Consider the following 57,671-nt stretch of genomic DNA (forward strand, 5'->3'; position numbering starts at 1 on the left):
CCGGCTCGCCGCCCTGCTGCTGGAGCGCGGGCTGAGCACCGAGCAGCCGGTCGCGGTACTGATGGAGCGCTCCGCCGGGCTGCTCACCGCCGTCCTCGCGATCGCCAAGGCGGGCGGCACGTACGTCCCGCTGGACGACCGCTACCCGCTGGACCGGCTCCAGCACATCCTCGCCGACACCCGCACCGGCCTGCTGCTCGTCGACCCGGCCCACCGGGGCCACCCGGTGCTCGCCACCGGCGGCTTCGCCACCGTCGAGCTCACCGGGGAGCTGCTCGACGAGGCCCCCGCGGCGGACAACCCGGCCGTGCCGGTGCTGCCCGGCCAGCTGGTCTACGTGATGTACACCTCCGGCTCCACCGGGGTGCCCAAGGGCGTCGCCGTCACCCACCGCAACGTGGTCGACCTGCTCGGCAACCCGCACTTCCGGGCCGGCCACCACGAGCGGGTGCTGCTGCACTCGCCCACCGCCTTCGACGCCTCCACCACCGAGATCTGGGCGCCGCTGGTCACCGGCGGGGCGATCGTCCTCGCCGAGCCCGGCGAGCTGGACATCCGCCGCCTCGCCGAGACCGTCACCACCCACCGGGTGACCCTGGTCCAGGCCCCGTCCGGCCTGCTGCGGCTGATGGCCGACGAGAACCCGGCCGCCTTCCGCGACGTACGCCAGGTGTGGACCGGCGGCGACGTCGTCCCGCCGGAGTCCGTCCGCCGGATCCACCGGGCCTGCCCTGACACCGACGTGCTCGCGGTGTACGCGCCCACCGAGACCACCGCCATCAAGACCGTCTTCACCATGCGCCCGGGCGAGCCCGTCCCCGCCGTGGTGCCGCTCGGCAGCCCGCTGAACAACACCCGGCCGTACGTGCTGGACACCGCGCTGCGGCCGGTGCCGGCCGGTGTGGCCGGGGAGCTGTACATCGCCGGCGAGGGCCTGGCCCGCGGCTACGTCGGCCGCCCAGCGCTGACCTCCGAGCGCTTCGTGGCCTGCCCGTTCGGCGAGCCGGGCAGCCGGATGTACCGCACCGGCGACCTGGTCCGCTGGACCGCCGACGGCGTGCTGGAGTTCCTCGGCCGGGCCGACGACCAGGTGAAGATCCGCGGCTTCCGGATCGAACTCGGCGAGGTGGAGGGCGCGTTCACCGCCCTCCCGGCCGTCGGCCAGGCCTTCGCCGTGGTGCGCGAGGACCGGCCCGGCGACAAGCGCCTGGTGGTCTACGCCACCGGCGGGGCCACCCCCGCCGAGCTGCGCGCCGCCGTCGCCGACAGCCTGCCCGGCTACATGCTCCCGGCCGCCGTGGTCGTCCTCGACGCCCTCCCGGTGACCGCCAACGGCAAGGTCGACCGGCGCGCCCTGCCCGCCCCCGACTACACCGGGGCCGCCGAGGGCCGCTCCCCGCGCACCGACACCGAGCGCGCGCTGTGCGAACTCTTCACCGACGTCCTCGGGTTGGACCGGATCGGGATCGACGACAGCTTCTTCGACCTGGGCGGCCACTCGCTGCTCGCCACCAAGCTGGTCAGCCGCATCCGCACCGCGCTCGGCACCGAACTGCCCGTCCGGGCACTGTTCGACGCCCCCAGCGTGGCCGCGCTGGCCGCCGCCCTGCCCACCCCGGGCACCGAGGAGCCGGTCGCCCGTCCGGCCCTCGGGCCCGCCGCGCGGCCCGAGCGCGTCCCGCTCTCCCCCGCGCAGCAACGCCTGTGGTTCATCGACCAGTTCGAGGGCCCGAGCACGCTCTACAACACCCCGTGCGCCCTCCGGCTGACCGGCCCGGTCGACGCCGCCGCCCTCCACGCGGCCCTGGCGGACGTGCTCGACCGCCACGAGGTGCTGCGCACCGTCTACCCGACCACCGACGGACAGCCGCACCAGCTGATCCTGGAACGCCCCGAACTCCCGCTGCGCACCGCGGCGGTGGCCGACGAGGAGGAACTCCACCAGGCCCTCGCCGAGGCCGGCGCGGAGGTCTTCGACCTCGCCCGCGACCTTCCGGTGCGCACCACCCTGTTCTCGCTGCCCGGCGAGGAGCACGTCCTGCTGGTGCTGATGCACCACATCGCCACCGACGGCTGGTCCGTGGTCCCGCTGCTGCGCGACCTCGCCGAGGCCTACCGGGCCCGCCTCGCCGGCACCGCGCCGCAGTGGCAGCCGCTGCCCGTACAGTACGCCGACTACACCCTCTGGCAGCACGAGCTGCTCGGCACCGACGAGCGGCCCAGCGACCTGCTGAACGCCCAACTCGCCTACTGGCAGCAGGCCCTGGCCGACCTGCCGGAGGAGCTGACGCTCCCCTTCGACCGCCGCCGCCCCGCCGCCCCGAGCCGCCGCGGCGCCGCCGTGGAGCTCCGGATGGACGCCGGACTCCACGCCGCCCTGGTCGAGTTGGCGCAGCAGAGCCGGACCAGCGTGTTCATGGTGATGCAGGCCGCGCTGGCCACCACACTGGGCCGGATCGGCGCGGGCACCGACCTGCCGATCGGCACCGTGGTGGCCGGCCGCACCGACGAGGCGCTGGAGGACCTGGTCGGCTTCTTCGTCAACACCCTGGTGCTGCGCACCGACCTGAGCGGCGACCCGAGCTTCCGCGAGCTGGTGGAGCGCGTCCGGGTCGCCACCCTGGACGCCTTCGAGCACCAGGACGTGCCCTTCGAGCGGCTGGTCGAGCTGCTCAACCCGGTGCGCTCGACCGCCCGCCACCCGCTCTGCCAGGTGATGCTCACCTCCGGCGGCGAGGCCGGGGAGATCAGCCTCGGCGGCCTGCCCGGCCGGGTCGAGCAACTGGACTCGGACCTCGCCAAGTTCGACCTGACCTTCGCCTTCAGCGAGAGCTTCGACGCGGACGGCGGGCCGGCCGGGCTGGGCCTGACGCTGGAGTACGCCGTCGACCTGTTCGACCGGGCCACCGCCGAGGCGACGGCCGCCCGCCTCGAGCGCGCCCTGCGCGCCGTGCTGGCCGACCCGGACCAGCCCGTGGGCCGGGTCGAGGTGCTGGCGCCCGAGGAGCGCGAGCAGCTGCTCACCGGCTGGAACGACACCCGGGAGGACCTCCCGCTCGGCACCTTCCCGGCGCTGTTCGAGGCGCGGGCCGCCGCCCGGCCGGAGGCCGTCGCGCTGGCCTTCGGCACCGAGCGGGTCACCTACGGCGAGCTGAACGAGCGCGCCAACCGCCTCGCCCGGCTGCTGACCGAGCACGGCGCGGGCCCCGAGCGGTTCGTCGCGATCGCCCTGGAGCGCTCGGTCGAACTGATCGTCGCCCAGCTCGCGGTGCTCAAGGCCGGCGCCGTCTTCCAGCCGCTGGACCCGCGCTACCCGGCCGACCGGATCGCCTACATGCTGGACGACGCCTCGCCCGCGCTCGTCCTCACCAGCAAGGCGCTGGCCGACGGCGTGCTCGGCGACAGCACCGTCCCCCGGCTGCTGCTGGAGGACCTGGACGCCTCCGGCCACCCGTCGCACGACCTCACCGGCACCGCGATCACCCCGCACTCCGCCGCGTACGTCATCTACACCTCGGGCTCCACCGGCCGCCCCAAGGGCGTGGTGGTCACCCACAGCGGCCTCGCCGCCATGGTGGAGAGCCAGCGACGCAACCTGGCCGTCACCCCGGACAGCCGGGTGCTGCTGTTCGCCTCGCCGTCCTTCGACGCGGCCGTCTGGGAGCTGGGCATGGCCCTGCTCACCGGCGCCCGGGCCGTCCTCGGCGACGCCGACCAGCTGCTGCCCGGCCCCTCGCTGACGGCGCTGATCGCCGAACAGGGCGTCACCCACCTGACCCTGCCGCCGACCGCGCTGGCCGTGCTCGCCCCGGACGCGCTGCCCCCGGGCACCACCCTGGTGGTCGCCGGCGAGGCCTGCCCGCCCGACCTGGTCGAGCACTGGTCGGCCCGGCTGCGGATGGTCAACGCCTACGGCCCGACCGAGTCCACCGTCTGCGCCAGCATGAGCAGCCCGCTCAGCGGCCGGATCGCCCCGCCGATGGGCCGGCCCGTGCTGGACACCCGGCTCTACGTCCTGGACGCGGCGCTGCAGCCCGTCCCGGCCGGGGTCGAGGGGGAGCTGTACATCGCCGGCGCGGGCCTGGCCCGCGGCTACCTCAACCGGCCGGGCCAGAGCGCCGAGCGCTTCGTCGCCGACCCGTACGGCGCCCCCGGCAGCCGGATGTACCGCTCGGGCGACCTGGTCCGCCGCCAGGCCGACGGCACCCTGGAGTACCTGGGCCGCACCGACCACCAGGTCAAGATCCGCGGCTTCCGGATCGAGCCCGGTGAGATCGAGGCCGTGCTCGCCCGGCACCCCTCGGTGGCCCAGGCGTTCGTGCTGGTCCGGGAGGACCGCCCGGGCGACCGCCGGCTGGTCGGCTACGCCGTCGCCCACCCCGGGCAGAGCGTCGACCAGGCCGCGCTGCGGGCCCACGTCGGCGCGTCCCTGCCCGACTACATGGTGCCCTCGGCGGTCGTCGCCCTGGACGCCCTGCCACTGACCGCCAACGGCAAGGTCGACCGCAAGGCCCTCCCGGCCCCCGACACCACCTGGCTCGGCTCCGGGCGGGCACCCGCGACGCCGCGGGAGGAACTGCTCTGCGGCCTGTTCGCCGACCTGCTCGGGCTGGAGAAGGTCGGCGTCGACGACAACTTCTTCGAGCTGGGCGGGCACTCGCTGCTGGCCAGCCGGCTGGTCGCGGGCCTGCGCGAACTGGTCGGCGAGGACGAGGAGATCGGCGTCCGCGCGGTGTTCGAGGCGCCGACCGTCGCCCGGCTGGCCGAGCGGCTCACCCTGGGCCCGGCCGCCGAGAGCTTCCCCGTCCTGCTGCCGATCCGCATCCGCGGCTCGCGGCCGCCGCTGTTCTGCGTCCACCCGGCCGCCGGCATCAGCTGGGTCTACACCGGCCTGCTGCGCCACCTCGACGCCGAGCAGCCGATCTACGGCCTCCAGGCCCCCGGCCTGGCCGACCCGAGCGCCCGCCCGGCCACCGTCGAGGAACTGGCCCGCACCTACCTCGCGCAGATCCGCGCCGTCCGCCCCGAGGGCCCGTACGCCCTGCTCGGCTGGTCCTTCGGCGGGGCCGTCGCCCACGCGATCGCCGCGCTGCTGCGCGAACAGGGCGAGGAGGTCCGGCTGCTGGCCCTGCTGGACGCCTACCCGGGCACCGGCGAGCCGGGGCCCGAGCAGTGGCGGGACGACCCGGCGCAGCTCGAACTGATCCTCGACTCGCTCGGCCACCCGGTCGGGGAGGTCACCGCCTGGCCCGCGGACGAGGACGGCTACGCCGCGCTCGTCCGGGGCGGCGAGGGCCCGCTCGCCGGCCTCAGCGGCGCCGGGGTGGCCCGGGTGGTCTCGGTCTTCCAGGCCAACGCCGAGCTGTCCCACGCGCTCCCGCTGCCCGGTTACGACGGCGACGCGGTGTTCTTCACCGCCGCCAAGGACCGGCCCACCGACGCCCCCGACCCGGAGAGCTGGCGCCCGTACCTGGGCGGTCGGCTCGACGTCCACGAGGTGCCGAGCACCCACGGCGCGATGACGAGCTCCGAAGCGCTCGCCGTCATCGGCCCGGTGCTCGCCGCCCACCTGACTCCCTGACCAGTCCGCCCCACCGACTCAGCACCCCTACCGACCGCAGGCAACCGACCTGCGCACACCACGCGGGCCGCACCCGGCCCGCCCACGGAGAAACGGACACCACCATGACCACTGCGGCCATCCCCGACACCTGGCGTGGCATCACCCCGTCGCCGATCACCTCGACCGACGCCTACAACGGCTTCATCGCCGCCAACGTGATCTTCGCGCTGGACCGGATCGGCCTGCTGGAGTCGATCGGGCGCGGCGAGCCGCTCTCGGCCGCCGAGGCCACCGCCCAGGCCGGCGACACCGCCCGCACCGAGGCCGTGCTGCGCGCCGCCGCCGACTACGGCTACCTCAAGGCCGACGGCGACGCCTACCTGCCCACCGAGGCGGGCCTGGAGATCGCCGCCGCGCGCGGCTACTTCACCTGGGCCGTCGGCGGCTACCACGACGTGTTCGGCCGCGCCGGCCACCTGAGCGCCGGCACCCACCGCTACAACGAGGACGTCTTCCGCGACGAGGCGATGGTCGCCCTCGGCTCCGCCCAGTGCGACCAGTCGATGTTCGCCGCCCAGCTGACCGACGTGCTGAACGGCATCGACTTCCGCACCATCGCCGATCTGGGCTCCGGCACCTCCGCCCGGGTGCGCCGCGTGGTCTCGCAGCGCGAGGGCACCCGGGGCCTGGGCATCGACATCAGCCGCCCGGCCACCGACATCGCCCGCCGCGACATCGTCGAGGCCGGCATGCAGGACCGGGTCACCGCCGTCCGCGCGGACGTGCTGGGCCTGCTCGGCACCCAGATCGACAACGACGCCGAGGCCGCCGAGGTGGCCGAGGTCGACACCGTGATGAGCTTCTTCCTGCTGCACGACCTGCTGGCCGACCCGACCACCCGCTCCTCGATCTTCACCCGGATGCGGGAGGCCTTCCCGAAGGCCCGCACCTTCGTCCTCGGCGACACCATGCTGCGCGACCCGGGCACCTCCGAAGGCGCCCAGCCGGTCTTCTCGGTCGGCTTCGAGCTGGCGCACGCGATGATGGGCGTGCCGCTGCACACCAAGGCCACCTACGAGCAGCTGTTCACCGACGCCGGCCTGCGGATCGACCGCGTCGAGGCGCTGGCCACCCCGCACTCCTGGCTCTACGTCCTCCAGGCCGACTGATGGCCGCCCCGTCGGGCGCCAGATACCTGCTGGCGCAGAACGAGCACCCGTACCCGCCGCTGCCGTCGGTGCGGGCCGCGCTCGCCGAGGCCAGTGCCGACGTGCACCGCTACCCTGACTTCCGTCCGGAGCGGATCGCCGGGATCGTCGCCGACTGGCAGGGCGTCCCGGCCGGCCAGGTCGTGGTCGGCCACGGCTCGGCGGGCGTGGCACTGGACCTCTTCCACACGGTCGTCGAGCCCGGCGACAACGTGGTGCACTCGGACCCCTGCTTCGACGCGTACCCGCTGTTCTGCGAGATCGCCCGGGCCGAGGCCCGGCCGGTCCCGCTCGGCCCCGACGCCCGGCACGACCTGGCGGCGATGGCCGAGCGGATGGACGGGCGCACCCGGATCGTCGTGCTGTGCAACCCGCACAACCCGACCGGCACGGTCTACTCCTGGGCCGAGCTGACGGAGTTCTTCCGCCGGGTGCCGTCCACCGCGCTGATCCTGCTCGACGAGGCGTACGTCGACTTCGCCCAGGGCTGGCAGGCCCCGGACGTGCCGGCCCGGATCGCCGAGTGGCCGAACCTGGTGGTGCTGCGCACGCTGTCCAAGTCGCACGGCATCGCGGCGCTGCGGGTCGGCTACGCGCTGGCGGAGGAGTCCGTGGCCCAGCGGGTGCGGGACCACCAGGTGCCGTACGCGGTGAACCGGCTCCAGGAGGCGGGCCTGCTCGCCTCCGTCGCCGCCGGGGACGAGATGGCGCACCGGATCGCCGAGATCGCCGCGGAGCGGGAGCGCACCGGGGCCGAACTGCTGCGGCTGGGCTGGACGGTGGCGCCCAGCGTCACCAACTTCCTGTGGGTCGACGCCCCCGGGGACCAGCTGCCGCTGCGCGCGGAGCTGGAGCGCCTGGGCGTGGCCGTCCGCTACTACCCGGGCCTCGGCATCCGGGTCGCCATCGGCGAGAAGGACGCCAACGACGCGGTGATCGAGGGTTTCGCCGCCGTCGCCCCGCTCGCCCCGGCCCACCCCGTCGCACCCTGACGCCCGGCGCCCTGAGCACCCCGGGTGCGTCAGGGCGCACCCCGGGCACTCCCCGCACCTGCGGAACTGCCCGCACCTGAGGCACGTCCTGCACCTCCCGCACGCCGCACCACCGCACACCCACGCACACCCCGAAGCGCCGCCGTCGGCGCAGCGAAGGAACCGCCATGCACCCGCTGTTGGCCCGCCCGGAGTTCCGGCGCTACCTCGTCGGGCAGACCCTGTCCGTCCTCGGTGACAGCGCCCTCTCCATCGCCCTCGGCATCTGGGCCAAGGTGCTGACCGGCAGCAACTCCGCCGCCGGTCTGGTGCTGTTCTGCTTCTCCGCGCCGCTGCTGCTGCTGCCGCTCGGCGGCCTGCTCGCCGACCGGGTCCGCCGCAGGCCGCTGCTGGTCGGGGTCAACCTGGCGGTGGCGCTGTCACTGCTGCCGCTGCTGCTGGTCGACGGCCGGGACACGGTCTGGATCATCTACTGCACCGCCACGGTCTGCGGTCTGGCCGGGGCCGTCCTGGCTCCGGCGCAGAGCGCGCTGCTGCGCAGCATCCTGACGGAGCGTCAGGACTTCGGCGCGGCGGCCGGGCTGACCCAGAGCGCCCGGGCCGGCACCACCCTGGTGGCGCCGTTGGTCGGCTCGGGGCTCTACGGCTGGTTCGGCGGGCACGCGGTGGCCGTGGCCGACCTCCTCGTGCTGCTGCTGGCGGCGCTGAGCTTCCTCACCCTGCGGGTGGAGGAGGTCAAGCCGGAACCCTCGGGCCTGCGGTGGCGCCGCGAGGTGCTGGCCGGCTTCGTCCACCTGCGCGCCTCGGTCGGGCTGCGGTCGCTGGTGGCGGCCACCGCCGTCTCCGGCTTCGTGCTGAGCCTGCTCCAGCCGGTGCTGTTCGCGCTGACCCAGCACGGGCTGCACCGCTCGCCGCAGTTCCTCGGCGTGCTGGAGACCACCGAGGCGGTCGGCGCGCTGGGCGGCTCGGTGGTCGGCGGTCTGCTGATCGGCCGGCTCGGGCCGCGCCGGACGGTCATGGCGGGGTCGGCGGTGTTCGGCCTCGGGACCGTCCTGCTGCTCGCCCCGTCGCTGTACGTGGTGGAGGTCGGCCTGGTGATCGCGGGCGCGGGCATCCCGGCCGCCATGGTCGGGCTGGCCACCGCCGCCCAGGCGTCCACCCCGCCGCAGCTGATGGGGCGCGCCCAGGCGGCCGTCAACCTCTCGCTCACCGCACCGCAGGCGCTGGCCGTCGGCGTCGGCTCCGGCCTGGTGGCCGCCCTGGACTTCCGGGTGGTGCTGGGCGTGATGGTGGTCGGCGCGCTGCTCGCGGCCGCCCACCTGATCGGCAAGCCGGAGGCCCCGACGGAGCCGCCGGGCGCCGAGTCCGAGTCCGAGTCCGAGTCCGAGTCCGAGGACAAGGACAAGGACGAGGACAAGGACAAGGACGAGCCCCGGACCGAACCCCAAACCGAGCCCCGGCCGGAACCCCTGCCCGAACCCCGGCCCCGGCCCGAATCCGCATCCGAGCCCCGGCCCGAGGGCGCGCCCGCGCCCGAGGGCCCGGCCGAGCGGCAGGACGCCAAGGACCTCCAGGCCGGCTGACCGGCCCCGGCGTACCCGCCCCGCCCCACCCCACATACCTGCACGACCCCGCACGTCCGATCACCCGATCACCCCTCAGCACCTCCCGTCCTCCTCACGAGAGAGCTCCTCCGATGACCGACCGTTCTTCTCCCGCCGCCACCCCGATCCCCGTCGCGCTGGACCACGTCGAGTTCTACGTGGCCGACCTGGGCGCCGAGACCACCCGGCTGACCGCGGAGTACGGCTTCGAGCTGCTCGTCCCGCCGACCGAGCGCGGCGACGCCGCCGAGCGCTGCCTCTCCGCACTGTTCGGCCAGTCCGACATCCGGCTGCTGGTCACCCAGCCGCTGGCCGCCGGCCACCCGGCCACCGACTACCTGGAGCGCCACGGCGACGGCGTGGGCGCCCTCGGCCTGCGGGTGTCGGACGCCGCCGACGCCTTCCACGTCCTGACCGCGCGCGGCGCCGCCGCCCCGCGCGAGCCGCAGGCCGCCGACGGCTGCGTCACCGCGGTGGTCGACGCCTTCGGCGACGTGGTGCACACCCTGATCGAGCGCGGCCCCGAGGTCCCGGCCGGCCGCATCCCCGGCCTGCCCGACCCGGCCCCGCTGACCGGCGAGGGCCAGGTCGGCCTGCGCTCCGTCGACCACTTCGCCGTCCTGGTCCCGTTCGGCGAGCTGCGCAAGACCGAGCACCGCTACCGCGAGGTCTTCGGCTTCCGGACGATCTTCGAGGAGCGGGTCGAGGTCGGCGCGCTCGGCATGGACTCGGCCGTCGTGCAGAGCGCCGACCGCAGCGTCACCCTCACCCTGATCGAGCCGCTCACCGCCGACGCGGGCGGCCAGATCGCCTCCTTCCTGGCCGGCCACGACGGCGCCGGGGTGCAGCACGTCGCCTTCGCCGCCGAGGACGCGGTGCACTCCGTCTCCGTCATGGCCGAGCGCGGCGTGCCGTTCCTGCGCACCCCGCAGACCTACTACGACGCGCTGCCGGACCGCCTGACGCCGCTGCGGCACTCCTTCGAGCAGCTGCGCGAGCTGAACCTGCTGGTCGACCAGGACCACGACGGCCAGCTGTTCCAGATCTTCACCCGCTCCCAGCACCCGCGGAACACCTTCTTCTTCGAGGTGATCGAGCGCATCCGGGCCCGCAACTTCGGCAGCAACAACATCCGCGCCCTCTACGAGGCCGTGGAACTCCAGCGCAACGCCGGCGAAGTGGCCGGATGAGCGCGTCCGTCCGCAGCGAACCCCCGGCCGACGTGCGCCCGGCGCTGTCCGTCGCGGAGTACGCCGACCGGGCCCGGGCCGTGCTCGCGCCCGAGGTCTGGGAGTGGCTGGAGGGCGGCGCCGAGCGCGAGTTGACCCTCGCCGCCAACCGGGCCGCCTTCGACCGGGTGGGCCTGGTGCCCCGGGTGCTGACCGACGTCGGCACCCGGGACACCGCCGCCACCCTGGTGCGCAGCCGGGCGGCGCTGCCGGTGGCGGTGGCACCCGTCGCCTACCACCGGCTGTTCCACCCCGAGGGCGAGCTGGCCTCGGCCCGCGCCTCGGCCGCCGCCGGCGTGCCGTTCACCGTCGGCACGCTCAGCAGCGTCGGCTTCGAGGAGCTGGCGAAGACCGGTGCCACGCTCTGGTTCCAGCTGTACTGGCTGCGCGACCGCGGCCGGCTGCTCGACCTGGTCAGGGCGGCCGAGGAGGCCGGCAGCGAGGCCCTGGTGGTCACCGCCGACGTGCCGTACATGGGGCGCCGGCTGCGTGACGCCAGGAACGCCTTCGCGCTGCCCGACGGCGTCCGCGCGGCGCTGCTGGAGGGCGGCGCCGCCGGGCGGGCGCACCGGTCCACCACCGCCGTCTCGGCGGTGGCCGCGCACACCGCCGAGCTGCTCTCCCCCGGCGTCACCTGGGCCGATCTCGAGTGGCTGCGCGGGGAGACCGAGCTGCCACTGGTGGTCAAGGGCGTGCTCGACCCGGCCGACGCGCGGCGGGCCGCCGGCATCGGCGCCGCGGCCGTGGTGGTCTCCAACCACGGCGGCCGCCAGCTCGACCGGGCCGTGCCCGCGCTCACGGTCCTGCCCGCCGTCGCCGAGGCGCTGGCCGGCGAGGACTGCCAGGTACTGATGGACAGCGGGGTGCGCGGCGGCTCGGACGTGCTGACCGCGCTGGCCCTCGGCGCCACCGGGGTGCTGCTGGGACGCCCGCTGATCTGGGGCCTGGCGGCCGGCGGCGAGGCGGGCTGCACCGAGGTCCTCGACCTGCTCGCCGCCGAACTGCGGCACGCGCTCGGCCTCGCGGGCTGCGCCGACCTCCGGGCCGCCGCCGAACTGCGCACCACCACCCTGCCCTGCACCACCTGGAGCACCCCGTGACCACCACCTCCGCACCGCACGACCTGCTGCTGGCGGGCCTGCACACCTCGCTCGCCGACCCGGCGATGACCTCGATGAACCTGCTCAACGAGATCTCCATCCGCTACCCGGAGGCGGTCTCCTTCGCGGCCGGCCGCCCGGCCGAGCAGTTCTTCGAGACGGACGCCGTCCACCGCCACCTGGACCGCTACCTCGACCACCTGCGCACCGAGCGCGGGCTGACCGAGGAGCAGGCCCGCCGCCAGGTGCTCCAGTACGGGCGGACCAAGGGGATCATCCACGACCTGATCGCCACCCACCTCGCGACGGACGAGGGCATCGAGGTGCCCGCCGAGTCGATCGTGGTGACGGTGGGTTGCCAGGAGGCGATGTTCCTGGTGCTGCGGGCGCTGCGCCGCGGCCCCGAGGACGTGGTGCTGGCCGTCTCCCCCACCTACGTGGGGCTGACCGGCGCGGCGCTGCTGGCCGACCTGCCGGTGCGGGCCGTCGCCGACGGCCCGGACGGCGTGGACCTCGCCGACCTGCGCCGGCAGCTGGCCGCCGCCCGGGCCGAGGGACTGCGCCCGCGGGCGCTGTACCTGGTGCCGGACGTGGCCAACCCGAGCGGGGCCAGCCTGCCGCTGGAGCTGCGCCGGGAGCTGCTGGCGCTGGCCGGCGAGGAGGACTTCCTGCTGCTGGAGGACAACCCGTACTGCGTCTTCGCCGGTGAGGAGCGGCTGCCCTCGCTCAAGGCGCTGGACACCGGGCGGCGGGTGGTCCACCTCGGCTCCTTCGCCAAGACGGCCCTGCCGGGTGCCCGGGTCGGGTACGTGGTGGCGGACCAGCTGGTGGCGGACGGGCAGGGCGGCACCGCGCTGTTCGCCGACCTGCTCGGCATGGTCAAGAGCATGACCACGGTGAACACCTCGCCGATCGCCCAGGCGGTGATCGGCGGCGCGCTGCTGGAGCACGGCCACAGCCTGCGGGCCGCCAACACGGAGGTGGCCGCGCTTTACCGGCGCAACCTCGCGCTGGTGCTGGAGGGCCTGGCCCGGCGCTTCCCGCCCGGCAGCGGGGTGACCTGGAACGAGCCGCGCGGCGGGTTCTTCCTGGTGCTCACGGTGCCGTGCGTGGTGGACGACGCGCTGCTGGAGCGCTCGGCCTCGGAGTACGGGGTGATCTGGACGCCGATGTCGCACTTCTACCCGGGGGCGGGCGGGGAGCACCAACTGCGGCTCTCCGTCAGCCAGGTCGACCCGGCCACCGTCGACCGGGGGCTGGACGGGCTGGCCGCGCTGCTCACCGCGCACTCCTGACCCGCGGGGCCCCGGCCCACCCGGAAGGGGCGTCCCGTCGAGGGCGCCCCTTCCGGCGTACGCGTCGAGCGGTCGCCGCCGACTGACCGACCACCGCGTCCGACGGCCACCCGCGCGCGGATCTCCCGACGCACCGACCGCGGCCGCTTTCCCCCGTCCGGACGGTGCCGACACGAAGGATTGCCGCCAGAATGGTCTGGTCGCGAACCGTCGTGACCGGAACGGCCGTTGGGGGCGATCATGGACGAGGCTCGGAACCTCCGGGGCGGCGGCGGGTGGTCGCTCGCCCCGGTCGCGATGCTGCGCCACGCGGGCTACCCGCTCTCCCTGCTGGACCGCGTCGTCGACTCCCCGACCGCCCGGGCCGCCGACACCGTGCTCGCCCTGCGCGACGAAGCCGTCGAGCTGGGGCGGCGGTTGAAGGCCGCCCTGCGTGCGGAGCGGGCCGGCACCCGGGGCGACCTCGCCTCCGGTGTCGGCATGCTCCGCCCTTTCCCGCCCGCCGACCTCGCCCGGCTCGAGGCCGAACTCGGCCCGGCCGCCCTGGACTCGGCCAAGCGCTACCAGGACGCGGTACGGGCCCTGGACACCCACTGGGCGGCGTTCGAGCGGCAGCACGGCGCCGCCCTCGCCGCCGCCCGCGGGGCGGTCCTGGACCTCTTCCGCGAGCCCTCCCTCCAGCAGGTCCTGCTGCTGTCCAACGACGCCCGCTTCGGGGAGTTCACCGCCTGGATCGCCTCCGGCGGCGCCGGCTCGGACGGACACGTCAGGCGGATGACCGACCTGCTCGCCATGTACCTCCAGCGGGTCACCACCAAGAACGAGACCCACGCGCACTTCGGCCCGCTCGCCGTCGCCCGGACGTCCCCGCGGGGCCCCGCCGGCATCACCTGGTCCACCGGCCCGCTGCGCCGGGTCGCCCGGCTCAGCCACTGGGCGGGCGAGGCGATGGCCGCGGTCTTCAGCGCCCGGCCGGAGGCCTTCGAGACGGTGCGCCCCCGCCGGCGCCCGCTGGCCTTCGCCGAGGGCCCGGTGGTGCGGCTGTACGCGTTCGAGGCCACCACCGGCATGCCGGACGGCTGGCGCTTCGTCGCGGTGAGGACCGACACCTTCGACGCCCACCGACGCTGGCTCTGGGAGCGCTGCGACGGCGAGCGCACGGTGGCGCGGCTGCGCGCCGACTGGGCCGGACGGCCGGACCGCCCGGCCGACCGCACCTTCGACCGGGTGCTCGCCGAACTCGTCGACCAGGACTGGCTGGTCGGGCGCTGGGAGATCCCGATCGGATCCACCGACGTGCTGCGCTCGCTCGCCGGGCACCTCCCCGACGGCTCCCCCGACCTCGCCGTGGTGCGCCGCTTCGAGGACGGGCTGCGCCGCTTCGCCGAGGGCCCGACGGCGGGCCGCGCGGCCCTGCTCGGCGAACTCAAGGAAGCCTTCGAGGAGGTCGCCGGGACGCCGGCCCACCGCTCCGGCGGCCGGCACTACGCCGACCGCGGCATCCTCCACGAGGAGGCCTACAGCCCGGTGCGGGACGTCGTCCTCGGCCCGGACGTCGCCGAACTGGTCAGCCGCGAGCTCTCCCCCGTCTACGACCTGACGCTGCTCGTCCCCCGACTGCGCGTCCGCCGCGAACTGGCGATCCTGCACCACTGGACGGCGCGGCGCTTCGGCCTCGGCACGCCCGTACCGCTGGCGGACTTCTACGCCGCCTTCTTCGCCGACCGGCCGCTGCTCGCCGCCCGGTGCGAGGAGGTGGACCGGGAGATCGCGGCGCTCGACCGGGAGGTCGTCGCCCTGCTGCTGGACGGCGCCGAGGACGGCCGACCGGAGAGCGTCGTCGAGCGGGCCGGGCTGGAGGAGCTGCTCGCCCGCCACCCGGCCGCCCCGCCCGCGCTGTGCAACCCGGACGTCATGCTCGCCGCGCCGGACGCCGCGGCGATCGGGCGTGGCGAGTTCCTCGCCGTCGTCGGCGACTGCCACGCCGTCCGCGAGGCGCTCACCCACTCGAGCTTCGCCCCGCTGCTCCAGGCCGAGGCGCCGGAGCTGCTCGACGGGATCCACGCCCGGTACCGGGGGCTGCTCGACGAGGACGAGGTGCTGGTCGACCTCTCCCGCTCGCACCCCGACAAGACCGCCGCCCAACTCACCTACCCCTGCCCGGACCTGGAGGTGTACGGGCGCTCCCCGAAAGCCCGCGGCGACGTCCTGCGGCCCGACCGGCTGTACCTGGTGGCCACCGCCGACCGGGTGGAGCTGCGCGCCCACGGCCTGACGGGCCGGCTGAAACTGCTCGCCCCGCTCGCCGGCGGCCCCGGCATCCGCCAGGACCCGCTCTCCCCGTTCGCCTTCCCCCGGCACTTCGGCGGCGTCGGAGTCCGGGACCGGGACCGCGACCACCTGCCCCGCATCCGCTGCGGCCGGGTCGTGCTGCACCGGGAGCGCTGGCGCATCCCCGCCGGGGCGCTGCGCGGCTGGAGCCCGGGCGTCCACCGGTCCAGGGGCGACGCCGCCGAGTTCGCCGCCGCCCGCGGGCTGCGCCGCGAACTCGGCCTGCCGCGCCGCGGCTTCCTGAAGATCCCCGGCGAGCCGAAACCGGTCTACGTCGACTGGGAATCGCCCCTCGTCGTCCGGCAGGTCTTCCGGCTCGCCCGGAGGACGGCCGCCGCCCTGGAGTTCACCGAGATGCTCCCCGCCCCGGAACACCTCTGGCTCGACATCGGCGGCGAACGCCACACCAGCGAGCTGCGCTGTGCGGTCTTCTCACGCCGTTCCCCCTGAGCGCTCCACGCCGAGCGCTCCGTCTCCCGTGCTCCACCACCAGTGCTCCACGTCGAGGACGCCACGCCCTCACCGACCGAAGGCACCGCCATGACCAAGAGCTGCATCGTCCAGTTGCCCTTCCCCTCGAGCCACGACCCCGACCCGAAGCTGGCGCGCTACTACGACGACTACGACCGGCGCTTCCGGGCGATGCTGCCCGAGTACTTCATCCCGACCGACGGCCTGTGGGAGATGCCGCTGTGGGTCGCCCACCTGACCGCCCTGCTGGACACCGCGGGCCTGGACTCCGTCTTCCGCGACCTGTCCCGGACCCCCGCCGAGCCGGAGCGGTGCGCCGAGCCGCTCCTGGACGCGACCGCCGCCGGAGACCTCGTGCTGATGTCCCCGCTCGCCCAGAACCTGCGCCTCGCGCTGGAGGTGGCCGAGCGGCTGGAACGAGCCCGCCGGCGCGTCGTCCTCGGCGGCAACATGGCCCCGCTGGCCCCGGACGGTGCCGTGCACGCCGTCCACCGCGGCCAGCTCGACGCCGCCTTCGTACACCGGCTGGTCGAACTCGCCTCCGGCTCCGGCGGAAGCCTGGAGAAGCCCCTGCTGCCCGGGCTGGTGTCCGACCGGATCACCTGGGCGCCGGACTACCGCCACCTCGCCGGCTACCAGGGCCGCGTGCCGCTGCTGCGGCTCAACGCCAGCCACGGCTGCCTGTACCAGTGCTCGTTCTGCGGCGACGCCTGGAGCAGGCAGCTGACGCTGGTCGCCAGGGACTCGCTCGCCCGGGAGGTGGACGAGCTGACCGCCCGGTTCCCGGACACCCGGCTCTTCTACATCGGCGACAAGACCTTCGGCCAGTCCCGCGAGGCCGTCGGCAACCTGCTGGACGTCTTCCGCGACCGCCCCGGCCACCGGTTCATCGTGCAGACCCACGTGATGCAGGTGAAGGAGTGGATCGTCGACGCCATGCTCGAACTCGGCGTCGTCGCCGTCGAACTCGGCTTCGAGTCGGCCGACTCGCAGATGCTGAAGCGGCTCGACAAGCTCTCCCGCGGCCTGGACGACTACACTTCGAAGATCCGTCAACTCAGCGACGCCGGGCTGAAGGTCGTCCTCAACATGATGGGCGGCCTCGACGAGGAGACGGAGGCCTCGCACGGCCAGACCGTCACCTGGATGCGGGAGAACGAATCGGCGCTGTGGCTCTTCAACCTGTACAACTTCGTGCCGTACCCGCTGACCCCGGACTTCCCCAGGCTGCGCGAGCGCATCTTCAACTGGGACTTCGCCGACTGGCGGGAGGACGCCCCGGTCGTCTACCGGCCGCGGCACCTGTCCCCGCAGGACAGCTGGGACCTGTTCCAGGAGAAGATCGCCACCGCCCACGACGTCATCCGCGGCCCCCGGCCCGCACCCGTCCCCGTGCCCGCCGTGCGGAAGGACTGACATGACCGAACTCCCCGACTTCGAGGCCCTGCAGCACAGCGTCTCGCCCGAGGACTTCGAGCAGGACCCGCTGCCGGGCTGGGCCGGCGTCGGCACCCTGTTCGGCGCCCCGACCACCACCGCCGACCGGGTGGACGTCGGCGGGGCGGGCTGGGTGGTGTCCGGCGTTCCGTTCGACGCCACCGCCAGCTCCCGGCCGGGCGCCGCGGAGGGGCCGCGCGCCGTCCGCCAGGCCAGCCTGGTCTTCTCCAGCTACCTCACCAGCCTCGGCCAGTGGCGGATGCTCGACACCCGCACCGGCCGGACCTTCCGCTACCGCGCGCCCCGCGTCGCGGACGCCGGCGACCTGCACGTCTACCCGACCGACACGGTGAAGACCTTCCAGGCCGTGGCCGCCGAGAGCCGCCGCCTGAGCCGCGACGCCCCGCGCCTGGTCTTCCTCAACGGCGACCACTCCTGCACCTTCCCCACCTTCGCCGGCTTCCGCGCCGGACGCCTCGACCGCGGCGCCGGCCGGGTCGGGTTCGTCAACATCGACCACCACTTCGACTTCGGCAACTGGAGCACCCTGCACGGCCCGCTCTACCACGGCTCCAACTCCCGCCGGATCAGCGAGATCCCGCGGATGCGCCCCGAGGACATCGCCTTCGTCGGTGTCGGGGACGTGACGAAGTACGACCAGTTCCGCGGCCTGCTCGAACGCGGCTTCCACGTCGTGCCCGGCTCCGCGATCACCCGGGACGGCACCGCCGCGGCGCTGCGCCCGGTGATCGAGGAACTCGGCTCGCGCTGCGACACCGTCTACGTCTCCCTCGACATCGACGTGCTCGACAGCGCCGCCGCGACCGGCACCGGGCACGTCACCATGGGCGGCATCACCATCGGCGACCTCCTCGACGTCTACGAGGAGCTGCGGGCGCTGCCCGTCGGCGCCCTCGACGTCGCCGAGATCGCGCCCCGCTACGACCCGTCCGGCGGCACCGCGCAGATCGCCGCCCGGCTGCTCTTCGAGTTCCTGTTCCGCACCGAGGTGGCCCCGGCCGAACTCGCGCCCTGGGCCACCGGCGGCACCCCCTCCGCACCCCGGGAGCACCGGTGAGATTCACGCCCCACGAAGCGCAGTTCGACTGCACCCCGCTGGTCTCCGGCGCCCCCGCCGAGCGCGAGCGCGCGCTGGACGCGCTCGCCGCCGAGGCCGTCGAGGTCGTCCACCGGGTCGGCTACGCGGTCTTCCGGATCGGCCGGCTGCGGCTCGGGGTCGAGGACAGCCGCCGGCTGTCCACCGGGATCGTCGAGCGCGTCCGCACCGCGCTGATCGCCCGCGGCGCCCCCGAACGGATGCGGCTGGAGGTCGACCGGGCGCAGCAGACGTACGTGCCCGAGGGCTACCCCACCCGGACCCTGCTGCCCCACCACGACGGGCAGCACTGCTCGTACCTGACGCCCAGCCTCCGGGACGCCCCCGACTGGGACCCGGCCCGGCGCACCTACGGTGACTCCGGGTACACCACCACCCCCGCGCACAAGATGTACCAGGGCATCTTCCTGCCCGAGGTCGGCGAGGGGCTGAGCGTCACCACGTACTACGACTGGCTCGGCGTGATCAGCGAGGTGCTGGAGCGGCGCGGCGTCGACCGGGGCGCGGACCCGGTGGCGTCCGCCGCGCGCTGGCTCGGCGACAACCTGAACCGCGGCCTGGAGCGCCAGCCCGAGCACGGCTGCGCCTACCCCTCGGTGGGCGCCATGCTCGGGCTGGAGGAGCCGCTCTGGCACGGCCTGTCCTTCCACCACGGCGAGGCGGAGCTGACGAAGGAGGAGCGCCGTCGCTACCCGGCCGCCGCGCCACTGGCCCGCGACTGCCCCTGCGGCGAGTGCCGGGGCGAGGCCGCCCGGCTCTTCTGCCACCTGGTACTGATGGCCACCGGCCTGACCTGGGCGCGGTTCCGCCGCCGCTGGGAGGTGCTCGCCCCGGGCGAGCAGTGCGACCTGCTGCTCGGCCACAACCTGACCATGCTGCACGGCGGCCTGGCCGGCGGCGCGGGGCGGATCATCGAGCCGCTCTGCCTGGTCGTGGACGAGCCGTCCGGCCCCGCGTACGAGCGCTGGCTGGCCGCCTCCTGGCGGCGCACCCTGCCCGGAGCCCGCTGATGGCCGGGAGCCCGCCGACGCGGGGGGCGCCCGCCACCCTGGCCACCCCGGTCGACCTGCACCTGCACACCCGGCACTCGGACGGGGACGAGGCGCCGGCCGACCTGGCCCGGCGGTGCGTGGAGGCCGGGCTGAGGGTCGCCGCCGTGACGGACCACAACACCCTCGCGGGCGTCGCCGCCTTCGAGCGGGCGGCCGACGGGCGCCTCACCGTGGTGCCGGCCTGCGAGATCACCACCGTCTGGCGCGGCGGCGAGGCCCACTGCCTGGCCTACTTCGTCGACCCCGGCGACGGGCCGTTCCGGCGGCGGATCGGGCGCGTCCACGACGCCGAGCTGGCGTGGTGGCGCGGCTGGGCCGAGCGGGTGCGGGCCCTGGGCGTGCCGCTGGACCGGGCCGGGGTCGAACGGTGGATCGGCGGCGACCGGGTGGCCCACGTCGACGACTACCTGGCCCTGCTGCTGGACGCCGCGCGGGGCGACCCCAGGTTCGCCCCGTACACCGAGGGCGGCGACCGGTTCGCGCGCCTCGCCGCCGACTGGTGCCGGCCCGGCCGGCCGCTGCACGTCGAACACCCCTGCTACCCCGACCTGGTGGACGTGCTGCGCTGGATCGAGCAGGCGGGCGGGGTCGCCGTGCTCGCCCACCCCGGCCCGCTCACCGCCGGTCTGAACGCCCCGGAGTGCGCCGCGCTGCTGGAGCCGCTGCGCGCCGCCGGGCTGGCCGGCCTGGAGGTGTGGACCAGCTGGCACACCCCGGCCGACAGCGCCCGGCTCGCCGAGGCGGCCGGGCGGCTCGGCCTGGTCGCCACCGCCGGGTCCGACTACCACGGGGCGCGGGTCAAGCCCTGGGCGCCGCGCCCCGGCCTGCTGCCCGCGCTCCCCGCCGATCCGCTCGCCGTCCTGGACGCCCTGCACGACCGCCGTCCGCCCGTCCACTCCACTCCCAGGTGAGGCTGTGACCACCGTCAACGACCCCCAGACCGGCTCCGGGCACGCCGCCTGGCAGCTCGCGCCGGTCGTCGTGCTCCGCCAGGCCGGCTTCCCGATGGAGCTGCTCGCGCCCCTGGTGGACCCGGCCGCCGCCGAGGAGGCCCACGCACTCGTCGCCCACGGCCGTCGACTGCGGGAGCTGGCCGAGGAGTTGAAGGCCGTCCTGCGCCGGCACCCGGTGCCCGGCGCCGCCCGGCTGTCCTCCACGGCCGGCTTCCTGCTGCCCGTCCCCGGGCCCGCACTGGCCGCCGCGGCCGCCGCCGTACCCGCCGACGCCGCCACCGTCCTGCACGCCTACCAGGACGCCGCCCGGCACTTCGCCGAGGAACAGGAGCGCTTCTCCGCCCGGCACCGGGACCGCCTCGACCGGGCCGGGGCCGCCGTGGTCGAGGCCTTCGCCGACGAGCGGCTGCGGCAGGTCCTGCTGCTCTCCAACGACTCCGCCTACCCCACCTTCGCGGCCTGGCTCGACGGCCACGACGGCGGGACGGGCCGGCGCACCCGCAAGATGACCGACCTGCTGACCATGTACCTCCAGCGGGTCACCACCAAGAACGAGACCCACTCGCACTTCGGCCCCTTCACCCCCGGCCGCCTGGGCACCGCCCCCGGCATCGCCTGGTCCGGTGAACGGGAGCTGGACCGGCGGGCGCTGTTCAGCCACTGGGCCGCGGAGCGGCTCGCCCGGAGCGCCGCCGCCGTTCCCGGCCTGCTCGACCACGCCCGGCCCCGGCGCCGCCCGCTGTCCTTCCTGCGCGACGGGAGGATCGACCTCTACGCCTTCACCACCCGCGACGGCCTGGACACCGACTGGGACTTCCGGCACCTCGGCGGGCGGCCGGTGGAACCGTACGAGGCCTGGCTGTGGCGGCACTGCGACGGCGAACGCACCCTGCGCGAACTGCGGCAGGCCTGGCAGGACGAGCTGCGCTGCCCCGCCCCGTTCGACCGGGTGCTCGCCGCGCTCGCCGACCACGAATGGGTGGTCGTCGAGTTCGAGATCCCGATCGGCGACCACCGCCCGCTGGCCGCCCTGCGCGAGCAGCTGCTCGCCGCCCCCGCCGACCTGGCCGCCCCGCTGCTCACCGCGATCGACGGCTTCGAGGCGGACCTGACCCGCTTCGCCCGGCTGCCGCTGCCCGAGCGCGCGGCCGCGCTCGCCGCCACCAAGGCCCGGTTCGAGCAGCTGACCGGCGGCCCCGCGAACCGCAACAGCGGCCTGCACTACGCCGACCGCAGCATCCTGTTCGAGGAGGCGCTCGGCCGGCCGGCCGACCTGACCGTCGGCCCGGACCTCGCCCGCTTCATCACCGACGAGCTGGCCGTCGTGTACGAGACCGTGCTGGCCGGCCCGCGCCTGCGGATGCGGCGCGAACTGGCCGTCCTCACCCGGTGGGTGGCCGAACGATTCGGCCCCGGGGTGGAGATCCCGCTCGACCTGCTCTACGCCGAGTTCTTCCGCGACCGGGACGCCATCGCCCGGGAGTGCCTCGCCGTCGAGGCCGAACTCGCCGAACTCGACCGGGCGATCGGCGCGGCCCTGCTCGGCGAGGCCGCGACGGACCCGGACCGCTCCGAGGTCGTGGTGGACCGGGAGCGAGTGGCGGCCGTCCTCGCCGCGCGGCCCGGCGGCCCGCCGGCGCTCTGCGACCCGGACATCCTGTTCGCCGCGCGGAGCCGGGAGGACCTGGCCGAGGGCCGGTTCACCGCCGTCATCGGCGACTGCCACGCGGTGCGCGAGGTCATCACCCACACCAGCTTCGGCCCGCTGGTCCAGGAGCACGTCCCCGAGCTGCTCCCCGAGGTGTACCGCGGCTATCGGTCCCTGCTCGCGGACGACGAGGTGCTCGCCAACCTGTCCCGCGGCCACCCCGACAAGTCCTCCACCCAACTCGTCTACCCCTGCCACGACCTGGAGGTCTACGGCCGCTCCGGGCAGTCCCGCGACCGGGTGCTGCAGCCCTCCCAGCTGTACCTGGTACTGCGCGGCGACCGGCTGGAACTGCGCGCCCACGGCGTCGCCGGCCGGCTGCGCCTGATGGCGCCCCCGGCCGGCGGTCCGAGCATCCGGCAGGACCCGCTCTCCCCGTTCGCCTTCCCCCGGCACTTCGGCGGCGCCGGGCTGGACGCGCCCGAGCTGGCGCACATCCCGCGGATCCGCTGCGGCCGGGTCGTGCTGCAGCGCGAGACCTGGCGGATCCCCGCCGAACGGCTGCGCGACACCGGCGCCCTCGGCCGGCAGAAGGGCCGGGACGACGCCGCCCGGTTCGTCGCCGCCTGCCGGCTGCGCGCCGAGCACCGGCTGCCCCGGCACGTCTTCGTCAAGGTCCCCGGCGAGCCCAAGCCGGTCTACGTCGACTGGGACTCCCCGCTGCTGGTACGGCAGTTGGTCCGGCTGGCCGGCGGGGCCGACGGCACCCTGGAGGTCTCCGAGATGCTGCCCGCCCCCGACCAGCGCTGGCTGGAGGTGGACGGCCACCGGTACACCAGCGAACTGCGCTGCGCCGTCTTCTCACCGGGGGACGGCCTCGCGACGGCGGACGGCCCCGAGGCCGGGGACGGCCGGCGGTCGGAGCCGCGCGGGTGAGCACCGACACCGCCGTCCGTCCGAACTCCGGCTACCGCCGCGTCCTCGGCGCCGCCGCCTCCTCCGCCGTCGGCGACGGCATGCGCTTCGCCGCGCTGCCGCTGCTGTCCGCCGCGGTGCTGCACGACGCCTTCCGGGTGTCCGCGGTCACCGCGGCGACCACGCTGCCCTGGCTGTTCTTCGCCCTGCCCGCCGGGGCGTACGCCGACCGCTTCGAGCGCCGGCGGCTGATGGTCCTCGCCGACCTGCTGCGCGCCGCGGTGCTGGGCCTCACCGTCGTGCTGCTCGCCGCCGGCCGGCTCGGCTTCTGGCCGCTGGTCACCGCCGCGTTCCTGCTGGGCGTCGGCGAGGTGCTGTTCGACTGCGCGTCCTTCGCGCTGCTGCCGGGCGTCGTGCCCAAGGAGCGGCTGGAGTCGGCGAACGGCCGGCTCTTCGCCGTCCAGACGGCCGGGCGCGACCTGCTCGGACAGGTGGTCGGCGGCGTGCTGTTCACGGTGGGCCGGGCCGTCCCGCTGCTGCTGGACGCACTCTCCTTCCTGGCCTCCGCGGCGCTGCTGCGCGGCGTGCGCGCGCCCGAGCCCGAACCCGGCCCCGCCCCGTCCCCCGGTGGGCGCCGCCTCCTGGCCGACATCCGCGAGGGCGTGGCGTTCGTCCTGCGCGACCGCCTGCTGCGCGCCCTGACCGTCTCCGCCGGCGTCGTCAACGCCGTCTACCTGGGCCAGATCGCCGTCCTCGTCATCCTGGTGCGCGACGTGCTGGAGCTCCCGGACTCCGCGTACGGGGCGCTGCTGGCCGCCGGGGCGGTCGGCGGCGTGGCAGGCGGCGCCGTCGCGAGTCGGCTGACCAGGGCGATCGGCCGGGCCCCGGCGCTGGTCGGCAACCTGGTCCTGACGGGCGCCGCCGGCCTGGCGGTGGCCGCCACCGACCGGGTCGCCGTCGTCGCCGCCGCCTACTGCCTGGCAGGTTTCGCCCTGATGGTCTGGAACGTCGTCGCCGTCTCGCTGCGCCAGACGATCATCCCGGACCGGATGCTCGGCCGGGCCACCGGCGTCTACCGGCTGTTCGCCTGGGGCACGATGCCCCTCGGCGCGCTGGTCTTCGGCCGGGTGAGCGCCTCGGCGGGGCCGCGCGCCGCCTTCGCCCTCGGCGGCGCCGTCACCCTGCTGACCTGCCTGCCGATCACCTGCACCCTGCTGCGGGACGGCAGGCTGACCGACCGTCACGAGACACCGGAGGACGCCCCATGAGCGAACGCTTCGCCGCACTGGACCGACTGGCCGAACAGTGGGGCCTCAGCGGCCTCGAACTCGTCGGCAAGGGACTGGAGTTCACCGTCTTCCGGGCCCGGGCGCGGGACGGCGCACCGGTCGCCGTCCGGCTCGCCCACCGCCGCTTCGACTCCAACGCCAACGACCCGCACGTGGACACCCGGGCCCTGCTCGTCCAGGAGCACGCCATCGCCCGGCACCTGGCCGAGCACGGCCTGCCCGTCGCCCGGGTCCGCGAGCTGGTCCTCGCCGACGACCCGAACTCCCCCGACGTGCTGCTCTCCGACTACGTCACCGACGACGGCTCCCCGCTCGACTCCCACGCCCTCGGGGAGCTCCTCGCCCGGCTCCACCGGGTGCCCCCGCCGCCGCTGCGCCCCGTCGCCGCCGAGGGCGGCACCACCGCCGAGGCCCTCGCCGCCCGGATAACCCGCCGCTGGGCCGAACTCGCCCACCGCGTCGACGACTGGCCCGCGCCCCCGGCCCCCGGGCTCCTCGCCCGCCACCTCTCCCCGCTCACCGGGAGCAGCCTCCTCCACCTCGACGTCCGCAGCTCCAACATCCGCCGTCACCAGGGCCGCACCACCGCCCTCCTCGACTGGTCGAACGCCCTGCTCGGCACCCCCGCCCTGGAGTTCGGCCGCCTCGCCGAATACGCCCGCTACCCGGAGAACGACCTCGACCTCACCGCCCTGCGCGCCGGCTACGCCACCCTCGCCCCCGTCCCCGCCGAGGACGACCCCTGCCTCCTCGCCTGCCGCCTGGACGCCGCCCTGATGCTCGCCCTGGTCTTCCTCTCCGAAGCCCCCGACCCCGCCCTCGCCCCCACCGCCACCGCTCACGCCCGCGACCTGGCCCTGCGCCTCGCCCACTCCTGACCGCGGCCCACGCGAAACGCCCGGCCGGGGTCTCCCGGCCGGGCGTTCGCGCCACACTCCCCGGGCGGATACACCCACGGCAAGTCGTCGGCGGGCGGGAAAACCGGCGGTGCAGCTTGCTGCCACCGTGACGGGCTGTCCTCGGGCGCGCCGCGGGGTCATGCTGACCCTGGGCCCGTCGACACCGCGGCCGCCGAGCAGCCGGGTGAGGGAACCGCCATGACCATCGAGAGCACCGCGATCGTCGCCCCGGCACCCGCCGCGGCGCCGGTCCGCCGGGGCGTGCGGCACCTGGTGCACTGCCCTCCCTCGTGGGACCGCTACCTGCTCGCGGCCCCCGCCACCGGCGAGGACCGCTTCCTGCTCACCGGCGACATGCCCGGCGACCACCCGCTGTTCAACGACGGGCCCGGCCAGTTCCACGACCCGCTGGTGGTTGCCGAAGCCCTCCAGGAGACCGGCGAGTTCATCGGCCGCCAGTACTTCGGCATCGCCGCCGACCGGCCCGGACTCTACCAGCGGTTCGGCCTGCGGCTCACCGACCTCGCCGCCTGGCGCACCGGCCCCGACCCGGCCCGGATGACCGTCGAACTGTGGGCCGCCCCCACCGGCACCGCTTCCGGCGCGCCGTCCGGGCTGGACCTGCGGCTGGACGTCTCACTGGACGACGTGCCGTGCGCGACCGGCGCCGCGGCCCTCGCCTTCCCCCCGGCCGCCCGCGGCGGCCCCGGCTGGCCGCTGCGGGCCGCCTGGCCGGCCCCTGCCGTGCGGCCGGTCACCCCGGCCGAGGTCGGCCGGCTCGACCCGGCCAACGTGGTCGTCGCCGAACCCACCCCGGCGCCCAGCGGTCGGCTCAGCACCTGGGTGCTGCCCAGCCGGCAGAACCCGGCGCTCGGCGCCGCCGCCGGCGGACGGCTGTCCGGCACGCTGCTGCTGGAGGCCGTACGGCAGTGCGCGGTGCTGACCGCCGGACGGGCCGTCGGGCTGGTGCCCGAGCGGTCCGTGCCGGCCGGCTGCGAGATCCGCTTCCACGGCCGGCCCAGGTCCGCCTCGCCGCTGCGCTGCGCGGCCGTCCCCGGGGCGCTCGACCGGGACGCGGCCGGCCGGCCCGCCGTCCCGGTCACCGTCACCCTGGTCCAGGACCGGGTGACCGTCGGGGAGGCCCGGACGCTCGTCGTCCAGGACTTCTGAGGGGGACGGACCCCACGGGGGGACGGACGAGGTGGCAGACGGGGGCGTCGCCGCGGGGAGCGGGTGACGGGCGGAGCAGACAGGGGGCAGGGGTGAGGTTCCGGATCCTGGGACCGATGGAGATCGAGGGGGACGGGGGACCGGCGGTACCGCTCACCCCGGGGCCCCCGAAGGTGCGGACCGTCCTGGGCACCCTGCTGGTGCAGGCCAACCAGGTCGTGACGGTCGACACCCTGGTGGCCGAGCTGTGGCGGGACGCGCCGCCGCGCACCGTCAGCACCACGCTCCAGGTCTACATCTCCCAGCTGCGCAAGCTGCTGGACGCCGCCGACCCCGGGCGCGGACGCGACCTCCTGCTCACCCACGCCCGCGGCTACCGGCTCGCCGTCGAGGACGGCGGGCTCGACCTGGCCGCCCTGGAGGACCTGCACCGCCGCGGCCGGGAGGCCCTGGCCGCCGGCGACCACCGCGACGCCGCCGACCTCTACCGCAGGGCCGCGGCCCTGCGGCGCGGCCCGCTGCTCTCCGACACCCCGCACGGCCCGCTGCTGGAGTCCGTCGCCACCCAGCTCGCCGAGGCCGAGAGCACCGCCCTCGCCCACCGGATCCACGCCGACCTGCAACTCGGCCGGCACCACGAACTGATCGGCGAACTGCGCACGCTCACCGCGCGGTACCCGCTGCGCGAGGAGCTGCACGAGCACCTGCTGCTCGCCCTCTACCGGGCCGGCCGGCAGGCCGAGGCCCTCCAGGCCTTCGCCGCGCTGCGCACCCACCTGGTCGCCGAACTCGGCGTCGAACCCGGCCCGTCGGTGCAGCGGCTGCACGGGCGGATCCTCACCGGCGACCCCGGGCTGCTGCGCACCCCGGAGCCGGCGGCGGGCGGCCCCGCCACACCGCGCGGGCCGGCCGCCGAACCGCCCGACGTCCGGGCCGGCACCGCGCTGCCCGCCGCCGACCCGGCCTTCACCGGCCGCGGGCCCGCCCTGGCCCTGGTCGAGGAGTTCCTGCGGAACGCGCCCGCCGGCACGTTCGTCGCGATCGCCGGCCAGCCCGGGGTGGGCAAGACCGCCCTCGCCCTGGAGGCCGCCCACCGCAGCGGGCCCGCCTTCCCCGACGGCCGGCTCTTCCTCGACCTCCAGCCCGAGGCCGGCCGGCCGCTGGGCGCGGTCGAGGCGGTCACCGCCCTGCTGCGCCGGCTCGGGGTCCGGCCGGCCGCCGGCGCCGGCGCCGGCGAGCTCCTGGACACCTGGCAGCAGGAACTGACCGGGCGCCGGCTGCTGCTGGTGCTGGACAACGTCGACTCCGAGGCGCAGCTGCGCCCGCTGCTGCCCGGCACCCCGGGCAGCGCCGCGATCGTCACCGGCCGCCGGCTGCCGGTGGGGCTCGGCGGGATCCGGCCTGTGGTGCTGGACGTGCCCGATCCGGCCGAGTCCCGGCGGCTGTTCGCCGCGGTGGCGGGCCACGGGCGGGAGGCGGCCGAGCCGGAGGCCGTCACCGAGCTGCTGGAGCTGTGCGGCCACCTGCCGCTCGCCGTCCGGATCGCCGGGGCCCAGCTGACGGCCCGTCCGCACTGGAGCGCGGCCACGCTGGTGGAGCGGCTGCGCGAGGAGCGGACCCGGCTCGGCGAGCTGCGGATCGGCGGGCTCGACGCGCGGGCCGCGCTGGTGCGCGCGTACCGCGACACCGGGCCGGTGCTGCGGTGGGCGTTCCGGCTGCTCGGGCTGCTGCCGGCCGGGCCGTTCGGGCCGGCCGCGGCGGACGCCGTGCTGGGGCTGCCGCGCTCGGAGACCACCCGGCTGCTGGACGAACTGGTCGACGACCGGCTGCTGGTGGCGGGCCCCGAGCAGGGGCGCTACCGGCTGCCGGAGCTGCTGCGGGTGCTGGCCGTGGAACGGCTGGCGGACGAGGAGGGGCCCGCCGAGGCCGCGGCCGCCGTGGAGCGGCTCTGCACGGAGTACGCCCGGGCCGCCACCCAGGTCACCGCCGTGCTGACGCACGGCCTGTCGGCCGACGGCGCCCGGTGGGACACCGCCCAGCTGCGGCCCTCCGACTGGTTCACCCGGGAACGTGACGCGCTGGTCCGGGCCGTCCGGCAGGCCCACGGGTACGGCCGCTGGGCCGCGGTGGTACGGCTCGCGGGCGCGCTGCGCGGCCACCTCGAGGCGCACGCCGACTGGAGTGCCTGGGCGCGGACGCACACCCTCGCCCTCGACGCGGCCCGCCGCTGTGGCGACCGCGCCGCCGAGGGTCGCATGCTCCGCTCGCTCGGTGACCTCGCCTGGGAGCAGCGGCGCCCGGCCCAGGCCGAGGAGCACTACGAGCTGGCCCGGCGGATCACGGAGGAGACCGGCGACCGCGCCGAACTCGCCCTCACCCTGGTGGGACTGGCCGAACTCCGTTGCGACCGCGGCGAGTTCGGCGCGGCGGCGGAGCTGCTCGCGGCCGCCCCCGACGTCGCCGAGCCGCGCCCCCGGTTCGAGGTGCGGCGCGCGCTGGCCCTGCTGGCCCTGGCGGGCGAGGACCACCTCGGCGCCCTCGCCCACTTCACCGCGTGCCGCGACCTCGCCCTCGCCCTGCACGACCGGCGGCTGGAGTCCTTCGCCCAGCGCGCGATCCACGCGCTGCACGGCGACCGGCCGGCCGCGGCCCGGCCCGTCGAGTTCCGCCCCGGCGTCTGGCGCCTTCCCCGGCCGGCCCCGTACGTCCTGCGCTGACCGGCCGGGGCCAGGGCAGGACGACGCGGCCGGGCCGGACGACGGTGGTCGTCCGGCCCGGCCGCGCACAGGGGTCAGAACAGCCGGGGCCCGGGAGTCACACCCGGCCGCCGGAGCCGAGCAGGTGCATCTCGGCGGCCAGTTCCTGACGGCGGGTGATGTTGAGCTTCCGGTAGATCCGGGTCAGGTGCTGCTCGACGGTGCTGACGGTGATGTAGAGCTTGGCCGCGATCTCCCGGTTGGTGTGGCCGTACACCGCGAGCATGGCCACCCGCTTCTCGGAGTCGCTGAGCCGGGCCTCCACCTCGACCTGGCCGCCGGCGCAGCGGCCGTTGTCCTCGGCGTCGCCGCCGGGCGGCAGGTCGAGGCCGGGGGCGATCTGCTCGCGCAGGGCGTCCGCGCCGCACTCCTTGGCGAGCTGCCAGGCGCGCCGGTTGACCATGTTGGCCCGGCCGGAGTCGCCGTTCTCCTTCAACACCCACGCGAAGTCGACCAGGGTGCGGGCGAGTTCGTAGCGGTCCTCGGAGTCCCGCAGCTCGTCGACCGCGCGGGCGAGCAGGGCGTGCCGCTCGCGGGGGTCGCTGAGGGCGGCCCGGACCCGCAGGGTGAGGCCGGAGATCCACGGGTGGGCGGCGTCGCGGAAGGCGAGCTGGTCGGTGATCAGTCGGGCGGCCTGCTGGGGCTCGCCGAGCTGGATCAGCGCCTCCGCCGCACCGGTGCGCCAGGGGGCGAGCAGCGGCCGGTCGAGCCCCCACCGCTTGAGGGTGCGGCCGATCTCCAGGAAGTCGCCGAGCGCCGCGTGGAAGCGGTGGGTCGCGAGGTGGTACTGGCCGCGGGCCCGCAGGTAGCGGATGCCGTGGATGCTGGTGCCGAGCCCTTCGGGCAGCGGCCGGCTGAGTTCGCGGGCGGCCGTGTCGTGGCGGCCGGCGGCGGTGGCCGCGCGGATCAGGACGGAGGCCACTCCCCCGGCGAACACGCTGCCGCCGCGTTCGGGCAGCAGGTCCAGGGCCGCCTCGGCGTGCTCCCCGGCACCGGCGAGGTCGCCCTGGCGGAGCAGGGCGTCGGCGTACAGGGCGGTGAAGGTGGACTGCCAACCGGGGGCGCCGCGCCGGACGGCCTCCTCCATGAAGACCTGGCACCAGGGCAGCGCGCGGGCCGGTCCGTCGACGCACAGCAGGGCCCGGATGGCCTGCACGATGGGGGCCGCGGTGCCGCCGCCGAGGGTGGCGCCGCGCAGGAACATCTCGGCCGCGGCGACGGTCGCGCCGCCCGCCGAGTACTCGGGGACGGCCCACAGTCCGGCGGGGGCACAGGGCCTGACCAGCAGGGGTGCGCCGGGGGCGGCCGGCTCGGCCGCGGCCCCGCTCTCGGCCGGGGTCGGGCCGCCGCCCCACCACGGGAAGGCGGAGAGGCCGTCCAGCGGGTCGCTGCCGCGGCCGAACCGGACGGGGTGGGCGGGCGGGTCGGCCTGCTCGGCGTCCCGGTCGGTGGTGAAGCGGTCCAGCACCTCGGCCGCCTCGTCGATGCGGCCCTGCTCGGTGAGCAGCCGGGCGAGCGGCCCGAGCCTGGCCTGGCCGAGCCGGCCGGCCCGCAGGGTCTCCAGCGGCCCGGCGAGGTCGCGCTCGGCGGCGCTGGGGTTGGTGCGCCAGGTGATCCCGGCGAGCATGGTGCGGAAGTGGTTGCGCTGCTCCTCGTCGACCCGGCCCCGGTGGGCGAGTTCGAGGCAGGCGGCGGCCCGGTCGGTGTCGCCGTCGGCGAGCAGCTGCTCGGCGGCGGTGGAGAGCACCGCGACCGCCCAGGGCAGGTCGGTGGAGCCGACGCACAGGAGCTGGGCGGCGACGGCGGCGGTGGGGGCGCCGTCCCGGTAGAGGAGTTCGGCGGCCCGCCGGTGCAGGTCGGCGCGGTCCCGCGGGTCCATCCGGTCCAGCACCGCCTGGCGGGCGACCGGGTGGTGGAAGCGGTGGCCGTCGAGGATGCCGGCGGCGGTGAGCGCGGCGGTGTCGCGGCCGACCGTGCCGGCGGTGCTGTCGAGCATCCGGACGGCGAGGTCGTCCGAGGCGTGCTCGCCGAGGACCGCGGTCACCTCGGCGAGCCGGCGGGCGGCCGGTCCGCAGCGGCGCAGGCAGGCCAGGACGGCCTGGGTGAAGGCGCGGCCGGGCTCGGGGGCCCGTCCGCCGACGCGGTGCTCCTCGACCAGGGCGCGGAGCAGCAGCGGGTTGCCGCCGGCCACCTCGGCGGGCGGCCGGCCGCCGGCCGGGGCGTCGCGGAGTTCGGCGGCGACCAGCCGGGCCACCGCGTCGGGGCGCAGCCGCTCGGCCCTGATCCGGACGAAGTTGCGGGTGCGCAGCAGCTCGGTGCCGTAGCGGTCTTCCCCGGACTTGTGCAGCGACTCGGTGCAGGCCAGCAGGACCCGGGCGGAGCGGGTGCGGCGGACCAGGTGGAGCAGGTAGCGGCAGGACAGCTCGTCGATGTGGTGCAGGTCGTCGACGCAGATCACCACCGGCGCGGTCTCGGCGAGGCGGTGCACCGCGGCGCACAGCGCCTGCATCACGTCGGTCCGGTCCGGGTCCGCGGCGTGCGCCGGATCGGGCAGGGCCCCGGCCGGGGCGGCCGCCAGCAGCTGGCCGACGACGCCGAGCTCGAGGTCGCGCTCCACCGCGGTGCCGATGGCGCGCAGCACCACCGCCCCGGCGGTGGCGGCCCGCTCGGCGAGGGTTTCCAGGAGTTCGCTCTTGCCGCAGCCGACGGCTCCCTCGATCAGTACGATCCCGGGAATTCCCCGTACGCATTCGTCGAGGGCCGAATCCAACAGATCCAGTTCTCGCTCACGATCGATCAACACTCTTGTCATCCCCCGGTTTCTTCGGTACCGCAGAACCAATCCCGTATGGCGGCAGGGAAAAGCACGGCCCCGTGCTGGGAAGCCCGGGAAAACCGTGCCGGCGGAGTGTCGGCCGACGGGTCTTCACCCCGATCCGCCCGGTGTCGGCTCAGACGGCCCGAATTCTCACCGGGGCGGCCTGGGCGGCGTCCCCGGGGCCGGCGTCGTGGCGGCCGGCGCCCCAGCGGTCGTCCATCGCGAGGATGTCGTGGCGGCCGGCGCCCCAGCGGTCGTCCATGGCGCGGATGTCGTTGCGGTCGGCGCCCCAGCGGTCGTCCATCTGCCCGATGTGGGAGAACCTGGCCAGACCCCAGCGGTCGTCCGCGGTGAGCTCGGCGCCGAGGCCCGGGGTGTGCCCGTGAGTGAGCAGGGGGGCGATCACGGCCGCCAGGAGGACGGTGGGGGCGAGAACCCTGGCCCGGATCGTTGAAATCTTCACGGCTTTCCCCTTGAGCAGTATTGAGCGGGCGTCAGTACGCCCTGATCCCGCGCCGCCCCGCAGCCTGGCGTCGCTCGGGCCCTACTCTGCCGCTTCCCGAGGCCCCCGTCCGAGTGGATCTCGATGGCGTAAAGTTGCATGGCAGGAACTTCGCAAACACCGACGGGGGGACACCGGGTGTTCGGACACCAACCTGTCCAGTCCGGCTTCGCGGAGCTGGACGATCTCAGCGCCCTGGCCTACGGCCACGCCGTCGAGTCCGGCCGGTTCGACCGGGCCGCCATCGCCGCGCGGCTGGAACTCGAGGACGAGGCCGAGGTCGACCGCATCGAGCAGGTCCTGAAGGTGATGCGCCTGCTCCAGCCCCGGCCGGGCGATCCGAGCGTGCTCGTCCCGGTCAGCCCGGACGTCGCCGCCGCCGACCTGGTCGGGCCCGCCGAGCACCACATCCGGGACCTCAAGCAGGCGGTCACCAACGTGCGCAGCAAGCTGCTGTCGCTGACGCCGCTGTACTACGAGGGCCGGCGGCTGCGGAACCGGGTCGAGGCCTTCGACGTGGTCAACGACGTCGACACGATCCAGAACATGCTCGACCAGCTCGGCCAGACCTGCCGCAAGGAGGTGCTGACCGTCCAGCCCGGCGGCGGCCGCCCCGCCACCCTGCTGCCCGCCGCCCGACGGTCGGCGGAGGGGATGCTGGGGCGCGGGGTGCGGATGCGCACCATCTACCAGCACACCGCCCGCTGCGACCTGGCGACCAAGTCGTACGTCCGGGACGTCACCGCGCTCGGCGCCGAGGTCCGCACCGCGGACCAGGTGATCGACCGGATGCTCGTCTACGACCGGGAGACGGTCTTCCTGCCCGCGCGCGTCGCGGGCGAGGCGACCATGGGCGCGGCGATCGTCCGCGAGCCGACCCTGGTGGCCTTCGTGTGCGCGGTCTTCGAGCACCTGTGGGAGAGCGCCAGCCCGTTCGTGGCGGACACCCCGAAGGCCGTCCCGAGCACCGACGAGCTCAAGCTGTCGATCATCCGGCTGATGGCCCGCGGCCACAAGGACGAGATGGTGGCCCGCCGGCTCGGCATGTCGGTGCGCACCTGCCGGCGTCACATCTCGGAGATCACCGAGGAACTGGACGCGGCCAGCCGGTTCCAGGCGGGTTACAACGTGGCGCTGGCGCGGTTGTTGGAGAGCGAGTCCGCGCTCGTCGCGCCGCAGGACGGCGAGCCGGTCTAGGCCGGGGGTCGCGGGGCGGGTTGCGGGGTGGATCGTCCCTCACCCCCGGCCCGGACGCGGCTCGTAGAGCGCGGCGCTGACGTAGTGTCCGCTGTCCAACTCGAAGGTGCGGAAGGCCCACTCGCGGTGGCTCCCGGCGCTGCCGTCGGGGCGTTCGACCCGCACCGGGCTGTCGTCCGGGCCGAAGCCGAACTCGGTGAAGTCGAAGGACCGGCCCGGCCCGAGGGCCTTGCGGTAGGCCTCCTTGCGGTTCCACAGCCGCACCAGGGCCGGGTTGCGCTGCTCCTCGGGCCGGGCGGCGAGGGCGACCAGCTCGTACGGGGTGCACAGGTGGCGGTCCAGGCCCTGCGGGTACAGCTGGCGCTCGGCGCTCTCGACGTCCACGCCGATCAGGCCGCGGGTGGTCAGGCCGACCAGCAGCAGGTCCTCGGACAGGCTCAGGCCGACGTCGAGCCGGTCGTGGCCGCGCAGGTAGGGACGGCCGGTGGGACCGTAGACGAGTTCGGCGCCGTCCGGGTCGCCGTCGAACAGGGTGCCCGCCGCGCGCCGCAGCAACTCCCGGGAGGCGGCGTAGCGGTGGACCACGTCGGGGCCGGCCAGGCCCAGGTAGCGCGACCAGTCCCGGCCGAGTGAGCAGGTCGAGGCCCCGTCGGCCGAGGGGCGCGTGCCCAGTCGGGCGAGCCGGGTGTAGATCAGCACGGTGCCGTGGTCGGACAGGTCCGCCCTCGCCCGGTTCCACGCGTCGCCGCCGGAGTCCACCTCGATCGGGTCGCCGACCGGCGGGTCGAGCGTGGAGGTCCCCGGCTGTGTCATGCCTTCTCACTCCAGAACTGTGGGGATTTCCCCGGAGGTCGCCCGCTCCGGGGTCGTACGCGGAACAAGCCGGTAGTCGATCGTCCCATCCGGCACCGCGAGCTCCTGTCCGGGGCTTGCGACTTCGGGCGGCGCGCCCGAACTATCCGGTTCAACGGATAGGCAACCCACGGTCGTTCACGGATCGAGACGGAAATGGCCACGTCTTTGCCTACATCACACCAGGCTTTTACCTTGTGCGAAACCCCTCGCCTGTGACACCTCGGCGGCCCGCCCCCCGGACACCCCTCCAGCATGACCGACGCCGCTAAAGCACCGCTAGGGCCCGGGCCTAGGGCCTGGTCCCGTCGAGGTAGGCCAGGACGGCCAGCACCCGGCGGTTCTCGCCCTCGGAGACGCCGAGGTTGAGCTTGGCGAAGATGTTCGAGGTGTGCTTGCTGACGGCCCCCTCGCTGAAGTGCAGGCGCTGGGCGATCGCCGCGTTCGACAGGCCCTCGGCCATCAGCGCCAGCACGTCCCGCTCGCGCGGGGTGAGCAGGGCCAGCGGCTGGTCGTAGGCGTTGCGGGCGAGCAGCCGGGAGATCACCTGCGGGTCCATCACGGTGCCGCCGGCCGCCACGGTGTGCACCGCGTCGACGAACTGGTCGGCCTTGGACACCCGGTCCTTGAGCAGGTAGCCGACACCGCCGACGCCGTCCGCGATCAGCTCGCGCGCGTACAGCTGCTCGACGTGCTGGGAGAGCACCAGCACGGGCAGTCCGGGCTGCTCCCGGCGGGCGGCCAGCACCACCTGGAGCCCCTCGTCGGTGAAGGTGGGCGGCAGCCGGACGTCCACCACCGCGATGTCGGGCCGGTGCTCCGCGAGGGCCGCGGCCAGCTCCGGGCCGCTCTCCACCGCCGCGACGATGTCGTGCCCGTGGGCACGCAGCAGCAGGGCCAGTCCATCCCTCAGGAGGACGAGGTCCTCGGCGAGGACAACACGCACGGTAGCTCCATGATCAGCCGGGTCGGCCCCCCTGGGGGGCTGCTCAGCGTGAGCGTACCGTCGAAGGCCGCCAGCCTGCGCTGGATGCCCCGCAGCCCGCTGCCCTGGCCCGGGTCCGCCCCGCCCTGCCCGTCGTCGGTCACCTCGACCCGCAACAGCCCGGCGGCGTGGGACAGTTCGACGGTCGCGGCGCGGGCCCCGCCGTGCTTGACGGCGTTGGTCAGCGCCTCGCTGACGGCGAAGTAGACCGCGGACTCGACCGGCGACTCGGCCCGGCCCGGCAGGTCGGCCAGGACCTCGACCCGCAGCGGCACGTCCAGCGCCAGGGCGCGCACCCCCTCGACCAGTCCGCGCTCGGCGAGCACCGGCGGGTGGATGCCGCGGACCAGGTCGCGCAGCTCCTGCAGGGCCTGGGTGACGTTCTCCTGCGCCTCCGTCACCACCTGCTTGGCACAGGCGGGATCGCGGTCGATCAGCGCCGCGACCGCGCCCAGCCGCAGGCTCACCGCGACCAGCCGGGCCTGGGCCCCGTCGTGCAGGTCGCGTTCGATCCGGCGCAGCTCGGCGGCCTGGGCCTCGGTGGCGTCCAGGCGGATCTCGGTCAGCTGCTCGACCCGCCGGGCGAGCCGGGAGCGTTCGGTGGGGCCGAGCAGGGCGCGCGTCCAGTGGCCGTACAGCCACAGCGACGGCTCCGCGAGGGCCAGGCCGGCGAGGGTCAGCGCGAGACCGAGCACGGGCGCCAGCGCGCCGCCCAGCGGCAGCAGTTCGTAGCCGGGGCCGGGCGGCAGCAGCGGCTGGGCGAGCCCGTACAGGCCGTAGCCGGTCAGCAGCGGGGCGGCGAGCGCGATCACGCCGCCGACCAGCGGGTTGAGCAGCACCCACAGCGCGTCCCGCCAGGTCGCCGGGTCGTTCCACAGCCAGCGGACGGTGCGCGAGATGTCCGCGAACCAGCGGCTCTTGTGGTAGTCGTGGCCGGTCCAGAACCAGCCGTGCAGGGTGCGCTCCAGCGCCGGGCGCGGCGAGTACGGCGACGGGACGGGCACCTGCGACCAGTGGCCGGCCACCCAGCGGGCGCGCTCGGCGGCCGCCCGGACCAGCCTGGTCGCGGCCGGGAAGAGCGGGAAGACGCCCAGGCAGCACCAGAGCAGGAAGCCGACCAGGGACACCGCCAGCAGCAGCGCGGTCACCGGGGTCAGGAGGGTCAGGACGACGAGGCGGCCGAGCGCACGCGCGGCCCGGCGCAGGGCCCGCGCCGCGTCGGTCGGCGCGGCCTCGCTCGGCTCCACGGCCGCTCGGGACTGCGTGCTGGTCACGGCACCTCCGGTGCGGGGTCGGGCGGGGCCGCCGGGCGGGCGGCCGCGCTGGTCATGATCCCAGCCCGGCGTGGCGGGCACGGGACGCGGCCCGGCCCGCCCTGACGGGGGTCCAGGGCGGGCCGGGCCGGGCGGGCGGTCCTGATCAGCGGACCGCCGCCCGCTCTCGCGGCGCCTCGGTGGGCCGGGGCGCCTCGTGGTCGGGGGTGCCGGGCCGGTTGGCCCGCACCAGCAGGTAGACGGTCCAGAAGCAGACCAGGCCGAGCACCATGAAGGCCGCCGCCACCGGGATCTGCAGGGCCGACGGGGCGTACAGGGCGACGAACCAGGACCGGGTCGGCACGCCGAAGGCCGACAGGCAGAGCGCCACCGCTCCCTGCGGGGCGAAGCTCAGGATGCCGAGCGTGATCAGGGTGCCGACGGCCGCGGCGCGGCCACCGGAGAGGTCGCCCAGACCGCCGGCCTCGGAGGCCGAGCCGTCCTCGGCCTCGGACTTCGCCGCCTCGGGCGCCCGGCGCACGCCCTTGCGCATCACGTCGAGCAGCTCGGGCCCGCGGTTCTCCAGCCGGCGCTGGGCCGCCCGGCCCAGGCCCCAGGCGTACAGCAGGCCGGTGGCCACGCCGACCACCACGCCGGCCCAGCGCAGCGGCGCGCTGTCCAGCACCGTGCCGGCCACCACCACGCCCACGGCGGGCAGGGCGCAGAACAGCTGGAACAGCAGCACCACCAGGGTCTGCAGGCGGACCTGGTCGCCGCTCTCGTCGTTGAAGCCGTCCAGCGGGTTGCCGCCGGGCCGGTCCGGGAACGGCGCGGCACCGAGCACCGACATCAGCGGGATGAGGCCGGCCGCGCCGCCGAGCACGGCGGGCAGGACGGCGAGCACCCACGGCCACGCCCAGCCGGCCGAGGAGACCGCGGTCAGGGCCAGGGTCAGCACCAGGGTGACCGGGGCGACGATCAGCAGCCAGGTCACCTGCCGGGCCCGGACGTCGACCCGCTCGGCGCCCGGGACGACCAGGGTCAGCCAGATCGCCCCGGCGTCCAGGCCGTACAGGTTGGCGCACAGCGCGCCGGCGAACAGCGCGGCGACCACGCCCGTCCACGGCAGCATCACCTGGAAGCCGCTGAGCAGCGGCAGCAGGCCGGTGAACACGCCCGTCCACAGGGCGATCCGCAGGAAGCGGGCCCGGCGCGGGTCACGCGCCCACAGCCGCAGTTCCTTGCCCATCACGGCGCCGCCGACGGAGTCCGGCAGCAGCCCGCCGGTGGCGCGGGCGGAGCCCTGCTGGGCCTTGCCGCCGGTGGTGCCCCGCACCAGCTGCCGGGACAGCATGGCCGTCCAGACCGCGAACAGCAGCAGGCACAGCACCGCCAGCCCGCCCAGGGCGGCGGCGACCGTCGCCCAGTCCGAGCGCCGGGCGGCGTCGACCGCGACCACGGACCAGCCCGAGGGCAGCAGCCGCACCACGGTGCCGGCGTTCGCCGCCCACTCGCCGGTGAACAGCTTGATGAAGAAGCCGATCGCGAACCAGCCGGTGTTCAGGAAGGCCACCACGAAGCCGACCACCAGCGAGGAGACCTCCCAGCCGAGGCGCGAGCGCACCACGCTGCCCAGGCCCTGCATGGTGAACTTCGCCAGCACCACCACGAACAGCAGCTGCAGCAGGGTGGCGGGGACCGCGACCAGCAGGGGCAGCAGCCCCAGGCAGGCGCCGCGGACGATCAGCACGCTGAACGCGACCAGGCCGAGCAGCGGGGTGATGCCGATGAAGCCGGCGCCCAGCAGCCCGAGGGCCAGGGTGCGCGGGCGCAGCGGCACCAGGGTGAAGTAGTCGAGCCGCAGTGTCGCGTCACCGCCGGTCAGCATCGGCCCGAGGGCCCAGCCGAGGGTCCACAGCAGCATCACCACGGCCAGCACGCCGACCCCGGCCTCCGGGGTGTCGTAGTCCACCAGGCCCAGCAGCGCGGTGCCCACCGCGACCAGGCCGCCGAACACCGCCCCGAGGATCAGGCTCGCGGCCCGGGGCCCGGACATCGACCGCCGCAGGACGGTCAGTTTCATCCCGCTCAGGACGCCAACCACGACAGCCCCTCCGCTCCTCCGGTACGGGCGCCGACCAGCTCGACGAAGACGTCCTCCAGGGTGCGGCCGGCCCGGACCTCGGACACCGTGCCCGCGGCCACCACGCGGCCCTTGGCGATCACCCCGACGTGGTCGCAGAGCTGCTCGACCAGGGCCATCACGTGGCTGGAGAAGACCACCGAGCCGCCGGAGGCGACGAAGCGCTGGAGGATGACGCGGATGGTCGCGGCGGACACCGGGTCGACCGCCTCGAAGGGCTCGTCGAGCACCAGCAGCCGGGGGGCGTGCAGGAGGGCGGTGGCCAGGCCGATCTTCTTGCGCATGCCGGTGGAGTAGTCGATCACCAGCGTCCGCTCGGCCTCGGTCAGCTCCAGGACGGTCAGCAGCTCCTCGGCCCGGGCGTCCACCGTGCGGGCGTCCATGCCGCGCAGCCGGCCCAGGTAGTGCAGCAGCTCACGGCCGGTCAGCCGCTCGGGCAGCATCATGCCGTCGGGCAGCACCCCGACCAGGGACTTGGCGTGGACCGGGTCGCTCCAGACGTCGACCCCGAAGATCTCCGAGGTCCCCGCGTCCGGCCGCAGCAGGCCGACCGCCATCGACAGGGACGTGGTCTTGCCCGCGCCGTTGGGGCCCACCAGTCCGTAGAACGACCCGCTCGGCACGACCAGTTCGACGCCGTCCACCGCGGTGTACGCTCCGAACCGCTTGCGCAGACCCGACAGCCGCAGCGCCGGCGCCCCCTCGTCGACCGGCGGACGGGATCCCTGGCCCGTGTGCACCGTTCCTCGCACCTCTTCCTCCCACCTCACCCGCGGCCACCGCCGCCCGTCACCGCCTCGCAGCTCCGAGCGGCTCGTCAACGACAGTAGGCGGCGGCGCGGACGAGCAGAATCCACCTTCGCCCCCGTCAGGGGGTGGGTCTGGACCCACCCCTACGGAGCGTGCGCCCACGAAGGGGTCGAGGCCGCCCGGTTAGGGGTTCAGCACCACAGGATCCGCACATACCGTCCGACCGCAGGACCGTCCTGCTGACCACGCGTCGACCCGGCCGGAGGCGTACCCATGCCCACCCTGTCCGACAGCGAGCTGGACACCCAGCTGCGCACCGCCCGTGCGGCCCTGAAGTCCGTGGGCGCACTCGGCGACATCTACGCCCAGCTGCTGCTCGGCCAGGAGGACCCGTACCCGCTGTACGAGCGGATGCGCCCGCGCGGGCCGCTGCAGCGCAGCATGATCGGGTCCTGGCTGGTCGTCGACCGGGCGCTGGCCGACGAGATCCTGCGCGACCGGCGCTTCGGCCGGCGCACCACCAAGGGCGAGTGGCCGGAGGGGCCGTCCGACTTCGACAACTCCTTCCTGGCGATGGACCCGCCCGAGCACACCCGGCTGCGCCGGATCGCCACCCCGGCCTTCGGGCCGCGCGCGGTGGCGGCGTTCCGGCCCGAGATCGAGCGCGCCTGCCACGAGCTGCTGGACCGGGTCGACACCGGTGCCCCGTTCGACCTGATGGACGCCTACGCCAAGCAGGTGCCGGCCCGGGTGATCGGCGCGCTGTTCGGCATCCCCGAGCAGGAGCAGCCGCGCTTCGACGAGCTCTGCCGGGGCCTGAGCCTGGTCCTGGACGGCGTGGTCTCGCTCGCCGAGGTCAAGGAGCTGCAGGCCGCCGTGGACGGCACCAGGGAGCTGTTCACCGAGCTGCTGGAGCTGCGCCGCCGCTCCCCCGGCGACGACCTGGTGAGCCGGCTGCTGGCCGACGTGGACGCCGAGCGGCTGACCGCCGAGGAACTGGTCGCGATGTGCGGGATGCTCGCGCTGGCGGGCACCGAGACCACCGTCAACCTGATCGGCAACGGCACCCTGGCCATGCTCGGCGAGCGCGCGGTCTGGGAGCGGCTGTGCGCGGACCCGGAGCTGGCGCCGCGCGCGGTCGAGGAGTCGGTGCGCTACGACACCTCGGTGCTGATGCAGAGCCGCTTCACCCATCAGGAGATCGAGATCGCCGGGCGCCGGCTGCCGGTGGACGCCCAGGTGATCATCCTCACCGGCGCCTGCAACCGCGACCCCGGCGCGTACGCCGAGCCGGACCGCTTCGACCTGGACCGCGCCGGCGAGCCGGACCACATCTCCTTCTCCAGCGGCATCCACTACTGCCTCGGCGCCCCGCTCGCCAAGCTGGAGGCGGAGGTGGCCTTCCGGGTGCTGTCGCAGCGCCTGCCGGGGCTGCGCCAGGCCGGCCCGGTGCGCCGGCGGCTGTCGCCGTTCATCCGCGGTCTGCACGCCTTCCCGGTGACGGCCTCCTGATCCCGTACGCAACGCGCCGAGGCCCTGCCGGACGTCCGGCAGGGCCTCGGTGCTTCGGCGCTTCGGCGCTTCGGCGCTTCGGCGCTTCGGCGCTTCGGGGCTTCGCGGGTCAGTCCTTCTTCTCCGCCGTGCCTTCGATGAACTCGGCGATCTGACGCGGCGTCGGCATGGCGAAGACGTCCGCCAGGCCCAGCTTCACGCCCAGCTTCTCCTCGATCCGCTGCGCCAGTTGGGCGCCGAGCAGCGAATGACCGCCGCTGGCGAAGAAGTTGGAGTCCGCCGAGAGGTCCGAGCGGGACAGCAGCGACGCCCAGATCGCCACCAGCGCGCCCAGCAGGCCCTCTTCCTCCTCCACCCGCGCCTCCGTTCCGGCCGCCGCGGCCCGGCCGGCGGAGGCGGCGCGCCGCTCCTCGGCGATCCGGGTCAGCCTCGGGTAGTCGACCTTCTCCGTGACGGTCTTGGGCAGTTCGTCGAGCAGCACGAAGTCGTGCGGCACGGCCGCCCTGGGGAGCCGGTCGCGGGCGTGCTCCCAGAGCCGGTCGCCGATCCCGCGGGCCGCCTCGTCCGCCTCCGCCTCGGACTGGCCCGGCTTGCGCGGCACCTCGACGAAGGCCACCAGCAGGCCGTCCGCGCTGGTGTCGCCGGCGACCACGACCGCGGCCCCCTCGGCCTCCGGGTGCTCGGCCAGCACCGCCTCGACCTCGCCGAGCTCGATCCGGTTGCCGCGCAGCTTGATCTGCCGGTCGGCCCGGCCGAGCAGCTCCAGGCTGGCGTCCGGGTTCCAGCGGGCCTGGTCGCCGGTGCGGTAGTACCGCCCGTAGCGGGGGTGCTCGCGGAACTTCTCGGCCGTCAGCTCCGGGCGCCCGTGGTACCCGAGGGTGACGCCCTCGCCCGCGATGCACAGTTCGCCGCGCACCCCGAGCGGCAGTTCCCGGCCGTCCGGGTCGGCGACGAACACCCGGGTGTTGCGGATCGGGCGTCCGACGCCGATCCGCTCCGCCGACTCCATGACGGCACCGGTGGACCACACCGTGGTCTCGGTCGGCCCGTACAGGTTGCGCAGCTCGGCGCCGGTGGCCAGCAGCCGCCGGGCCAGCGCGGGCGGCATCGGCTCGCCGCCGCAGACCAGCCGGCAGCCCGCCAGCTCCCCGCCGGCCTCGTCCAGGACGAGGCGCCAGGTGGTGGGGGTGGCCTGGATGACGTCCACCCGGTGGCGGCGCAGCACCTCGGCCAGCGCCCGGCCGTCGGTCCTCGCCGCGTCCGGGGCGACGACCAGCCGACCGCCCGCGAACAGCGGCAGGAACAGGTCCATCACCGACATGTCGAAGGCGAAGGTGGTCATCCACAGGCCGCCGTGTTCCGGCGTCAGGCGCATCTCCTCGCGGAAGTGCGCCACCAGGTTGGCCAGGTTGCCGTGGCTGACCAGGGTGCCCTTGGGGCGGCCGGTCGAGCCGGAGGTGTAGATCAGGTAGGCGCGGGTGTCCGGTGCGCCGGCGCCGTCGAGCGCGCGGGACGGGTCCGCGGCCGGGGCGTCCTCGACGGTGACGAGCGGGACGGCCGCGCGGGGCCGGCCGTCGGCCGCCGTGTCCTCGGGCAGGGTGATCCCGGGGCCGGTGACGACGGTGCGGGTGCCGGAGTCGGCCAGGGTGTCGGTGACCCGGTGGTCCGGGTGGTCCGGGTCGATCGGCAGGTAGGCGGCGCCGGCCAGCCAGATGCCGAACACGGCGGCGACCAGGTCGGGGCCGCGCCGGGCGCACAGGCCGACGATCTCGCCGGGGGTGACGCCGGACTCCCGCAGCAGCTCCCGGGTGGCGGCCGCGGCGTTCCACAACTGCCGGTAGGTGACGGTGCGTTCGCCGTCCTGGATGGCCGGGGCGTCCGGTGTCAGGGCGGCGTGGCGGGCGACGGCGGCGAGGACGGTCGGCGGGACGTCGGTGCGCCCGGTCCGGTTGGCGGCCTCGATCAGCTCGGTGTCGGCGGCGCCGCGCAGCGGGTGCTCGCCGACCGGGAGGTCCGGGTCGGCGCCGAGCGAGACCAGCAGGGCGTCGTAGCGCTCCAGCAGCCGTTCGACCTCGCCGGCGGTGTGCACGTCGGTCGAGTAGCGGCCCTTGACCCGCAGCGCGTCGCTGCCGGGGGCGACGACGAACTCCAGGTCGAACTTGCTGGTGCCGTTCTCCAGGCTGACCGCGGCGGCCTGCCGGCCGGCGATGGCGAAGGGCGCGAGTCCGCCGCCGGGCGCGTAGTTGAACAGGTGCCGGAACGCGGTGGTGCGCCAGGAGCCGCCGGTGCGGGGCAGTTCGGGCAGCATCAGGTCGATCGGGACGTCGGCGTGCGCGAGGGCGTCGAAGTAGCCCGTCCGCGCCCGGGCGACCAGCTCCCGGAAGCCGCCGCCGAGGTCGACCGGCAGGCGCAGCGGCAGCACGTTGACGTGGTAGCCGACGGCCCGGGCGGTCCGCTGGTCCCGGACGTTGACGGGGGTGCCGACCACGAGGTCGGGACCGGCGCCGTGCCGGGCCAGCAGCAGGTCGAAGGCGGCCAGCAGGACGACCGCCTCCGGGGCGCGCAGGTCGCGCTGCAGCCGGGCGAGCGCGTCGGCGGCCGCCTGCGACAGCACCCGCTCGACGTAGCCGCCGGCCAGGGTCGGTTCGGTGGTCTCGTCCTCGCCGAGCCACAGGTCGAGTTCATCGGCCCGGTAGCCGGCCAGGCCGCGGCGCCAGAACTCGACGCTCTCCGCGCTCGGGGCGGCCGACTCGACGACGGGGACCTCGGGCAGCAGCTCCGCGGGGACCGGGCGGCCGGCGAGCGCGGCGTCGTACGCGGCGGCCAGCTCCTCGAACAGGAAGGTCGCCGAGATGGTGTCGAAGACCAGGTGGTGGGCGGCGACGCAGACCACGTCGCCCGCGGGCGTGCGCAGGTGCCGCAGCCGCACCAGCGGACGGTCGGTCACCGCGAAGGCGTGCCGGGCCATGGCGGCGAGTTCCGCGTCGACGGCGTCCTCGGCGACCTGCGCGTACTCCGGCTCGAACGCGGCCTCGGCCTCCGTCAGCAGCCGGTGCAGCAGCCGGCCCTCCCGCACCTCGAAGCCGGTCCGCAGCACCCGGTGGCGGCGGACCAGCAGCCGGGCGGCCCCGGCCAGCGCGGCCGGGTCCAGCGCGGTGTCCACCCGGAAGGCGACCGCGACGGTGTTGGCCGCGGTGCCCGGGACGAGCCGGTCCATCAGCCAGAGGGCCTCCTCCTTCGGCGTGACCGCCGTCGCCGCCCGCTCCGGCTCGCCGGCGTCGTTCTTGCGTACCAGGCGTCGCATCTGTCGGCTCCCCCTAGCGCGCCGCGAGCAGGTCGGACACCGCGGCGGCGACCTCCGGCCGGCGCAGCAGCTCGTGCCGGTCGATGGCGAAGGGCAGCTCCCGCGCGCCCAGGTGCAGTCCGTCGACCGGGGTGTCGGAGCTGACCACGGTGGAGGTGCTGACGTCCGCGGCCGTGGTGACCTGCGTCGCGGCGACCAGGTAGGCGAGGTAGGAGTCGAACATGGCCATCAGCTCGGCGCGGCGGTCGGCGTCCAGGCCGACCCGCTCCAGGCCGAGGTCGCCGTACTCGCGGTAGAGCGCGACCAGCGCGGCACCGACCGCGACCGGGTCGGTCTCGGTCTCCTGCATCCGGTAGCCGGCGCTCTGGGCCGCCTGGATCTCCTCGGGGGTCAGCACGCCCGTCAGCCGGTCCACCAGCTTGTGGAACTGCCAGTACATGACCAGCGGGCTGACCGGCTCGGGGTCGAACAGCACCATCACCGGGTGGTGGCCCTGGCGGGCGGCGATCTTCTCGCCGAGCGCCGAGCCGAAGATCCCGCCGACGCAGAAGCCGAGCACGCCGCGGACGACCGCGCCCACGGGCAGCGCCTCGATCCAGCGGTCGAGGTAGTCGTCGCCGCGCATGCCGGTCTCCTCGCCGGGCGCGGGCTGCATGGTCTCCCAGACCGAGTACGGCCCGTCCAGCATGGGCACCAGGTCGCCGAAGGCGGCCTCGGCCCGGCCCGGGGCAAAGAAGTCGACGGCGAGGACGAGGTCCGTCGGGTCTCCGCTGTGCAGCACCCGCCAGGGGGTGGTGTGCTCGGCCATGTTGGTTCTCCAAGAGGGAATGGAAACGGCGCGGAGTCCGCCCGTTCCTCTGCGGTCAGGCTAGGGACGGGGGTTCGCGGCGGGCACCCCTGTCGGAACCCCTACCACCCCCCGGTGCTGCGAACGGTCGGGCCGTCGCGGCGGCCCGGGCCCGGTTCCCGCCCCGGGCCCCGGCGGGCGGGGGCGGGAACCGGGCCCTGCTCGGTCAGCCGGCCGCCACCCGGGCCAGCCGGTCGGCGATCCGGCCGTTGATGTCCCGCTGGTGGTGGGCCAGGAAGAAGTGCCCGCCCGGCAGGACGGTCAGGTCCGAGCCGCCGGTGGTGTGCCGCTCCCACGCCCGGGCCTCGTCGATGGTGGTCTTCGGGTCGTCGTCACCGGTCAGCACGTGCACCGGGGCGGCGATCACGGCGTCCTGCTCGGGCCGGTAGGTCTCGATCGCGGTGTAGTCGGCGCGGATCGCCGGCAGGATCATCCGCAGCAGCTCCTCGTCGCCGAGCAGGGCGGCGTCGGTGCCGCTGAGCTCGTGCAGCTCGCGGACGATGCCGTCGTCGTCGCGCAGGTGCACCGTCTCGTCCCGGACGCAGGACGGCGCGCGGCGGCCGGAGGCGAACAGCGCGACCGGGCCGTTGCCCTCCCGCTCCTGACGGCGGGCCACCTCGAACGCCAGCACGGCGCCCATGCTGTGGCCGAAGAAGACGGTCGGGCGGTCGGCCCAGGGGGCGAGCGCGGCGTGGACCAGGTCGGCCAGCTCGGCTATGGAGTCGACGCACGGCTCGGTGCGGCGGTCCTGGCGGCCCGGGTACTGCAGGCACAGCACGTCGGTGCGGTCGGCGAGGGCCGCCGACACCGGGAAGTAGAAGCTCGCCGAACCGCCCGCGTGCGGGAAGCAGACCAGCCGGGTCGGGCTGTCGTCGTTCGGGTGGAAGCGCCGGACCCACAGGGCGGCCTGGCTCACGGACACGGACATCTCAGGGTGTTCCCCTCGTCGGTCCGCCGCCCCGGGGCCGGGGCGGCGGAGGGTTTCCAGAGCCCGGCCGGGGCGCGCGGTGCGGGCGCGCGCCCCGGCCGGACTGGCGGCGGGTCGGACGGAATCAGCTCGTCCGGGAGGTCAACCACTCACCGACCGCCGAGGCCACCGCCTCGACGTGCTGCTCCTCCATCATCGAGTAGTGGTCCCCCGGGACGTCCACGACGGTCTGCGCGGACTCCCAGCCGGACCGCCACTCGCGCTCCCCCCAACCGGTCATCGGCTCGGCGGCACGGACCAGCAGCGTGGCCGCCCCGACCGGGCTCGGCTCCGCCTCTTCCAGGAGCCGGAACCAGCCTCCCATGGCGGTCAACCGGTCGTCGTCCATCGACGCGAACACCCCGTCCCGCTCCGCCATGCCGCCCATGAGCGCGGGCAGCAGCGGAGCCACCAGGTCACTGCCCGGCGCGTAGATGTCTAGCAGAACGAGCGCGACAGGGGGCACCCCTATCTCCTCCAGGTACCGGGCCAGGGCGTGCGCCAGGACCCCTCCGGAGGAGTGGCCGACCAGGACGACGGGCTCGCCCTGCGCCAGTTCGGCGGTCTGCTCGGCCAGCGCGCGCACCCCCGCCGCCAGCGTCGCCGGCAGCGGCTCGCCGGTGCCGAAGCCGGGGGCCCGCAGGGCGCCGACCCGGAACCGGTCGCCCAGCGCCGCGGCGAACCGGGCGTACTGGTGCGGGCCGGAGATCGCCGTCACCGACGGGCAGCAGACCACCACCGGCCGCCCCGCGCCGCCGGACAGCCGCACCGGGGCCGGCAGCAGCCCGGCCAGCGCCGGGTCGGTGAAGGCGGGCCGGAACCCGGCGACGCTCTGCAGCATCGCCGCGAAGTCCGCGATCCGCCCGGACGCGACGGCCTGACGGAGCATCGGGGCCAGCGTGCCGGTCGCGGCGGCCGGCGGCGCGTCCTGCGGCACCTCGGCGGCGAGGTGCCCGGCGAGGGCCGCCGGGGTCGGGTAGTCGTAGATCAGCGCGGCCGGCAGCTCCCGCCCGGTCAGGGCGGTCAGCCGGTTGCGCAGCTCCACCGCGGTCAGCGAGGCGAAGCCCTGCTCCAGGAAGTCCCGGTCCGGGTCGACCGCGTCGCCGGAGCGGTGGCCGAGCGCCAGCGCGGCCTCCGTCCGGACGGTCTCCAGCAGGACGGCGTGCCGCCCGCCGGGGCCCGCCTCGGCCAGGCGGCGGGCCAGCGCTCCGGCCGCGTCCCGGACCGGCTCGGCGGACCGGGCCACCGGGTCGCGGTCGGCCGCGTCCGGACCGGCCAGGGCCGCCAGCAGCGGGACGGCGGCACCGTCACGCAGGGTGCGGGCGAACCAGCTCCAGCCGTCCCCGGCGATCACCAGGCCGTGCTCGCCGAGGGTCACGGCGTGGCCGAGGACCGATGCCGCCTCGTCGACGCCGGGCGCCCGCCCGGTCGGCCCGTCCGAGCCGGTGTCGGCCAGGGCGACCGTCCGCAGCGGGACCTCCCCCTCGGCGCGGCCGCGCGCGACGGCGTCCAGGTGGGCGCCGCAGACCGCGGCCACGGCCTGCCCGGTGCCGCCCCACACCGACTCGCCCGGCAGGCAGACGACCTGCGCGGCGAGTCCGGGGCCGCCGGCCGGCAGCGCGGTGGCGGCGGCGACCGCCTCCGCCAGCGTCCGCGCGTCCAGGCCGTCCAGGGCGACCGGCTCGGCCGGGGCCACCAGGTGCAGCAGCACCTGCGCCGGGGTGTCGGCCTCGGCCGGCCCGGACACCGGCACGGCGCCGCGCTCGGTCAGCCAGCCGGCCAGCGCCTCGCGCCGGGCGTCGGCCGGGCCGGTGAGCAGCACCGGGCCCTGCGGCCGCCAGGTCGCGGCCTCGGCCGCCAGGCCCAGCGGGGCCGGCACCAGGCGGCGGGCGAAGGCCGCGGCGGACCGCAGCACCACCTCGTCCTCCCCGGTGCGCCCGGCCAGGACGGCCGTCAGCCACTCGCCGGCCAGGCCGTCCAGCCGCTCGGGCAGGTCGACCAGACCGCCCCAGCGCCGCGGGTGCTCGGCGGCGAACGCCCGGCCCAGGCCCCAGGTCAGTGCCTGGGCCGGGTTCGGCACCTCGCTCCGGCCGACCGCGACGGCACCCCTGGTGGCGCACCAGAGCGGGGCGTCCACCCCGGCGTCGCCGAGGGCCTGGGCCAGCGTCAGGTTGAGGCCCAGTCCGCCCGCCACGGTGGGGACGGCCGGGTGCGGCTGCTCGTCGAGCGCCAGCAGGGACAGCACGCCGCGCACCGGCGCCTCCCCGGCGAGCAGCTCGCCCAGGCCCGCCGCGACGGCGGCCCGGTCGGTGTCCTGCGGGTCCAGCACCGCGCCGAGCACGGTGGCGCCCGCGGACTCCAGCAGGCCGAGCAGCGCCGTCACCGGCTCGCTCTCGGCGGCCTCCGCGGGGGCCACCACCAGCCAGTTCCCGCTGAGTTCGGCACTCGGCCGGGCCGCCAGCGGCTGCCACTCCACCCGGTGGCGCACCGCCTCCGCGGCCGCCTGGCCGCGCCGGCGCCGGTGCCAGCCGGACAGCGCGGGCAGCAGCGCCCGGAGCGCTTCGCGGCCCTCGCCGTCGAGGTCCAGCGCGCCGCTCAGGCCCTCCAGGTCGGTCTCCTCGACGGCCGCCCAGAAGCCGCCCTCGCCCGCGTGCGCGGACTCCTTGGCGGCCTCCTCCGGGGCCTCCAGCCAGTACCGCTCGTGCTGGAAGGCGTAGGTCGGCAGGTCGACGAGGCGCCCGCCCCAGTCGGCGGCGATCGCCGGCCAGTCCAACGGGACGCCGTGGACGTGCAGTTCGGCCTGCGCCGTGGTCAGCGCGACCTCCTCCGGCCGGTCGGCGCGCAGCAGCGTCACCAGCAGGGCGTGGTCCGCGTCGGCGCCCAAGCAGTCCCGGGCGGCGGCGGTCAGGACGCCGTCGGGGCCGAGCTCCAGGAACCGGCCGGCCCCCGCCGCGCGCAGGGCGGCGACGCCGTCCGCGAACCGGACGGCCGCGCGGACCTGCCGCACCCAGTACGCCGGGTCGGTGAGCTCCTCGCCCGCCTCGGCGCCGGTGACGGTGGAGACCACCGGGATGCGCGGGGCGCTGAACGTCAGGCCCTCCGCCACCCGGCGGAACTCCTCCAACATGCCGTCCATCAGCGGGGAGTGGAAGGCGTGCGAGACGTTGAGGCGCTTGGTCTTCTCGAACTTCCCGGCGATGTCCAGCACTTCGGACTCGTCGCCGGAAATCACCACGGACGTCGGGCCGTTGACCGCGGCGATGCTGACGTTGCCGGTGAGCAGCGGCAGCACCTCGGCCTCGGTGGCCTTGACCGCGACCATCGCGCCGCCCTCGGGCAGCGCCTGCATCAGCCGGCCGCGGGCCGCCACCAGGGCGGCCGCGTCCGCCAGCGACAGGACGCCCGCGACGTGGGCGGCCGCGATCTCACCGATCGAGTGCCCGAGCAGCAGGTCCGGGCGCACCCCCCAGCTCTCCGCCAGGCGGAACAGCGCCACCTCGACGGCGAACAGCGCCGGCTGGGCGTACTCGGTGCGGTCCAGCAGCCGGGCGTCCGCACCGAACACGACCTCGCGCAGCGGGCGGGTCAGATGGGCGTCGACCCGCTCGCAGACGGCGTCGAAGGCCGCGGCGAACACCGGGTGGGCGCCGTACAGCTCCCGGCCCATGCCGAGGCGCTGGCTGCCCTGTCCGGTGAACAGGAAGGCGGTGCGGCCCACGGTGGTGCCGGAACCCCGGACCACCCCGGCGCCGCTGCCGTCGGCGACCGCGGCGAGGCCGGCCAGCAGCTCCGCGCGGTCGGTGCCGACCACCACCGCGCGGTGGAAGAAGGACGAGCGGTGCACGGTCAGCGTGCGGGCGACGTCGGCCTCCGTCGGCCCGGGCTCGGCGGCCAGGTGCGCGGCCAGCCGCTCGGCCTGCGCGCGCAGCGCGTCCGGCGTCCTGGCGGACAGCACCCAGGGCAGCACCCGGGCGGGGCCCTGCTCGGCCTCGGCGGGCGCCGGGCCCTGCTCCAGGATCACGTGGGCGTTGGTGCCGCTGACGCCGAAGGAGGAGACGCCCGCGCGGCGCGGTTCGCCGGTCTCCGGCCACGGCCGGGCCTCGGTCAGCAGCTCGACGGCGCCGGAGCTCCAGTCGACGTCCGGGGTCGGCTCGTCGACGTGCAGGGTCTTCGGCAGCACGCCGTGCCGCATCGCCATGATCATCTTGATCACGCCGCCGACACCCGCGGCGGCCTGGGAGTGGCCGATGTTGGACTTCAGCGAGCCGAGCCACAGCGGGTCCCCGGTGCGCCCCTGCCCGTACGTCTCCAGCAGGGCCTGCGCCTCGATCGGGTCGCCCAGCCGGGTGCCCGTGCCGTGCGCCTCGACGACGTCCACCTGGGACGGCGTCAGCCGGGCGGCGGCCAGCGCCTGCTCGATGACCCGCTCCTGGGCGGGGCCGTTGGGGGCGGTGATGCCGTTGCTGGCGCCGTCCTGGTTGACGGCGGTGGCGCGGACGACCGCCAGCACCCGGTGGCCGTTGCGCACCGCGTCGGACTGGCGCTCCAGCAGCAGCATGCCGACGCCCTCGGACCAGCAGGTGCCGTCGGCCGAGGCCGCGAAGGACTTGCAGCGCCCGTCGGTGGCCAGGCCGCGCTGACGGCTGAACTCGATGAACACCTGCGGGGTGGCCATCACCGTGACACCGCCGGCCAGGGCCATCGTGCACTCGCCGCTGCGCAGCGACTGGGCGGCCAGGTGCAGGGCGACCAGCGAGGAGGAGCAGGCGGTGTCCACGGTGACCGCCGGGCCCGACAGCCCCAGGGCGTAGGAGATCCGGCCCGAGGCGACGCTGCCGGTGGTGCCGGTGGCCAGGTAGCCCTCCACGTCGGCGGGGACGGCGGGCAGGGTGATCGCGTAGTCGTGGTACATCTTCCCGGCGAACACGCCGGTGGCGCTGCCCTTCAGCGTGGTCGGGTCGATGCCGGCCCGCTCGAGGGCCTCCCACGCCGTCTCCAGCAGCAGGCGCTGCTGCGGGTCCGTCGCCAGCGCCTCGCGCGGGCTGATGCCGAAGAACCCGGCGTCGAAGTGCCCCGCGTCGTACAGGAACCCGCCCTCGCGGGCGTAGCTGGTGCCCACGTGGTCCGGGTCGGCGTCGTACAGGCCCTCGGTGTCCCAGCCCCGGTCGGTCGGCAGCGGCGAGATCGCGTCGGTGCCCTGCGCGACCAGCTGCCACAGCTCCTCGGGCGTGCGGACGCCGCCCGGGTAGCGGCAGGCCATGCCGATGATCACGATCGGGTCGTCGTCCGCGTGCCGCGACGCCGGGGCGACGGCGGCCGCCGGACGGGCACGCCCGCCGCCGGACAGCCGGGACTCCAGCCGGGCCGCCAGCTCGGCCGGGGTCGGGTAGTCGAACACGGTGGTGGCCGGCAGCCGCAGCCCGGTCGCCGCGCTCAGCCGGTTGCGCAGCTCGACCGCGGTCAGCGAGTCGAAGCCCAGCTCGCGGAACGCCCGGTTCGCCTCCACCGCGTCCGCGGACGCGTGGCCCAGCACGGCGGCCGCCTGGCCGCGCACCAGGTCGAGCAGCAGCCGGGCCCGGTCCTGCCCGTCGAGGTCGGCCAGCCGCTGCTGGAACGCCGAGGCCTCGCCGGTCCCGCTCGCCGCGGCGACCGTACGGCGCAACGGCGTACGCACCAGGCCGCGCAGCAGCGGCGCGAGGGCCCCCGCGGCGGCCTGGCCGCGCAGCGCGGCCGAGTCCAGCCGCATCGGCACCAGGAGCGGCTCCACGCCCGCCCCGGCCGCGTCGAAGAGCGCGAGCCCCTCGGCCGAGGACAGCGGGGCGACACCGCCCCGGCTCATCCGGCGGACCTCCGCCTCGTCCAGCGCGCCGGTGAGCGTGCTGCGCTCGGCCCAGAAGCCCCAGGCCAGCGAGACGGCGGGCAGGCCGTTCGCCCGGCGGTGGTGCGCCAGCGCGTCGACGAAGGCGCTCGCGGCGGCGTAGTTCGCCTGGCCGGCGTTGCCGAGCAGGCCGACCGCGGAGGAGAACAGGACGAAGGAGTCCAGGTCCAGGTGGGCCGTCAGCTCGTGCAGGTGCTGGGCGGCGTCCGCCTTGGGCCGCAGGACGTGGTCCAGCCGCTCCGCGGTGAGCGAGTCCAGGACGCCGTCGTCCAGCACGGCCGCCGCGTGCACCACGGAGGTGAGCGGGTGCTCGGCGGGAACGGCGTCCAGCACGGCGGCGAGCGCCGCGCGGTCCGCGGCGTCGCAGGCCGTGACGGTCACCTCGGCGCCCAGGCCGGTGAGTTCGGCGCTCAGCTCCTCGGCGCCGGGCGCCGCCGGGCCCTGCCGGCTGAGCAGCACCAGGTGCCGGGCGCCGTGCTCGGTCACCAGGTGGCGGGCCAGCAGCGAGCCCAGGGTGCCGGTGGCACCGGTCAGCAGGACGGTGCCCTCCGGGTCGAGGACGCGCCGCGGCTCGTCCGTCCCGGCGGGAACCCGGGCGAACCGGGGCGCCAGCACCTCACCGGCGCGCAGGGCGAGTTGGGGCTCGCCGGTGGCGACGGCGGCGGGCAGCGCGGCAGCGGAGCCGGCCGTGCCGTCCAGGTCCGCCAGGACCAGCCGGCCGGGGTTCTCGGTCTGCGCCGAGCGCACCAGGCCCCAGACCGGGGACTGGGCCAGCGCCGGGACGTCCTCGTCCGGGCGGGTCGCGACCGCCGCACGGGTCAGCACCACCAGGCGGGCCGCCTCGAAGCGCTCGTCCGCCAGCCAGGAGTGCAGCAGGGCGAGGGTGTCGCCGGTGCTGCGCCGCAGGCCGTCCAGCAGCGGGTCGTCGGCGCCGGTGGCCACCGCGGCCACCACCACGGACGGCAGCTCGGCACCGGCGTCGACGGCCTCGGCCAGCTCGGCCAGGTCGCGGTAGCGGCGCGCGGAGGCGGTCCACTCCCCCTCGACGGCGCCCAGCAGCGCCAGTTCCGCCGCGGGGGTCGCGGCGGGCAGCGGCACCGGCGTCCAGTCGACCCGGAACAGCGAGTCCTGGAAGGCGGATTCGGCGGCCGTCGCCCGCTCGGCCAGTGGGCGCAGCACCAGCGAGCCGACCGTCGCGACCGGGCGGCCCTCCTCGTCGGCCAGCTCCAGGGCCACCCCGTCCGCACCGGTCGGGGTGAGGCGCAGCCGCAGGATCCCGGCGCCGGTGGCGAACAGGGTCACGTCCGTCCAGGCGAACGGGAGCCGCCCGGCGGCGAGGTCCCGGGTCGCGTCGCCCAGGCCCGCCGCCTGCAGCGCGGCGTCGAGCAGCGCGGGGTGCAGGCCGAAGCGCTGGGCGTCGCCCTGCTGGTCCGCCGCGAGGGCGACCTCGGCGAACACCTCGGAGCCGCGCTGCCAGACGGACCGCAGGCCGCGGAACGCCGGACCGTAGGCGAAGCCGAGGCCGGCCAGGGTGTCGTAGTACCCGTCCACCGACACCGGCTCGGCGCCCTGCGGGGGCCAGACGGCGAGGTCGAAGTCCGGCACGGCGGCGCCGCGGAACAGGGCGCCGGTGGCGTGGCGGGTCCACGGCTCGTCAGGCGCCGCGTCCTCGGCGCGGGAGTAGACCTCCACCTCGCGGCGGCCGTCGGCGTCGGGCGAACCGACCACCACCTGCACCGCCACGCCACCCTGGACGGGCAGCACCAGCGGCGCCTCCAGGGTCAGCTCCTCCAGCACGTCACAGCCCGCCTGGTCACCCGCGCGGACGGCCAGCTCGACGAACGCCGTACCCGGCAGGATCACCGTGCCGGCCACCGCGTGGTCGGCCAGCCACGGGTGGGTCTGCACCGACAGGCGGCCCGTGAAGACGTGCCCGTCGCGGTCGGCCAGCGCCACCGCAGCACCCAGCAGCGGGTGGTCGGCCGCGCCCAGGCCGGCGGACAGCACGTCACCGATACCGCGCGTGCCCGGCTTCGGCCAGTAGTGCTCGTGCTGGAAGGCGTAGGTGGGCAGGTCGACGCGGCGGGCCGTGGGGAACTGGGCGGCCCAGTCGACGGTGGCGCCGTTGGACCAGGCCTCGGCGAGGGCGGTCAGGAAGCGCTCCCGGCCACCGTGGTCACGGCGCAGGGTGCCCTGGACCGTGGCCTCGGCGTTGGCGGCGTCGACGGACTCCTGGATACCGACGGTCAGCACCGGGTGGGCGCTCACCTCGACGAACTGTGAGTGGCCGGACGCCAGAAGGGCGTCGATGGTGCTCGCGAACTCCACGGTCTGGCGCAGGTTGCGGTACCAGTAGCCGGCGTCCAGCGCGGCCGAGTCGATGACCTCGCCGGTGACCGTCGAGTGGAACGGGACCTCCGGCACGCGCGGGGCGACCGGGGCCAGCAACTCCGCGAGACGGCCCTCGATGCGCTCGACGTGCGCCGAGTGCGAGGCGTAGTCCACCGCGATCCGACGCGCCCGGACCTCCTGCGCGGCGCAGTGCTCCATCAGCTCGTCCAGGGCACCGGCATCGCCGGAAACCACCACCGAGCTGGGGCCGTTGACCGCCGCGACGGACAAGCCCTCACGGCCCGAAAGGAGTTCACGCACCTGCTCCACGGGCAGCGGAACGGACACCATGCCGCCCAGCCCGGAGAGCTCGATGATCGCCTGGCTGCGCAGCGCCACCACCAGCGCCGCGTCCTCCAGCGACAGAGCGCCGGAGACGGCAGCGGCGGCGATCTCGCCCTGCGAGTGCCCCACCACCGCCGACGGCTCCACGCCGTACGAACGCCACAGCTCGGCGAGCGAGACCATCACGGCGAACAGCACCGGCTGGACCACGTCCACCCGCTCCATCCACCCGCCGTCCCCACCCGAGACGACCTCCAGCAGATCCCAATCCACATACAGGGACAGCGCCTTGGCGCACTCCTCCATCCGGGAACGGAACACCGGCTCATCCGCCAGCAGCCCCTGCGCCATGCCCAGCCACTGCGAACCCTGACCCGGGAACACGAACACCGGACGCCCCGAACGCACCCGCCCGGACACCACGCCCGCGCCCGGCAGGCCGTCCGCCAGCGCGCCCAGGCCCGCCAGCAGCGCCTCCCGGCCCTCGCCGACCACCACGGCCCGGTGCTCGAACACCGCCCGCGAGGACACCAGCGAGAAACCGACATCCGCCGGCCGCTCCTCCGCGACCGCCGCCAGCAGCCGCCGCGCCTGCTCCCGCAGCGCCGCCTCACTCCGGGCCGACAGCACCCACGGCACCACACCACCGGCAGCCGACTCCTCTTCGACCTGCGGGAGTTCCGCCGCCGGCGCCTGCTCCAGCACCACATGGGCGTTGGTGCCGCTCGCGCCGAAGCCGGAGACGCCCGCGCGGCGCGGTTCGCCGGTCTCGGGCCAGGCCCTGGCCTCGGTGAGCAGCTCGACCGCGCCCGCCGACCAGTCGACGTGCGGGGTGGGCTCGTCCACGTTGAGGGTGCGCGGCAGCACGCCCTCGCGCATCGCCATCACCATCTTGATGACGCCGCCGACGCCCGAAGCCGACTGGGTGTGGCCGATGTTGGACTTGAGGGAGCCGAGCCACAGCGGGTCCCCGCCGCGCTCCTGCCCGTAGGTCGCCAGCAGCGCCTGGGCCTCGATCGGGTCGCCGAGGGTGGTGCCGGTGCCGTGCGCCTCGACGGCGTCGACCTGGCCGGGGGTCAGGCGGGCGTTGGCCAGGGCCTGGCGGATGACGCGCTGCTGCGCGGGGCCGTTGGGCGCGGTGAGGCCGTTGCTGGCACCGTCCTGGTTGACGGCGCTGCCGCGCACCACCGCGAGCACGGGGTGGCCGTTGGCGCGGGCGTCGGAGAGCCGCTCAAGCAGCAGCATGCCCGCGCCTTCGCCCCAGCCGGTGCCGTCGGCGGCGGCCGCGAAGGGCTTGCAGCGGCCGTCGGCGGCCAGGCCGCGCTGGCGGCTGAACTCGATGAACGGGCCGGGCAGCGGCATCACGGTGACGCCGCCGGCCAGGGCCAGCGAGCACTCGCCCTGGCGCAGCGACTGGGCGGCCAGGTGGAGCGCCACCAGCGAGGAGGAGCAGGCGGTGTCGACGGTGACGGCCGGGCCCTCCAGGCCCAGGGTGTAGGAGATCCGGCCGGACATCACACTGGCTGCCGTACCGGTGAGCATGTAGCCCTCGGCGCCGCCCTCGCTGTTGGTCAGCACCGTGGTGTAGTCCTGGGTGGACCCGCCGGCGAAGACGCCGGTCGCGGTGCCGCGCAGCGTGCCGGGGTCGATGCCGGCGCGCTCCAGCGTCTCCCAGGTGACCTCCAGCAGCAGGCGCTGCTGCGGGTCCATGGTGACGGCCTCGCGCGGGGAGATGCCGAAGAAGCCCGCGTCGAAGAGGCCGGCGTCGTGCAGGAAGGCGCCTTCGCGGCAGTAGCTGGTACCGGGCTGGTCGGGGTCGTCGGCGTAGAGCGCCGCCAGGTCCCAGCCGCGGTCGGTGGGCATGCCGGTGACGGCGTCCCGGCCTTCGGTGACGAGCCGCCACAGGTCCTCGGGCGAGGCGACGCCGCCGGGGAAGCGGCAGCCCATCGCGACGATGGCGATCGGCTCGTCGTCGGCGGCCGCCGCGCTGGTGGCCCTGGCCTGGTCCTGGTCCGCGCCGAGGGTCTGGGCGCGCAGGTAGCCCGCGAGGGCCGCCGGGGTCGGGTAGTCGAAGACCAGCGTGGTGGGCAGCTTCAGGCCGGTGGCGCTGCCGAGGCGGTTGCGGATCTCCACCGCGGTGAGCGAGTCGAAGCCGAGTTCGCGGAAGGCGCGCACGGGGTCGACGGACTCCGGTCCGGCGAAGCCGAGGACGCCGGCGGCCTGGGCGCGCACCAGGTCGGTCAGGACGCGCTCCTGGTCGGCGGCGGACAGTCCGGCGAGCTTGCGGCGCAGCGCCGACTGCTCGGGCACCTCGGTGCCGGGCTCGGCGGTGCCGGTGCCCGCGCTCAGGGCGCGGACCTCCGGCAGGTCCTCGATCAGCGGGCGGCGGCGGGTGGCGGTGAAGGCGGGCTGGAAGCGCTCCCAGACGACGTCGGCGACGGCGAGGAAGGTCTCGTCGAGGTCGAGGGCCTGCTGGAGGGCGGCGACGGCCAGCTCCGGCGCCATCGCCGGGACACCGCGGCGGCGCATGGCCTCCCCGGCGGGGCCGTCCGCCATCCCGCCGTCCGCCCAGGCGCCCCAGGCGACCGAGGTGGCCCGGACGCCGGCCGCGCGCAGCCGTTCGGCGTAGGCGTCGAGGAAGGCGTTGACGGCGGCGTAGGCGCCCTGGCCGCCGCCGCCCCAGACGCCGGCGTTGGAGGAGAACAGGACGAAGGCGTCCAGTTCGGTGCCGGTGAGCGCCTCGGCCAGGTTGCGGGCGCCGGCGATCTTGGCCTCGGCGAGCTCCTGGAGGTCGGCGGGCCGCAGGTCGGCGAGGGCGCCGGTGCGGCCGAGGCCGGCGGCGTGCAGCACCGCGCGGATCGGCGCGCCCTGCAGGGCGAACCGCCCGACCAGGGCGTCCACGGCGGCGCGGTCGGCGGTGTCGCAGGCGACGACCGTCACCTCGGCGCCCGCCGCGCG

General features: G+C 75.6%; 28 protein-coding genes and 2 pseudogenes (2 of these 30 running past the window's edge). 19 read left to right on the forward strand and 11 right to left on the reverse strand.

Annotated elements, in window-relative coordinates; genetic code table 11:
* The 17 genes and pseudogenes from ACWDBE_RS21275 to ACWDBE_RS21355 all read left to right on the forward strand — a co-directional run.
* Positions 1-5,581: pseudogene (locus tag ACWDBE_RS21275) on the forward strand (amino acid adenylation domain-containing protein) (its annotated part extends 1,502 nt beyond the left edge of the window); the annotation flags it as partial.
* Between the two features lie 104 nt (positions 5,582-5,685).
* A complete protein-coding gene (locus ACWDBE_RS21280; RefSeq protein WP_449788670.1) occupies positions 5,686-6,732 on the forward strand; it encodes an SAM-dependent methyltransferase in 1,047 nt (348 codons plus the stop codon).
* Positions 6,732-7,763, forward strand: a complete 1,032-nt coding sequence (locus tag ACWDBE_RS21285; RefSeq protein WP_449788671.1) for a pyridoxal phosphate-dependent aminotransferase — start codon at positions 6,732-6,734, stop codon at positions 7,761-7,763. The genes ACWDBE_RS21280 and ACWDBE_RS21285 overlap by 1 nt, the downstream gene beginning before the upstream one ends.
* Before the next feature lie 167 nt (positions 7,764-7,930).
* Positions 7,931-9,346: an MFS transporter gene (locus ACWDBE_RS21290; RefSeq protein ID WP_449808778.1), complete on the forward strand. Its 1,416-nt coding sequence runs from the start codon at positions 7,931-7,933 to the stop codon at positions 9,344-9,346.
* A 113-nt stretch (positions 9,347-9,459) separates the two neighbouring features.
* Positions 9,460-10,557: a 4-hydroxyphenylpyruvate dioxygenase gene (hppD, locus tag ACWDBE_RS21295; protein ID WP_449808779.1), complete on the forward strand. Its 1,098-nt coding sequence runs from the start codon at positions 9,460-9,462 to the stop codon at positions 10,555-10,557.
* Positions 10,554-11,696 (forward strand): alpha-hydroxy acid oxidase, encoded by a 1,143-nt coding sequence (locus ACWDBE_RS21300; RefSeq protein ID WP_449808780.1) that lies wholly within the window; start codon positions 10,554-10,556, stop codon positions 11,694-11,696. Before hppD ends, ACWDBE_RS21300 begins: the two co-directional genes overlap by 4 nt.
* 65 nt (positions 11,697-11,761) lie before the next feature.
* The gene (locus ACWDBE_RS21305) at positions 11,762-12,991 is read left to right on the forward strand and encodes an aminotransferase-like domain-containing protein (protein WP_449788706.1); all 1,230 of its coding nucleotides are present in this window, start codon (positions 11,762-11,764) and stop codon (positions 12,989-12,991) included.
* Between the two features lie 240 nt (positions 12,992-13,231).
* Positions 13,232-15,772 carry a lantibiotic dehydratase gene (locus tag ACWDBE_RS21310; RefSeq protein WP_449808781.1) on the forward strand — a complete coding sequence of 847 codons (2,541 nt, stop codon included), beginning with the start codon at positions 13,232-13,234 and terminating at the stop codon, positions 15,770-15,772.
* A 90-nt stretch (positions 15,773-15,862) separates the two neighbouring features.
* Positions 15,863-17,209, forward strand: a complete 1,347-nt coding sequence (locus ACWDBE_RS21315; protein WP_449808782.1) for a B12-binding domain-containing radical SAM protein — start codon at positions 15,863-15,865, stop codon at positions 17,207-17,209.
* Between the two features lies 1 nt (position 17,210).
* Positions 17,211-18,308, forward strand: a complete 1,098-nt coding sequence (locus tag ACWDBE_RS21320; protein ID WP_449808783.1) for an arginase family protein — start codon at positions 17,211-17,213, stop codon at positions 18,306-18,308.
* A complete protein-coding gene (locus ACWDBE_RS21325; protein WP_449788678.1) occupies positions 18,305-19,357 on the forward strand; it encodes a hypothetical protein in 1,053 nt (350 codons plus the stop codon). Before ACWDBE_RS21320 ends, ACWDBE_RS21325 begins: the two co-directional genes overlap by 4 nt.
* Positions 19,357-20,310, forward strand: coding sequence for a PHP domain-containing protein (locus ACWDBE_RS21330; protein ID WP_449788679.1), 954 nt, complete (start codon positions 19,357-19,359; stop codon positions 20,308-20,310). Before ACWDBE_RS21325 ends, ACWDBE_RS21330 begins: the two co-directional genes overlap by 1 nt.
* A gap of 4 nt (positions 20,311-20,314) precedes the next feature.
* Complete coding sequence (locus ACWDBE_RS21335) at positions 20,315-22,936, forward strand: lantibiotic dehydratase (RefSeq protein ID WP_449788680.1); 2,622 nt, start codon at positions 20,315-20,317, stop codon at positions 22,934-22,936.
* Positions 22,933-24,183, forward strand: coding sequence for an MFS transporter (locus ACWDBE_RS21340; protein WP_449788681.1), 1,251 nt, complete (start codon positions 22,933-22,935; stop codon positions 24,181-24,183). Before ACWDBE_RS21335 ends, ACWDBE_RS21340 begins: the two co-directional genes overlap by 4 nt.
* Positions 24,180-25,082: a phosphotransferase family protein gene (locus ACWDBE_RS21345; RefSeq protein WP_449788682.1), complete on the forward strand. Its 903-nt coding sequence runs from the start codon at positions 24,180-24,182 to the stop codon at positions 25,080-25,082. Before ACWDBE_RS21340 ends, ACWDBE_RS21345 begins: the two co-directional genes overlap by 4 nt.
* Before the next feature lie 219 nt (positions 25,083-25,301).
* A complete protein-coding gene (locus ACWDBE_RS21350) occupies positions 25,302-26,273 on the forward strand; it encodes an AfsA-related hotdog domain-containing protein (RefSeq protein ID WP_449788683.1) in 972 nt (323 codons plus the stop codon).
* Between the two features lie 116 nt (positions 26,274-26,389).
* Positions 26,390-28,990, forward strand: a complete 2,601-nt coding sequence (locus ACWDBE_RS21355) for an AfsR/SARP family transcriptional regulator (RefSeq protein ID WP_449808784.1) — start codon at positions 26,390-26,392, stop codon at positions 28,988-28,990.
* 97 nt (positions 28,991-29,087) lie between these two features.
* Here the strand turns inward: ACWDBE_RS21355 and ACWDBE_RS21360 are convergent, their stop codons facing one another.
* Together ACWDBE_RS21360 and ACWDBE_RS21365 are read right to left on the reverse strand one after the other, a co-directional pair.
* Complete coding sequence (locus ACWDBE_RS21360) at positions 29,088-31,832, reverse strand: AAA family ATPase (RefSeq protein WP_449808785.1); 2,745 nt, start codon at positions 31,830-31,832, stop codon at positions 29,088-29,090.
* A 148-nt stretch (positions 31,833-31,980) separates the two neighbouring features.
* The gene (locus ACWDBE_RS21365) at positions 31,981-32,310 is read right to left on the reverse strand and encodes a hypothetical protein (protein WP_449788686.1); all 330 of its coding nucleotides are present in this window, start codon (positions 32,308-32,310) and stop codon (positions 31,981-31,983) included.
* A gap of 177 nt (positions 32,311-32,487) precedes the next feature.
* Here ACWDBE_RS21365 and ACWDBE_RS21370 point away from each other — a divergent pair, with 177 nt between their 5' ends.
* Positions 32,488-33,546, forward strand: coding sequence for a hypothetical protein (locus ACWDBE_RS21370; RefSeq protein ID WP_449808786.1), 1,059 nt, complete (start codon positions 32,488-32,490; stop codon positions 33,544-33,546).
* Between the two features lie 39 nt (positions 33,547-33,585).
* Here the strand turns inward: ACWDBE_RS21370 and ACWDBE_RS21375 are convergent, their stop codons facing one another.
* The 5 genes from ACWDBE_RS21375 to ACWDBE_RS21395 form a co-directional block, all read right to left on the reverse strand.
* Positions 33,586-34,359 (reverse strand): 4'-phosphopantetheinyl transferase family protein, encoded by a 774-nt coding sequence (locus ACWDBE_RS21375; protein ID WP_449788688.1) that lies wholly within the window; start codon positions 34,357-34,359, stop codon positions 33,586-33,588.
* 331 nt (positions 34,360-34,690) lie between these two features.
* On the reverse strand, positions 34,691-35,344 hold the full coding sequence (locus ACWDBE_RS21380) for a LuxR C-terminal-related transcriptional regulator (RefSeq protein WP_449788689.1): 654 nt from the start codon (positions 35,342-35,344) through the stop codon (positions 34,691-34,693).
* Positions 35,308-36,657, reverse strand: coding sequence for a histidine kinase (locus ACWDBE_RS21385; protein WP_449808787.1), 1,350 nt, complete (start codon positions 36,655-36,657; stop codon positions 35,308-35,310). The genes ACWDBE_RS21380 and ACWDBE_RS21385 overlap by 37 nt, the downstream gene beginning before the upstream one ends.
* 145 nt (positions 36,658-36,802) lie before the next feature.
* Positions 36,803-38,719, reverse strand: coding sequence for a hypothetical protein (locus ACWDBE_RS21390; RefSeq protein ID WP_449788691.1), 1,917 nt, complete (start codon positions 38,717-38,719; stop codon positions 36,803-36,805).
* A 5-nt stretch (positions 38,720-38,724) separates the two neighbouring features.
* Positions 38,725-39,519, reverse strand: a complete 795-nt coding sequence (locus ACWDBE_RS21395; protein WP_449788692.1) for an ABC transporter ATP-binding protein — start codon at positions 39,517-39,519, stop codon at positions 38,725-38,727.
* A gap of 283 nt (positions 39,520-39,802) precedes the next feature.
* Here ACWDBE_RS21395 and ACWDBE_RS21400 point away from each other — a divergent pair, with 283 nt between their 5' ends.
* Positions 39,803-41,041 carry a cytochrome P450 gene (locus tag ACWDBE_RS21400; protein ID WP_449808788.1) on the forward strand — a complete coding sequence of 413 codons (1,239 nt, stop codon included), beginning with the start codon at positions 39,803-39,805 and terminating at the stop codon, positions 41,039-41,041.
* Positions 41,042-41,150: 109 nt separating this feature from the next.
* Here ACWDBE_RS21400 and ACWDBE_RS21405 read toward each other — a convergent pair whose 3' ends face one another.
* The 4 genes and pseudogenes from ACWDBE_RS21405 to ACWDBE_RS21420 form a co-directional block, all read right to left on the reverse strand.
* Positions 41,151-44,345: a non-ribosomal peptide synthetase gene (locus ACWDBE_RS21405; RefSeq protein WP_449808789.1), complete on the reverse strand. Its 3,195-nt coding sequence runs from the start codon at positions 44,343-44,345 to the stop codon at positions 41,151-41,153.
* Between the two features lie 13 nt (positions 44,346-44,358).
* Positions 44,359-45,153 (reverse strand): hypothetical protein, encoded by a 795-nt coding sequence (locus ACWDBE_RS21410; protein ID WP_449788694.1) that lies wholly within the window; start codon positions 45,151-45,153, stop codon positions 44,359-44,361.
* A 205-nt stretch (positions 45,154-45,358) separates the two neighbouring features.
* The gene (locus tag ACWDBE_RS21415) at positions 45,359-46,120 is read right to left on the reverse strand and encodes a thioesterase II family protein (RefSeq protein ID WP_449788695.1); all 762 of its coding nucleotides are present in this window, start codon (positions 46,118-46,120) and stop codon (positions 45,359-45,361) included.
* Between the two features lie 157 nt (positions 46,121-46,277).
* A pseudogene (locus ACWDBE_RS21420) lies at positions 46,278-57,671 on the reverse strand (type I polyketide synthase) (its annotated part continues 3,801 nt past the right edge of the window); the annotation flags it as partial.

The sequence above is a fragment of the Kitasatospora sp. NPDC001132 genome, assembly GCF_053598415.1.

Coding starts and splice junctions, on each gene's coding strand:
- ACWDBE_RS21280 (WP_449788670.1), top strand. CDS start 5,686: ATGACCACTGCGGCCATCCCCGACACCTGGCGTGGCATCACCCCGTCG.
- ACWDBE_RS21285 (WP_449788671.1), top strand. CDS start 6,732: ATGGCCGCCCCGTCGGGCGCCAGATACCTGCTGGCGCAGAACGAGCAC.
- ACWDBE_RS21290 (WP_449808778.1), top strand. CDS start 7,931: ATGCACCCGCTGTTGGCCCGCCCGGAGTTCCGGCGCTACCTCGTCGGG.
- hppD (WP_449808779.1), top strand. CDS start 9,460: ATGACCGACCGTTCTTCTCCCGCCGCCACCCCGATCCCCGTCGCGCTG.
- ACWDBE_RS21300 (WP_449808780.1), top strand. CDS start 10,554: ATGAGCGCGTCCGTCCGCAGCGAACCCCCGGCCGACGTGCGCCCGGCG.
- ACWDBE_RS21305 (WP_449788706.1), top strand. CDS start 11,762: ATGACCTCGATGAACCTGCTCAACGAGATCTCCATCCGCTACCCGGAG.
- ACWDBE_RS21310 (WP_449808781.1), top strand. CDS start 13,232: ATGGACGAGGCTCGGAACCTCCGGGGCGGCGGCGGGTGGTCGCTCGCC.
- ACWDBE_RS21315 (WP_449808782.1), top strand. CDS start 15,863: ATGACCAAGAGCTGCATCGTCCAGTTGCCCTTCCCCTCGAGCCACGAC.
- ACWDBE_RS21320 (WP_449808783.1), top strand. CDS start 17,211: ATGACCGAACTCCCCGACTTCGAGGCCCTGCAGCACAGCGTCTCGCCC.
- ACWDBE_RS21330 (WP_449788679.1), top strand. CDS start 19,357: ATGGCCGGGAGCCCGCCGACGCGGGGGGCGCCCGCCACCCTGGCCACC.
- ACWDBE_RS21345 (WP_449788682.1), top strand. CDS start 24,180: ATGAGCGAACGCTTCGCCGCACTGGACCGACTGGCCGAACAGTGGGGC.
- ACWDBE_RS21350 (WP_449788683.1), top strand. CDS start 25,302: ATGACCATCGAGAGCACCGCGATCGTCGCCCCGGCACCCGCCGCGGCG.
- ACWDBE_RS21355 (WP_449808784.1), top strand. CDS start 26,390: ATGGAGATCGAGGGGGACGGGGGACCGGCGGTACCGCTCACCCCGGGG.
- ACWDBE_RS21375 (WP_449788688.1), bottom strand. CDS start 34,359: ATGACACAGCCGGGGACCTCCACGCTCGACCCGCCGGTCGGCGACCCG.
- ACWDBE_RS21390 (WP_449788691.1), bottom strand. CDS start 38,719: ATGAAACTGACCGTCCTGCGGCGGTCGATGTCCGGGCCCCGGGCCGCG.
- ACWDBE_RS21400 (WP_449808788.1), top strand. CDS start 39,803: ATGCCCACCCTGTCCGACAGCGAGCTGGACACCCAGCTGCGCACCGCC.
- ACWDBE_RS21405 (WP_449808789.1), bottom strand. CDS start 44,345: ATGCGACGCCTGGTACGCAAGAACGACGCCGGCGAGCCGGAGCGGGCG.
- ACWDBE_RS21410 (WP_449788694.1), bottom strand. CDS start 45,153: ATGGCCGAGCACACCACCCCCTGGCGGGTGCTGCACAGCGGAGACCCG.
- ACWDBE_RS21415 (WP_449788695.1), bottom strand. CDS start 46,120: ATGTCCGTGTCCGTGAGCCAGGCCGCCCTGTGGGTCCGGCGCTTCCAC.